Annotated in this window: 36 protein-coding genes; 13 read left to right on the top strand and 23 right to left on the bottom strand. The window is 45.9% G+C overall.

Annotated features, from left to right (window positions below; translation table 11 throughout):
- Positions 1-189: 189 nt before the first annotated feature.
- Positions 190-1,038 carry an NAD(P)H-binding protein gene (locus BCU12_RS23060; protein ID WP_102407149.1) on the bottom strand — a complete coding sequence of 283 codons (849 nt, stop codon included), beginning with the start codon at positions 1,036-1,038 and terminating at the stop codon, positions 190-192.
- Positions 1,039-1,137: 99 nt separating this feature from the next.
- On the opposite strand from BCU12_RS23060, the gene BCU12_RS23055 reads away from it, so the two are divergent.
- The gene (locus BCU12_RS23055; protein WP_102407147.1) at positions 1,138-2,040 is read left to right on the top strand and encodes a LysR family transcriptional regulator; all 903 of its coding nucleotides are present in this window, start codon (positions 1,138-1,140) and stop codon (positions 2,038-2,040) included.
- Between the two features lie 243 nt (positions 2,041-2,283).
- Here the strand turns inward: BCU12_RS23055 and BCU12_RS23050 are convergent, their stop codons facing one another.
- Both BCU12_RS23050 and BCU12_RS23045 read right to left on the bottom strand, forming a co-directional pair.
- A complete protein-coding gene (locus tag BCU12_RS23050) occupies positions 2,284-2,688 on the bottom strand; it encodes a NirD/YgiW/YdeI family stress tolerance protein (RefSeq protein WP_102407145.1) in 405 nt (134 codons plus the stop codon).
- A 175-nt stretch (positions 2,689-2,863) separates the two neighbouring features.
- A complete protein-coding gene (locus BCU12_RS23045) occupies positions 2,864-3,823 on the bottom strand; it encodes a LysR family transcriptional regulator (protein WP_102407143.1) in 960 nt (319 codons plus the stop codon).
- 110 nt (positions 3,824-3,933) lie between these two features.
- Here BCU12_RS23045 and BCU12_RS23040 point away from each other — a divergent pair, with 110 nt between their 5' ends.
- On the top strand, positions 3,934-5,148 hold the full coding sequence (locus tag BCU12_RS23040) for a serine hydrolase domain-containing protein (protein WP_102407142.1): 1,215 nt from the start codon (positions 3,934-3,936) through the stop codon (positions 5,146-5,148).
- Between the two features lie 207 nt (positions 5,149-5,355).
- On the opposite strand, the gene BCU12_RS23035 is transcribed toward BCU12_RS23040, so the two are convergent.
- The 3 genes from BCU12_RS23035 to BCU12_RS23025 all read right to left on the bottom strand — a co-directional run bounded on the left by BCU12_RS23035 (position 5,356) and on the right by BCU12_RS23025 (position 11,370).
- The gene (locus BCU12_RS23035; protein WP_102407157.1) at positions 5,356-8,235 is read right to left on the bottom strand and encodes an FAD-binding and (Fe-S)-binding domain-containing protein; all 2,880 of its coding nucleotides are present in this window, start codon (positions 8,233-8,235) and stop codon (positions 5,356-5,358) included.
- 128 nt (positions 8,236-8,363) lie between these two features.
- Positions 8,364-9,503, bottom strand: a complete 1,140-nt coding sequence (gene lldD / locus BCU12_RS23030; RefSeq protein ID WP_102407140.1) for an FMN-dependent L-lactate dehydrogenase LldD — start codon at positions 9,501-9,503, stop codon at positions 8,364-8,366.
- A gap of 175 nt (positions 9,504-9,678) precedes the next feature.
- Positions 9,679-11,370, bottom strand: coding sequence for an L-lactate permease (locus tag BCU12_RS23025; RefSeq protein WP_102407138.1), 1,692 nt, complete (start codon positions 11,368-11,370; stop codon positions 9,679-9,681).
- 156 nt (positions 11,371-11,526) lie between these two features.
- On the opposite strand from BCU12_RS23025, the gene BCU12_RS23020 reads away from it, so the two are divergent.
- Positions 11,527-12,426, top strand: a complete 900-nt coding sequence (locus BCU12_RS23020; protein WP_102407132.1) for a LysR family transcriptional regulator — start codon at positions 11,527-11,529, stop codon at positions 12,424-12,426.
- A 96-nt stretch (positions 12,427-12,522) separates the two neighbouring features.
- On the opposite strand, the gene BCU12_RS23015 is transcribed toward BCU12_RS23020, so the two are convergent.
- The 7 genes from BCU12_RS23015 to BCU12_RS22985 all read right to left on the bottom strand — a co-directional run bounded on the left by BCU12_RS23015 (position 12,523) and on the right by BCU12_RS22985 (position 16,650).
- A complete protein-coding gene (locus BCU12_RS23015; RefSeq protein ID WP_198599414.1) occupies positions 12,523-13,122 on the bottom strand; it encodes a thiol:disulfide interchange protein DsbA/DsbL in 600 nt (199 codons plus the stop codon).
- Between the two features lie 209 nt (positions 13,123-13,331).
- A complete protein-coding gene (locus tag BCU12_RS23010) occupies positions 13,332-13,781 on the bottom strand; it encodes a hypothetical protein (RefSeq protein ID WP_102407124.1) in 450 nt (149 codons plus the stop codon).
- A 137-nt stretch (positions 13,782-13,918) separates the two neighbouring features.
- Entirely contained in the window at positions 13,919-14,254 is a 336-nt protein-coding gene (locus tag BCU12_RS23005; protein WP_102407122.1) for an AzlD domain-containing protein, read from the bottom strand.
- Positions 14,251-14,982 (bottom strand): AzlC family ABC transporter permease, encoded by a 732-nt coding sequence (locus BCU12_RS23000; protein ID WP_102407121.1) that lies wholly within the window; start codon positions 14,980-14,982, stop codon positions 14,251-14,253. Before BCU12_RS23000 ends, BCU12_RS23005 begins: the two co-directional genes overlap by 4 nt.
- 214 nt (positions 14,983-15,196) lie before the next feature.
- Positions 15,197-16,036 carry an AraC family transcriptional regulator gene (locus BCU12_RS22995; RefSeq protein ID WP_102407119.1) on the bottom strand — a complete coding sequence of 280 codons (840 nt, stop codon included), beginning with the start codon at positions 16,034-16,036 and terminating at the stop codon, positions 15,197-15,199.
- 201 nt (positions 16,037-16,237) lie between these two features.
- Positions 16,238-16,378: a type B 50S ribosomal protein L36 gene (gene ykgO / locus BCU12_RS22990; RefSeq protein WP_102407117.1), complete on the bottom strand. Its 141-nt coding sequence runs from the start codon at positions 16,376-16,378 to the stop codon at positions 16,238-16,240.
- A complete protein-coding gene (locus tag BCU12_RS22985) occupies positions 16,375-16,650 on the bottom strand; it encodes a type B 50S ribosomal protein L31 (protein WP_102407115.1) in 276 nt (91 codons plus the stop codon). Before BCU12_RS22985 ends, ykgO begins: the two co-directional genes overlap by 4 nt.
- A 316-nt stretch (positions 16,651-16,966) precedes the next feature.
- Here BCU12_RS22985 and BCU12_RS22980 point away from each other — a divergent pair, with 316 nt between their 5' ends.
- Positions 16,967-17,524 carry a sugar O-acetyltransferase gene (locus tag BCU12_RS22980; protein WP_102407113.1) on the top strand — a complete coding sequence of 186 codons (558 nt, stop codon included), beginning with the start codon at positions 16,967-16,969 and terminating at the stop codon, positions 17,522-17,524.
- Between the two features lie 90 nt (positions 17,525-17,614).
- Here BCU12_RS22980 and BCU12_RS22975 read toward each other — a convergent pair whose 3' ends face one another.
- A complete protein-coding gene (locus BCU12_RS22975; protein ID WP_102407111.1) occupies positions 17,615-17,863 on the bottom strand; it encodes a hypothetical protein in 249 nt (82 codons plus the stop codon).
- Between the two features lie 695 nt (positions 17,864-18,558).
- Between BCU12_RS22975 and BCU12_RS22970 the strand changes: the two genes are divergently transcribed.
- Together BCU12_RS22970 and BCU12_RS22965 are read left to right on the top strand one after the other, a co-directional pair.
- A complete protein-coding gene (locus tag BCU12_RS22970; protein ID WP_102407109.1) occupies positions 18,559-19,872 on the top strand; it encodes a carbohydrate porin in 1,314 nt (437 codons plus the stop codon).
- A gap of 183 nt (positions 19,873-20,055) precedes the next feature.
- The gene (locus BCU12_RS22965; RefSeq protein ID WP_102407107.1) at positions 20,056-22,113 is read left to right on the top strand and encodes a methyl-accepting chemotaxis protein; all 2,058 of its coding nucleotides are present in this window, start codon (positions 20,056-20,058) and stop codon (positions 22,111-22,113) included.
- Between the two features lie 161 nt (positions 22,114-22,274).
- On the opposite strand, the gene BCU12_RS22960 is transcribed toward BCU12_RS22965, so the two are convergent.
- The 8 genes from BCU12_RS22960 to BCU12_RS22925 form a co-directional block, all read right to left on the bottom strand.
- Positions 22,275-23,357 carry a CmpA/NrtA family ABC transporter substrate-binding protein gene (locus BCU12_RS22960; RefSeq protein WP_102407105.1) on the bottom strand — a complete coding sequence of 361 codons (1,083 nt, stop codon included), beginning with the start codon at positions 23,355-23,357 and terminating at the stop codon, positions 22,275-22,277.
- Positions 23,357-23,947 carry an ANTAR domain-containing protein gene (locus BCU12_RS22955; protein WP_102407103.1) on the bottom strand — a complete coding sequence of 197 codons (591 nt, stop codon included), beginning with the start codon at positions 23,945-23,947 and terminating at the stop codon, positions 23,357-23,359. The genes BCU12_RS22960 and BCU12_RS22955 overlap by 1 nt, the downstream gene beginning before the upstream one ends.
- A gap of 151 nt (positions 23,948-24,098) precedes the next feature.
- Positions 24,099-24,938, bottom strand: a complete 840-nt coding sequence (locus BCU12_RS22950) for an ABC transporter ATP-binding protein (RefSeq protein ID WP_102407101.1) — start codon at positions 24,936-24,938, stop codon at positions 24,099-24,101.
- A gap of 15 nt (positions 24,939-24,953) precedes the next feature.
- Positions 24,954-25,883: an ABC transporter permease gene (locus tag BCU12_RS22945; RefSeq protein WP_102407155.1), complete on the bottom strand. Its 930-nt coding sequence runs from the start codon at positions 25,881-25,883 to the stop codon at positions 24,954-24,956.
- Between the two features lie 229 nt (positions 25,884-26,112).
- Positions 26,113-27,465 carry a CmpA/NrtA family ABC transporter substrate-binding protein gene (locus BCU12_RS22940; protein ID WP_198599413.1) on the bottom strand — a complete coding sequence of 451 codons (1,353 nt, stop codon included), beginning with the start codon at positions 27,463-27,465 and terminating at the stop codon, positions 26,113-26,115.
- A gap of 633 nt (positions 27,466-28,098) precedes the next feature.
- Positions 28,099-29,235, bottom strand: a complete 1,137-nt coding sequence (locus tag BCU12_RS22935) for an HDOD domain-containing protein (RefSeq protein ID WP_102407097.1) — start codon at positions 29,233-29,235, stop codon at positions 28,099-28,101.
- On the bottom strand, positions 29,216-31,282 hold the full coding sequence (locus BCU12_RS22930; RefSeq protein WP_102407095.1) for an MHYT domain-containing protein: 2,067 nt from the start codon (positions 31,280-31,282) through the stop codon (positions 29,216-29,218). The genes BCU12_RS22935 and BCU12_RS22930 overlap by 20 nt, the downstream gene beginning before the upstream one ends.
- A 72-nt stretch (positions 31,283-31,354) precedes the next feature.
- Entirely contained in the window at positions 31,355-32,551 is a 1,197-nt protein-coding gene (locus BCU12_RS22925) for an HD domain-containing phosphohydrolase (protein WP_102407093.1), read from the bottom strand.
- A gap of 482 nt (positions 32,552-33,033) precedes the next feature.
- Between BCU12_RS22925 and BCU12_RS22920 the strand changes: the two genes are divergently transcribed.
- The 7 genes from BCU12_RS22920 to BCU12_RS22890 all read left to right on the top strand — a co-directional run bounded on the left by BCU12_RS22920 (position 33,034) and on the right by BCU12_RS22890 (position 42,277).
- Positions 33,034-34,041 (top strand): LacI family DNA-binding transcriptional regulator, encoded by a 1,008-nt coding sequence (locus tag BCU12_RS22920; RefSeq protein ID WP_102407091.1) that lies wholly within the window; start codon positions 33,034-33,036, stop codon positions 34,039-34,041.
- Positions 34,042-34,059: 18 nt separating this feature from the next.
- Positions 34,060-35,304, top strand: a complete 1,245-nt coding sequence (locus BCU12_RS22915) for an extracellular solute-binding protein (protein ID WP_102407089.1) — start codon at positions 34,060-34,062, stop codon at positions 35,302-35,304.
- A 71-nt stretch (positions 35,305-35,375) separates the two neighbouring features.
- On the top strand, positions 35,376-36,365 hold the full coding sequence (locus BCU12_RS22910; RefSeq protein WP_102407088.1) for a sugar ABC transporter permease: 990 nt from the start codon (positions 35,376-35,378) through the stop codon (positions 36,363-36,365).
- 67 nt (positions 36,366-36,432) lie between these two features.
- The gene (locus BCU12_RS22905) at positions 36,433-37,281 is read left to right on the top strand and encodes a carbohydrate ABC transporter permease (protein ID WP_102407153.1); all 849 of its coding nucleotides are present in this window, start codon (positions 36,433-36,435) and stop codon (positions 37,279-37,281) included.
- Positions 37,282-37,295: 14 nt separating this feature from the next.
- Positions 37,296-38,645 carry a GH1 family beta-glucosidase gene (locus BCU12_RS22900; protein WP_102407151.1) on the top strand — a complete coding sequence of 450 codons (1,350 nt, stop codon included), beginning with the start codon at positions 37,296-37,298 and terminating at the stop codon, positions 38,643-38,645.
- Positions 38,645-39,745: a sn-glycerol-3-phosphate ABC transporter ATP-binding protein UgpC gene (gene ugpC, locus BCU12_RS22895; RefSeq protein WP_102407086.1), complete on the top strand. Its 1,101-nt coding sequence runs from the start codon at positions 38,645-38,647 to the stop codon at positions 39,743-39,745. Before BCU12_RS22900 ends, ugpC begins: the two co-directional genes overlap by 1 nt.
- 114 nt (positions 39,746-39,859) lie before the next feature.
- Positions 39,860-42,277 carry a glycosyl transferase gene (locus tag BCU12_RS22890; RefSeq protein WP_102407084.1) on the top strand — a complete coding sequence of 806 codons (2,418 nt, stop codon included), beginning with the start codon at positions 39,860-39,862 and terminating at the stop codon, positions 42,275-42,277.
- 76 nt (positions 42,278-42,353) lie between these two features.
- On the opposite strand, the gene BCU12_RS22885 is transcribed toward BCU12_RS22890, so the two are convergent.
- Entirely contained in the window at positions 42,354-43,316 is a 963-nt protein-coding gene (locus BCU12_RS22885) for an aldose 1-epimerase (protein ID WP_102407082.1), read from the bottom strand.
- Between the last annotated feature and the right edge of the window lie 48 nt (positions 43,317-43,364).

Here is a 43,364-nt window from a genome sequence, read left to right as displayed (position 1 = left end):
TCGCTGTACAAAGCGTGTTTAATACGCCTCCGAAAGGGTAATGCCAGTCAGCTAAACTGACTGGCATTACCCGCTTAGGGGGTTTTTATTTATCTGAACATCAGTAAAAATACGACGAAGTACCAGGTTTATCACTATTTGAGGCGATGATAGTCATCGAGATTGTTAGCCTTCTTGCGCCATCAGCATTTAGTTGGCCTTTATCCAATCGGATAGACGTGTTGAAGCCGTCAGTGGGTGATCTAAAGTGATAGGGTCAGGTTCTTCTCCCACTTTCTCGGTGTATGCCAACAAATCGACCGCATCCAGTAGCGTGTCATCACCCAATTCTTTCGCGTAGTCCCAAGCCTCACTCTCTGTCATGTGATATCGGGCGAGTTTTTTTGCTTTTGCGAAGAAATCTGCAGCTTCGGTGATGGTCAGGCTTTCCGGCCCTAGTAGGGTTAGTCGCTTATTGTATAGCTCAGGCAGCTTATAACTTTCCACGACAGCCTTGGCATAATCGTCAGCGCTGATCCATCGCAGCGGTTTCGTAGATTCACACATTGTGGTCACGGTCTCTTGGTCAACCAATAAGTTCAGGGTCTCGAAAAACCAACTTGGCAAATAGGCCATGTAAGGTATGCCGCTGTTCTTTAGTAGGTTTTCTGCTTCTAGTTTTGCCTGTGTATCGATTCTGAAGCTGTTTTTTTCATACGCCGTCGCGGTAGAAATCATGGTGATTAATTGGATAGTCGATTTATCGACAGCGTTAAGAATGTGTTGTGTTCCCTCAATGTGATTTTTGAGATAAGTCTCAGGGCTGTTGCCACTGAGGTTGATGTGAATGGCTTCTACACCTTTCAACGCGGCCGTTAAGCTCTCTTGGTTGAATAAGTCAGCTTCGACAAACTCAAATTGTGGCCCTTGAAACATCTTACGAGCTTTTGATGAATCTCTAGAAATGATGCGAACAGTATAGCCCTCATGAGCAAGTTGTTTCGCGACAGGTGAACCCAGCATGCCAGTAGCGCCGATTACAGCAGTTGTTTTAAACATAATAAGACTCCTTGTGAATGAGGTATCAATCATAAGTGGCATTGATTAATATTATTAGTAGGATAAAGTGAGTGTCTGATTATCATAAATGGGATAAACATGGATCTTGAAGCAAGCTTGTGGTTTTCGACGGTGGTTAAAATGGGGTCTTTTTCGAAAGCCGCTATTGAATTAGGCGTGCCGACCAGCACAGTGAGTCGACGCATTTCCAACCTGGAAGGGCAATTGGGGGTGACGTTGTTGGTGAGAAATACGCGAAGTATGCAACTCACTCAGTCTGGGACGGAGTATTTGGCCCTTACTAAGCAGCTTGAATTGGGTTATCAATCATTAAAAGATTGGCAAGACAACCAATCACAGGTCTCAGGCACGTTGCGTATCACCGCCCCATTACAATTTGTTGATTGGCCACTCAGTGACTGGGTCATCGAATTCAAATCGACTTACCCAAAACTCAACATCGAAATGGTTGGCAGTAACGAAAACCTTGATTTCTACGAAGATAGAATTGATATCGCCTTTCGTCAGGGGCCGTTGTCAGACTCTGATCTGAAGCAGCGACGCTTGTTTGGGTTGCAATACGGTATTTATGCCTCGCCTAGTTGGGCGAAAGAACACGGTGAGCCCCTAGATTTAGCAGAGTTACAGACACACGAGGTGGTGAATATTGGTGTGAAGGGGAAGGGCTTTCCGTGGTTAGTTAAACAAGATAATAAACAGCACGCCATTTTTCCGAACTCTGGCTTGTTACTCGAGTCTCCGAAGCAGGCAGTAAGAGCCGCAAAAGCGGGCTTAGGAATGATCTATGTTCCGTATTTTGATGCGCATTCTGCCATAGACAATGGAGAGATCGTGCCGATATGCGAAGCACTGTGGCCAGATGGGATCAGCTTTTATCTTGTATTCCATGAATCGAGAACGCGATCGAAAAAGTTGTCGACGTTTATTGAGTTTATTTTAAACAAACAGCAAGAACTTCTAAAACTCCCTGGCATTCATTAGCCGAAGTAGCGGAGTTATTCGGGGGCGTTTTTCCTTCCTTAACAAAGCCGATTCGGTTTTAGTGTCGTAGGCAATTTGGTTTGATCAATTTCTAGCAAGCCATTGGACAAGACTTGTTAAAAACTTTATAGGGGCTGAGTGAACTCAAATAATGTCAGCTATCATAAATAGCATGCAAAGTTGTGGACAATTTACGTATCCACAACAATTCAACGTTGAAATCGATAGATTCAAAGAAGGTAACTACTGAGTTACTACTCTGATGCGGTCTACGTCGACTTTTACTGTTGTCCAACCTTGGTCTACTTCACCTTGAACAATAAGTTTAGTATCTGCTGTCACATTAATACCGTGCCAATCTTCGTTTTCTATTTCCACAACAATTTGGCCCGTCTCATCACTAAACGTATATAGCTCATGACCAATTTGTTCTGTGATGTTGCCAGTAAGAGTCACATAAGCATCGTCTCTTGCTTCAGACGCAGCCTTAACCGTATCCGGATTAGCAATATTGCCGTTAAAACCAACCGATGATGACTGATTAGACGCATTCGCCTGACCCGAAGAGAACCCACCCTGCGCAAATGAGCCAGCACTGGTTAGCGTTACTAGAGTTAACACACTTGAAAGCAATAATTTATTTTTCATGATAAACCTTATTTAATTTAAATAGATACGAAGTAATTCCATATCTAGTACGTCTTGATTTAGGTCTATGCTAATGAGTCTGTAACAAAATGTGTAACTAGAAAGCATTCGAAAAACGAATACAATACGCGAAAATACTATAAATCTATTCTATAAATCCATTCTATAAATGTGGCTACTTGGTATAACCAAACCAATCCCTTAGGGCAAGAATGATCTCATCAATAACTTCACGGTGGGGATAATCCAATCTGTAGTACAGCATCAGCTGAAATGACGGATCGATTTCTCTTTTATCAAAATTAAGCGACACCACTTGTTTCGATTGAATCGCTGGGTGCACGATGTATTCCGGAAGCAATGCTATCCCTAGGTCGCTTTTGACCAGTGACACCACAGTATTAGCATCACTACACTCGATCATCTCTAGGCTTTTGAATAAGGCTGTATCGTATTTATGGGTTTGTTCATAAGGAGCAGACCAGATTGACGTTTGCGACAATAACATATCCAATTGTACGTTCGGCTCGCCACACAAGGGATTATTGGGGTGCGCAATCAAAGTCGTACTTTCTTCACCAACTAATGCTCCACCCACGTTGGGATAAAGGGAATCAGCGACAATACCAAGTGCAAAATCGACGAGTTTGTTATCAAGAGCCAACTGAATATGGGTCATATCCGCATTTTTAAGCGAGATCTGTAGGTTAGGCCATGATGTTTTCAACCGACTAATCACATCGGCAATCCCTTCCCCATCGATTAACTCACCAAAACTGATCGCTAATTTAAGAGGTGTAGAGTCACTGTGTATGGAAAGCGCAAGGCTCTCAAATTTTTGCAGATATTCAATAGCAATCTTTGCTTTTGGAAGTAAAAGTTCGCCTTTTTCACTTAGGACAACAACTAAACCATTACTTTGACGATCAAAAAGCAAATACCCTAACTCGTCTTCAAGTTCGCCTATCCAGCGACTCACTGTAGACGAAGACTTGCCCAACTTACGGGCTGCTTTGTTAAATGTTCCCATTTCAGCAGCGGCGATAAAGCACTCAAGGTTGTGACTTGAAAATGTTAGCACTGTTTCATCCTCTCGGTTTCCCATAGCAATACAACCACTCCAAATATGGGTCATTTCGTGCTGCGGGCTATCTCATTATGGTGCGATTATAGAACACGTCAACACAAACAACTTAATTCAGAGGCTCCACATCAGGTTGCCTTTACAAACGAAGAGCATTTATTATGAAAAAATCAATCTTAGCCACAATTCTATTAGCGACAACTATAGGCTCTATCACATCGGCATCGGCAGCAGATGAAGTGCCTCTATCTAAGTTTTATGAAGGCTACACAGTAGCGGAAATCCCAGCCGATGGATTCCAACAATGGCCTTATTACACATATGCATCGGCACACATTGAACAGTTTTTACGTTATGGCGTACACAAACTACCTGCATCAGTAAACCCTGTTAAAATTGAACGAGTAGGCGGATTTGAAATCTCACCGGAACTACGTAAAGACCTGATCGACACACAAGTTAAAGCATTCGTAGTGATGAAAGATGGTAAGGTGCTAGCGGAGCACTTCGACAATGGCTTTAAGACTGGCATGTTAAATAACTTGCAATCAGCAGCGAAGTCTTACGTTGGTGTTTTACTAAGCCACGCGATTGATTCAGGCAAGGTTTCTCTTGATGAGAAAGCGAAAACTTATTTACCAGAGCTAGAAGGTTCTATTATTGGCGAGGCAACTATCAGCGAGTTAGCTACAATGAACTCGGGCATCGAGCCACTGAGTGACTATCACACTCCAGGCTCTAATGGTTACGAATGGGAAAAAGAGATTGGCCTACAAAACGCAGGTGAGCCAATTGGTCACTTAAATGCAATCAAAGCAGCTAAAGCGACACAAAGCGAGCGTGGCACAAACTGGGATTACACAGACCAAAACACTGACACACTGGCTCTTATTATTGCTAAAGTTGAAGGTAAGCCATTTGAGAAATTACTTGCTGAGCTACACAATAGCTACGGCGGTAATGATGAAATTCAAATTGCAAAAACATCTGATGGAACAACATCACCTTCGTTTGGTATAAACAGCAGTGCATACGACTACGCGTTATTTACTAGCTACATTGCACAAGGTAAAGCTGGACAGTCTTTTTATGCAGAGTTAAAAGATTCATCTAACGATGTACTTAACGTTACACCAGTAATTAAAGATGTTTTTGCTGCGGCAAGCCCTACAACGTATGACATGCAGTCGTACACAATGAAAGCTGAAAATATCGTATACTCTCACGGTTCATTTGGTCAAACGGGTTTTTCTGACCTAGAGTCTGGTTATTCTGTAATCTACTTTTCAGATTGGTACACAAATACAGTCGCACCGAACCTACAAAAGCAACTAATCAATACAGTAGACATCATTAATGAACTACGAGCTAAATAATATCGATTAGTTAAAAACCATCGCCCGCATCGGGCGATGGTCATAATTGAAGCTCTATCGCCCGTTCTTCAGGGGCAGGTCTCGCCTTTTGCTCACCATTAGCTTACGTATTCCAAAATCAGAATTCTACTGTGCGCTCTGATACCGCTTGCAACTCGTTTTGGGGCAGATACGTGTTAGCGAGTCAGCCCCTAGTTTTAGCTATTGTTACTTTACTCTAGTCACCTCATCCACCAGATACAGTATCGATTGATACGGCACGCCGCTGTGGTGCGACAAACCTATCTCACAGGTTCGGCTGTTACTAAAGCCTCGGCTGCAATTGCTCGGCACTTGTTCTTTCAATGGGTGAACGGCTGCGGCATTGAGTTCTGGTGTAGTGAAGCCTTTATCGCCCGCCCACCCACAGCACTGAATATGCTCAGGCACTATAACTTCTGAGGTACAGGCTTTCGCTAGAGACAGCATGTCGTTTTCTAGGCCCATTCTGCGCGAGCTACAGGTCACGTGCAGCATCACAGTCTCATCGATAGGCTCGAAGTTTAAATGCGTTTTCAGATGAGTCATCACAAACGCTGTTGGCTCGAAAATCTCCATAGGTTTTGAGAACTTCTCGATGCTTAATTTGGCACATGGGCTCGTGTCCATAAGAACAGGGTACTTGCCTTGCTTGCTGGCTTCCCAGAGTGCGTCTTCTAGCTGCTGCGATTTTTGGTTTGCGATGTCATTCGCGCCTTTGCTGTCGTAGGGCATACCACAGCATTGGTCATTCAGCTTGTCAGGCGCAATCACTTCAAACCCTGCCTTATTGAGCAGAGAAAGCGTTACCTCGGTCAGTGGGCGTGAATCTTGAGCATCGTTTTGTTGGCCCATATTTCGACTGGCACAGGAGGGCATGTACACCACTTTTCGTAGAGTTCCGCTCTCGTTGGATTCGCCATCAAGTTCATTTTGAATGCGATGAGCGTTGGCTTTAGGGTATTCGGGCATCCAGGTTGGGGTAGAGCCTTTCGTCAGCTTGCGCAGCCCATTGGTCATTCCGCCCACCGCTTTATTTCCCATTAGCGTTGTTGCCGCTTTGTTGGCTTTTAGCCCCACCCGCGCCATAGAGGCAACCGAACTGAAGTGATCGGCGCTCCACTTGGCTGTCCATCTCACAAGAGGCGTCAGCTTTTCATAGCGTTGACTGCGAAGTTTCTTAACTAGATCACCCGTGTTGATTCCTACAGGGCAGCGGTCGGCACACAAGCCTGTGGCAGCGCAGGTGTCGATACCTTGATAGTCGAACAGTTTTTCCAGCTCGCTTGCTTCTACGTCTTCACCGGCCGCGCGTCGACGCTGCAACTCTCGATATAAAACAATGCGTTGTCTTGGCGATAAGGTCAGAGTTCTAGATGGACACACCGGTTCACAGAAACCACATTCGATGCAGCGATCCACCAAATCATCAGCGGCTGGCATCGGCTTGAGGTTTTCAAGGTGAGAACGTGGGTTATCGTTAATAATGACACCAGGGTTGAGCAGGCTTTGCGGATCAAATAAGGCCTTAATCTTCTCCATCAATTGGTAGCCATCTTTGCCCCACTCAAGCTCAACATACGGGGCCATATTACGGCCTGTCCCATGTTCAGCCTTTAACGAACCTTGATATTTAACGGCCACCAAGTCGGCCACGTCGTCCATGAATCCACCATAGCGATTAACTTCATCACCACTATCAAAGCCTTGGGTGAAGACAAAGTGCAGGTTTCCTTCAAGGGCATGACCAAAAATGATCGCTTCATCGTAGTGGTATTTATCAAACAAGCCTTGAAGATCGCGTACGCCATTGGCCAAGTTTTCAACTGGAAAGGCAACATCTTCAATGATCACTGTCGTGCCCACTTCTCGAACGGCGCCTACCGCAGGGAACATGCCTTTGCGGATGCCCCAAAGCGTGGCGACGGTTTTCGGATCAAGTGTAAACGGCACCGATTCAATAATGGTGTAGTCAGAGAGTGAGTCCATGATGGTGCTGCATTGGCTATCAATCACAGACTGTTCGCTGGCGTGCGTTTCCACCAGAAGTGCTGCCGCTTCTAAATCGAGGGTTTGAATAAATTCAGGCATGCCTGGCTTATCGGCGACCGATCTCATGGCGCGTCCATCCATCAGCTCCACGGCTGCGACGGGGGTTTTGGATAATGTGGCGACGGCTTGACACGCTTCTTCAATGTCAGCAAAGACAAGCAGGGAAGAGGCCTTAAAATTATGCTCGATGACCGTGTTGTAGGTGATTTCAGCGATGAACCCCAGCGTACCTTCGGAGCCGATCATCAAGTGCTCTAACACGTCAATGGGATCGTGAAAATCAACCAGTGCGTTGAGCGCGTACCCCGTAGTGTTTTTGAGGCGGTATTTGTGCTTAATGCGATCGCTTAGTTCGGTGTTGTTTTGCGTCTCGTGGATCAATGCGTTGAGACCATCAATGATATCTGGGCGGGCAATATGGAATGCTTGAATGCTCTCTTTTGACGAGGTATCGAGCAGGGTACCGTCGCTAAACACCACTTTAATGCTGTCGATGGTGCGATAGGAATTTTGCGCCGTACCACAGCACATGCCGCTGGCGTTATTGGCCGCAATGCCGCCGATTTTACAGGTGTTAATAGACGCAGGATCAGGGCCGATTTTGCGTTTAAAAGGGGCCAGATATTTATTGGCATCAGCGCCAATCACACCGGGCTGAAGAATGATTTTATTGCCGTCGTCGACAATTTCATGGCCACGCCAGTCATCGGTTAAAGTGATGAGAACAGAATCAGAAACCGCTTGGCCTGACAGACTGGTTCCTGCGGCTCTAAAGGTAAAGTGAACTTGCATTTCACGGCAGCATTGAATGGTGTAGATAACCTCATCGAGGCTTTTTAAGCGAAGCACAATCCGCGGAACAAGGCGATAAAAACTAGCGTCAGTGCCGTAGGCGAGTCGTTTTGCATGCTGAGTCACAATGCGCTCTGCATCAATTTCAACCGCAAAGAGTTGCTCTAACTGTTGATAGGTAGAGTCATCGATTGACCGGCTATTGTGAGATGGACTGCTCGTCATCTGCTTGTCGCCGCTTAGGTTTGACATGATTGGCTTCCTTGTGTTTGCTACCGGTATTGTCTTTTTTATATTCCAGTAGGTAAAAAGGTGTCACATATCTCTGTTATTTGCTGTGACACCTTTTGAGTTTATTTAAAGTTTACGAGTGAGTTCCTATCTAAGTCTTTGATACTCTTAGCACCTGTGAGGGTCATGGCCACTCTCATCTCTTTTTCATACAGGTCGAGTAGGTTCTCAACCCCCGCCTGACCTTGCGCCGCGAGAGCATAAATGAATGAGCGGCCAAGCAGAGTACAGTCAGCGCCAAGCGCAAGCATGCGAACCACATCGAGGCCAGATCGAATACCGGAATCCACGAAGATTTTAAGATCGCCTTTCACGGCATCAGCAATGGATGGAAGCGCTTTCGCTGTGGAAAGAACGCCGTCTAACTGACGACCGCCGTGGTTTGAAACAACGATGCCATCGGCCCCAAAAGAGACCGCGTCTTTTGCGTCTTGCTCGTCCAGAATGCCTTTGATGATCATTGGGCCATCCCAGTAATCGCGAATCCACTCCAGATCTTTCCATGAGATTGACGGGTCGAAGTTGTCACCCAGCCAGCCAATGTAATCCTCAAGCTTGGTCGGTTCGCCGCGATAAGTTGAGATATTGCCCAAGTCGTGTGGCTTACCCAATAGACCGACATCAAACGCCCAGCTAGGGTGACGCATGGCTTGCAATACTCGGCGAGCAGCCGCGTTAGGGCCACTCATTCCAGAGTGCATGTCACGGTAACGCGCTCCGGGAACGGGCATATCCACGGTAAACACGAGTGTCGTGACGCCCGCTGCTTTCGCACGTTCAAGTACGTTTTTCATAAAGCCTCGGTCTTTCAACACATACAGTTGAAACCACATTGGGCGCTCTATGGCGGGTGCCACTTCTTCAATCGGGCAGACAGACACCGTCGACATGGTGAAAGGCAGCCCTTTGTTTTCTGCCGCTTTCGCTGCTTGTACTTCGCCGCGTCTTGCGTACATACCCGTTAGACCAACAGGTGCGAGTGCGATAGGCATAGCCAGCTTTTCACCAAAGATCTCGGTCTCTAAACTGAGGTCTTCCATATTATTGAGAACACGTTGCTTGAGCGCGATGTCGGCAAGATCTTCGGTGTTCTTTCTCAATGTATGCTCACCATACGATCCACCATCAATGTAATGGAACAAGAAAGGTGGCAGTTTGGCTTTAGCCGCAGCGCGGTAATCAGTAGAGGCAGAGATGATCATAGTTCAATCCTATCAATAGTTTATACATCACCTTTATCGAAGGTTTAGTATGGTCGACATCTTAAAAGTGAGGTGCTAATACTCTTGATTTTGCTACTGCTTTCACAATAGCGTCTCTCAAGTGGCGATGTGAGTATCAGAAACTCTAGGGTAAATCGGTTGTTCCACCGGCTCGTTAACGCATTAGCGCGTCTGTGATATGGAATCCATAAATAGCGATCAAACCAATCGCACCGGTGGCAATGAGGTAGTACGTCGTTGGAATAATGGTTTTACGTAGCGTTGCGCCTTCTCTGCCTAGTAAACCAACGGTTGCAGAAGCGGCCACCACGTTATGAATGGCAATCATGTTGCCAGCGGCTGCACCAACCGCTTGAAGTGCCACGACAACAGCGGTAGAGATAGTCAGTGTTTGCGCCGCTTCAAATTGGAACTGGCTGAACATCATGTTTGAAACCGTGTTAGAGCCCGCTATGAAAGCGCCCAACGCACCCACCGTGGCACTCAGTGCAGGGAAAGCATCACCGACTAGGCCTGCTGCAAAGTTCGCGGTGGTGACTGGCATGCTGGCTAGATCCGCCGCGTTCACACCTGAGTTGATGAAGATACGCACCATAGGAATGGTGAACACAAGCACAAATCCTGCGCCTATCAGTGTTTTGCTCGATTCACCAAACGCTTTTGCAAGCGGCGTAACGCTTCGAGATTGCAGCAGTACCGCCATTAATGCGACGAAGACAAGAATACCGCCTGGTAAATACAAAGGCTGAATCGCCGTACTGATGCCGACTTCGCCAAGAATGTTGCCAAATGAAAGGCTAACACTGCGTAGCATGGCTTTAAATTCAACGCTGACACGACTGGCTACAAGAACCACTGCAAGCAATACATACGGCAGCCACGCCATCGCCATGCTCATTGGCTTTGCGTTTGAATCGTTTAGGTCGATTTTGAGCGAGCCTAACCATTCTACTGGCCATTTGTTTTCTGCCTCAAAATCCCACGTTGTTTTCGGCACAAGGAAACCACGATTTGCGGCGGATACCACCACAGCTAAGCCGACTAATCCACCGATGAGAGATGGGAACTCAGCGCCAAGGAAGACGCCAGTGAGTGCGTAAGGAATGGTAAACGACAAACCCGCGAAGATAGCGAATGGCAGAATGTCTAACCCTTCCGTCCAGCTCTTATTTTTGCCGAAGAAACGAGTCAGCATCATGGCCATCAATACTGGGATAAGCGTACCCACACAGGCGTGGATCAGGGCAACGCTTGAGGTAATTTGTTGCAGGTAAGCGTCCCAGCTTGATCCATTGGCCAGAAGCGTTTCGCCGATATTGTGCGTATCAAGCCCTTTGTTCACCCCAACAATAATCGGTGTGCCCACCGCGCCAAATGACACGGGGGTGGATTGAATCATCATCCCCATGAGCACCGCAGCTAGGGCTGGAAACCCAATAGCCACAAGTAGAGGCGCGGCGATTGCTGCCGGTGTACCGAAGCCTGAAGCCCCTTCGATGAACGAGCCAAAACACCATGCAATGATGATGGCTTGAACGCGGCGATCCGGTGAAATGTTAATGAATCCATTTCGAATGGTGGAGATTGCGCCAGTGTGTTTTAACGTGTTGAGCAAGAAGATGGCACCAAACACAATCCAAAGAACCGAAACGGTGATCCCTAATCCTTGGAAGATCGAAGCCAGTACTCGCGTGGTTGACATGTCCCATGCAAACAGCGCGATAAAGACGGTGAGGCCAAACGCGACAGGCATTGCGCGCTTAGCTGGCCAGTTCAGGCCGACGAGCAGTATGGCCGCCACCACGATAGGTGAGAAGGCCACGAGGGCTAGTAATGTTTCACTCATTGGTATGTCCTTTACATTCTTTCATTAGGGCTCTAAAGAGTCTCTTAGGTTTTATAATTGTGATGGTGTTGTTAATTTGAGGTGAATTTACCCCTTTATTTTTTATTGATATAGGGAAATAATGAAAATAATTAATTCCAAAATTGGTATAATCGAATGCGTGCAGATGATTTAATTTTATTTTCTCAGGTCATAGAGTTGGGCAGTTTTAGCAAGGTGGCTGAACAAAATAACCTTACAAATTCGGTAGTTAGTAAGAGGATTGCGCGACTTGAGGAAGATATTGGCGTGCAGCTATTATATCGAACAACGCGTAAATTAACGCTTACCGAGGCAGGTAAGGCACTTCTGCATGGTGCGAAAACTGTGAAGTTAGCCGCTCAGGAGGCTATGGATTCAGTTGCGGGCTTTGGCGAAAACATCAGTGGTCATCTCAAAATGTCCGTGCCCACGATCTCGGGTGATCTTATCTTGGCTGATGCTGTTGCGGAGTTCTGCGATATGAATCCGGGGCTCAGCGTTGATATGTCGCTTGATAATAAATTCGTTGATCTCGTTGATGGCGGGTTCGATCTGGTGATTCGAACGGGGTATTTAGAGGACTCTAGCCTCATTGCTCGCCACATATTGGATTCTCAATGGGTGGTGTGCGCGTCTCCTTCGTATATCGCGAAACATGGCAAGCCAACCGAACCTCAGCATTTGGCGAAACACAACTGTCTGCAATACGCTTACCAAACGACGGGCGCCAGTGAGTGGGAGTTTAAAGGCAAAGAGGGCAACTACATTGTTCGAGTGTCAGGCAGTTTTTCGACCAACAATGCCACTGCACTTCGTAAGGCGGCATTGGGAGGATATGGTTTTGCTTACGTACCACGCTGTTTGGTGTACCACGATATTCGAAACGGCCAGCTGGTGGACATTTTCCCTGAACTCGTTGGGAAAAAACTGGGGATTTACGCGGTGTACCCTTTCACTCGCCAACCGCCAAATAAAGTGAAGCAGTTGATTGAACATATTCGTGCGCGTTATCTGGCGATCTCTCACTACTTTTAATGGTTCCGAATTACCCAAATCATGCTGTTGAAACGAAGAAAGGGCCAACATTTATCTGTTGGCCCTTTTAGATGGTGTGAACTTAAATGCTCAGCACTAGAGCGTTAGTAGGTAGTTAACCAGATCGTTGTATTCATCATAAGTTTTGATGTGATCCGATTTCACAATGTACTTGTTGTTCACCAGTACACCCGGGACGCCGGAGAATGTGCTTTCTTTGAATCTCTTATCAAATTTGCGTTGCATAGAATCGACAACAAAGCCTTTGTAGGCAGCGTCGAATTTCTTGCCATCAACGCCATAGTCAACAAAAAGTTGGCGAAGCGCTGCTTCATTTTTTGGTGCTTGGCCCAGTTGATGGATCTGCTTAAACATTGCTGGAATCATCTCTTTTTCCACATCTAACGTGACCATTGCCGCATAGGATTTCGCCATTGGTACGCCCATGTTTCCCCCCATGAACGATACATGGACTTTTTCGAAGCTTGCGTCAGCTGGAAGGGTTGGTTTTAGGTTTTCAACAATGCCCTCAAACTTGTAGCAGTGCGGGCAGTAGAAAGAGAAAAATTCGGTCACCACGGGCTTTTTCGCTTTGTCAGCGTCCAGTACTTTGTAGTGCTTCCCTTCTTCAAATTGTGCCGCGTTGACCGATAAAGTGATCGCCAATGTTGAAACTAGAGTGAGTATTTGTTTGATCATGATTCATTTCCATTTTGCTAGCGCAACGCACGTTACGCCTAATTTGTTCCGCGCATTTCTATTAAAGCTTGTCTATAACCGAGTCAATTGATGGCAAGCACAAGCGTAGTGCACGTGAGTAAGTAGATGACTTCCGGTTATTGGAAGTATCGGCTCTCAACCCAATAAGCGGAATTAAGAGAAAGTCAGTACAAGGTATGTACTATTTAGGCAGGAAATGAAGAGATCGGAGGACGGTACAGCGTTTTAACGAGTTGTTTTGTCGTGTCGTTTTGCTCTGTTTCAATAAGAGCAAGGGAATGCGCCTGAGCGAGAAGTTTCACACCGTACAAGTACGTGGGTATTTTAAACTGGCAAACGGATCCACAACCGTCGTGGCTTGCAGAAGCTTTGTAGTGATGATCGCTATCTGGGCAGTCTGGGCCTTGGACAAGAAGTGAGGTTTTGCTAGAAACAAGGCTTGAGCCATAACGGACAAGCGTTGATTGTTTTACTGCAAGATCGGATGCGCTGAGTTGATCAAGAGTGATGGAATTCTCGAGATTCGAATTGTCCGTTGAAACCGTAAAGGCACTCATTCTGTGCATGTTTACTGTTTCCGAAAGGAATACTTGAGCGCTGGCTACCGTGGTAGTCAGTATCGTCAAGATCAGCAAACAAAATGTCCATAGATTGGAGTGACGGATAAGCAATATCGAAACATCTTTGCAACAAAGGTGGCAACATCATACCCCAACTAAGGTGAGGATGAAAATGCCTCTTTGCCACCTTTATATAACTTTATCAATAACGCCTAAAATTCAAATATTGCCGATAGGTCCACATTGTGGAGAGTAAAAAACAACAGCATGCTGACTACGGTGGTGAGTAGGACATTGCCCGTTTTCCATGCCAGCAACACGGCTAAACCAGCGCTGACTAGATATGGATTAGGCAGTGGCAGTAATTCGTGGCTATTCGAGTCTAGCGTCATGATTGGAGCGAGTATGGCCGTCAAAATTGCTGGACTAGAGAACTTGAGAAAGCGTTTCACCTCGTAGCTTAATTTCAGTGGCAGCGCGGGTTCGAGAAACAGATATCGACTCAGAAACACGATCACAGTCATGGCTAATATGGATAAGAAGATCATGAGTTGTCTCCAGTTGCTTGAGGCGTTGGTGCTTGGTTTAACAGGCGTTCCGCAATGTAACCCGCTGACATGGCTAATAGACTGGCGATGACAAGCGAACCATTAACTTGCCATTTATGGAGCATAACGGAGCTAAAAAATGCCATAACCACAGAGAGTAAAATGGGCTTGGATTTAATGGTGGGCACCACTAACGCGATGAAGGTTGCCACAATCGCAAAATCTAAACCGAGAGAATCAAGGTTCGGAATATAGCTTCCCCCAATGATGCCAACCAGCGAGGCGAGATTCCATATCAGATAAAAACTCAGCCCGGCTCCTAAAGCATAATATCGATTGAACTCTTTGGTTTTATGGCCGATCAAGGCGAACAGCTCATCAGTTAATAGAAAACCCAAGGTTAACCGCCAGCGCAAAGGCAATGGGCTTAAGGTGTCTCGCATTGCCACGCTGTATAAGAGGTGTCGCGAGGTAATGAAAAAGGTGGTGACCAGCATGGTGAGTAAACCTGCGCCAGATTTGAACATACCAATGGCGACAAGTTGAGCAGCGCCTGCAAACAGTATCGCTGAGAGCGCTTGGGCTTCCAACGCTAACAATCCGGATTCTACTGCGTATGAACCCGCCAATAGGCCCCAAGGAATCACCGCAATACTCAGTGGCATCATCGCGATCGTGCCTTTCCATAATTGCTGAGTTATTGTTTTGGGTTCCGTTAAATCTGACATGAAAAATCCTTTCTTTTGACGTACTATTTTTTCAACTGATTCTACTCAGCGTCATTAAGACAATGCGTTGTTGGCTGTCGAGAAATACTAGATTAGGAAGTCTGATGCGTCTTGTACAAACTTGCGCTCTGCCTACGACTGCGTTTTATTTTTAGTAAACGGACAGAATGAATCTGTACCTACTGAACGAAAGGGAGCATGAGAAGAGAAGACACTAGCCCGCAAGTCGATGCTGATGAGCGAGTCGGTATTGGTTTGGTGTTACGCCTAACGTTGCTTTGAAGTGTCGGTTTAGGTGGCTTTGGTCATGAAAGCCCACCTCCATGGCGACGTGACCTGCTTTAAAGCCTTGGCCCAGTAGCACCTGAGCTTTTCGAATACGCATTTGCAGCTGATAACCATGCGGGGGGATCCCCACTTGATCTCGGAAGCTACGAGCAAGATGAAAAGGGCTGAGTGACACCATTGCTGAAAGCTCAGATAACGAAACATTGCGCTCGGGGCAATCTGACAAGAACGCTTTAACACACTCGACTTGAGCCTGTGTTTTCTTAAGTATGGCGCTGCTTGATTGACTTTGTAAGCTGTGTCTGGCGACCAATTGAGACATGGCGCCGTGCAACAGTGTCTCTCGATATAATCGATTATCAGAATGTGTTAAGACGTTAAACACCTGCCTGAGAAGCTGAGCCAGTTCAGGGTCGTACACAACAGGGTTGGGGAAATAGGGCGCTACTCGGCCTAAATGGTTGCCTTGCGAAATCTCTTCAAACATCTCTGGTAAGGGGTACATTGCTTGATATGACCATCCACCTTCCGACGCGGTTTGCCCGCTGTGCATTTCATCGGCATTCACCAGAATGATGCTGTCTTGAGGGGCGATGTGGTTGCCGCCCGTACGATAAAACTGCTGGGCACCATCTTCAATCACACCCACGGTATAACCTGCGTGACTGTGTCGCGAAAAGTTCTGTCGATGGTAGCGAGCCTGTAGAAACTCCAGACCACCGAGTTCATCGGCTAAATGAATACGAGCATTTTCTTTGGCTGACAACGGGACCTCGGCGACTAGCGAAAATTATAGATTGAAACAATATTAACCATATCTTAACGTAATTTGCTCTATTCTTTTTGTACATTCTTGCTCAATTGAAGGGATTTTCTTGCTGACGTGCTTTAAGAAGATTAGATAAGAAGAGTAGATAAGTCGATGGGAAAGTTAGCCTAGCGAGGCACTAAGCTAACTCTGCGGGTGCTATTTTTTCTTTTTCTTACCTTGTACGGCTTTGAATCTTGGGTTGGTTTTGCAGATCACATAGATTCGACCTTTGCGCTTTACAATCTGGCAGTCTGGATGACGTGACTTTGCACTTTTTAATGAGCTTAATACTTTCATGAGTTGTCTCCCTGAGATTTCTTGCTGCCTAAATTACCGAACTTGCGACTAAAGTTAGCGACACGGCCTTCTTTATGAACAACACGTTGCTTACCGGTATAGTACGGGTGCGACTCTGAAGAGACCTCTACCGTCATGTAAGGGTAAGTTTTTCCATCTTCCCACTCGATGGTGCGGTCGGTTTGAAGTGTTGAGCCGATCAAAAAATACTTATCGACGCTCGTATCGTGAAAGACAACAGTACGATAATCTGGGTGAATTCCTTGTTTCATTGTAAATCTCTTGCTGTGTATTGTTATGTTATAACGTTTTATATGATAATAATTATCATTTATCAAGAGTTGAAGTGATAATTTCTTTAAAAAGGGAGAAAGTATCAAGGGTGAGATGACTACGAATCCTTAGCTTTTTTGCGACGTTAGAGCAGCCTAGATAGAAAGGCATTGAATGAAATTGTTTCGATTTGACGCATACAGTCATAACGGAATGTGATCGTTTAGGCAGCTTGGTTTTTTGGCTCTTACGCTGCTTTGTTAGATAAGGTATATCATTGAGGATTTCGTGGTACTTCTAATGCAGGTAACAAATATGAAGAGTGAAAAACAGAAAATGTTGGCTGGTGAGCCTTATGATGCATGGGATGAAGAACTGTTGTCAGAAAGAAAGGCTTGCCGGATAGCCCTGCAAAAACTGAACGGCAGTATCCCTGATTCACCTGAGTGGCGGGAAGCGATTGATTCACTTATCCCCAATGCCTCTGATGCTTATCTTGAGCCACCTTTTCGCTGCGATTATGGGTCTAACATCAAGCTCGGAAAGAATTTCTACGCGAATTTCAATTGTGTTGTGTTAGATGTGGGCGAAGTACGTATCGGTGACAATGTCATGCTCGCACCGAATGTGCAGATCTATACCGCTGGACATCCGCTTGATGTAAAAAGCCGTGTTGAAGATGGGGTCGAGTTTGGGTTGAGTATTTCGATTGGAGATAATGCCTGGCTAGGCGGCGGCGTGATTGTTTGCCCGGGTGTGTCAATTGGCAAAAATTCGGTCATTGGTGCAGGTAGCGTGGTGACGAAAGACATTCCCGCTAATGTCGTGGCTGCGGGCAATCCATGTCGAATCATTAAGAACATTGAACAATAGCAGAGTTGAGTGAAAGTGCGGCTGCCAGATAGTGACGCTTGATCTATCTGGCATAATATTAAAATTAGAAATCTCGCCTTTACTATATTGCTACTGCATTGCTGCGGTTACCGCTACGACCATGGAAAGAATGTCTTTTTCAGAGCCGTCAGCCGTCCATCCCATGGATTTTACCGCTAGGTAGTTTTCGGACTCAGACATAAGCGTCCAATCCCACGCATACCCATCATCGAATTCAAGACGAAGGTTGCCTTGGTCAGTGAGTGTCCAGTTGATGGTTTCGGACGAGCCTTTTTCAACTTTTTTATAGGCGGCAGTGCCATCGCTATTCAGTGACATGGCGCGTTTTTCGTCACAAAGCTGATGACTTTGTATGACTCATAAAGAAAAGGTGACACAGGGAATTACGTTAAATGGAGAGACTAGTTACCTAATTCAATAGCCGCACAGATGATAGGACCTTCACCTCATCGGTTACGCGACCTTGTTAATACGGATGCAAATTAAGCTTCGTCAATGACGGTTTTTTGTATGCGCTTTCGTGATATTCAATTCACATAGAGGACATTGGTTGGTGCGTGGATTGATATAGTGAATACCTTGTCGATACTGAAGATTTTCATTGGTTTATTGTGAACCTTTCATTCACTGGGCAGTCTGACCTAAAGAGAGAGAATTGCGGTTCCTCCCTACATTTGTCATTTCCCTGTCAATTTCAAACATAACTCATGAAAAGTTTCATCATCATGAAATCTTTCAAAATAGCTTATCCAATCTAGTTGATTGTCTATTCACTTTTCGTGATAGATCCCGTCAAATCCCATGAAATGAAACCGATTTCAAGTCTAATTGATAGACTGAATATTAACTTAACTATTTGATATTAAATCACTCGCAGGAATTGGCTTTGTCGCGTGTTGTTTCATGACACATTCACGCTAGTGCTGATGTGAGGCGCAACGCTATTTTCAGTTGTTTCATTCTTTATTATTTCCCCGTACCAAAACGAATCCAAATAATAATAGGGAAATAACATGAATAACTTTAAGCGCTTGCCTTTAACTTTAGCAGTGGCCGCTACACTTGCTTCCGCTTCTTCTTTCGCAGCAGATGTGACGGAATTAGAACAGCGTATTCAAGAGCTAGAGGCAAAGGTTGTGAGTCTAGATTACACGGATGACCAACAACAATCGTATCTACCGTCAGATATTGACGTTCCCCTAGGCATTATCTTCTCTGGCTATGCTCGTTATGGCGCATTGTATCAGTCAGGTGACGCTGAGTTAGTGAATATTGGTTCAACAGGTCGCTCTATTGGTCGACTAGGTAATGAATCAAACGGTGGCGAGTTCCAGTTTGGTAAAATTTTTGAATCTGATAACGGTGTGAAGTGGAATTTGGCAGTGATGCTTGACCACTGGGCTCATAGCGATTGGGGTTCTGCTGATGGCGTTAACCTGAAAAAATTCTTTGCTGGCGCGAGCAACATCTTTGAAAGCCAACCTGAGCTTTATGTGTGGGCAGGTCGTGACTTCCATCAGCGTCCACAACAAGGCTTGAATGATTACTTCTGGATGAACCACGATGGACAAGGTGGTGGTTTCCAAAACCTTAATTTAGGTGGAGCTAAGTTAGACTTTGCTTTTGTCGGTGCAGTCGCAAGCGGTGAAGTAACAATCAAAGATTCTGACGGAAATGAAATCGGCACTGGTGGCACGAATGCCTCACTAGGTAACGACAGCGGAACTTACGCATTCACTTCTAAGCTTCACGGAATCAATGCGGGTATTGGTGATTTAGACCTTTACGCTAACTACGGTTTCTCTTCAGATAAAGACAACAGTGAAACATCAGTATTAGTGGGTGCAACATTAGGTTTAGGTGCTTCGAACAAGTTGGTTGTTAAGTACGGTGACGGTGCAGATAACTCAGCCTTTGACCTAGCGGGTAAAAAGCAAGTGCTATACACCAGTATTGAAGGTGGCATCAATCCTTCGGATAACCTCTTCATTGATTACCTAGCATCATACAAAGACATCTCTGGTGACGACGTCTCTAATGAATCAAAAGAGTACGCAGCGATTGTTCGCCCAATGTACAACTGGGACGAAACGCACTCTACATGGTTAGAAGCCGGCCTTGGCATGGTGGATTACCAAGATAACTCTGAAGAGCAAGCATGGAAAGTTACGCTTTCTCAAAACATCTCTCTAGGTGGTATGCCTTGGAGCCGTCCAATGCTACGTTTCTACACAACGGTGGGTGACGTAGAGAAGAAAGGTCCAAGCACAACAACGACAAATGTTGACACAGTAAGCTTCGGCGCAATGTTTGAAGCTTGGTGGTAAACCGTCAATAACGACTGGGCTCCTCGTTAGCTCAGTGGTTTCAATGAGTAATTGATTTTACTGTCCATAAAATTTGGCCCCAAAGGCAGATATTAGGGCCACTAGTAATCATCTTGATTAACTCCATTCCCCCGGGCACTTAGTGCCCGTTTTTTTTCTCAAAACTAAATGGTAGGTGTGTCTATGCAGCTAACATCACTTGTCTCTCGGGTTTACTTAGGCTTTTTCGTTCTGATATCGATCATGCTAGGTTCTGCTTGGTTTTCTATTCAAGGTAATCAGCAAGTGACGTCGAGAATAGAGTCCATAACCCAACAATCGACACCCATGATGGTGCGTTCGGCGGAGCTGACTATTTCATTCTTGAACATCAACCGCAGTTTATCTCCTTATTTATCAGCGATGTATATCGATGAATTGGATCCGTTGAGGGCAAACATCGAAACCAACATTGACGCCTATCAGCTGCAACTCGCTTGGTTTGAAGATCTTGCGCGCAGCAACACGGAGATCAGCGAAGCCGTTGATGAGATTAAGGTCACCAGCCACCAAGTGCTCAATGCCTTAACGCAGGTGTTGGAAACCAATGTGCGTTATTTAGACACTAAAGACCAAGACCTTTACAGCCAAACTCAATTTCAACAATTGGCAGGACAACTAAGCAGTAGCCTAGTCAAAGCGCTCTCAAGTGCTCAGCCAAATGAACAGGCCGCGATAGAAGCGGTGTTGTCGCAAGTCAGCTTACTCATGGGCGACGTCAATGAAGTATTTTCGCTGCAAGATATGTATGAACTTCGCTCAGTAGAGCGTGGGTTCAGTGGTCGTAAGGAGCGCTTTGATGGGGCGCTGAATACGCTCAAAACCACTTCGGAATCTATCTATTCACGACTGAACCAGCCTTTAAAACTCTTTGAACAACAGGTATTTACTGACAAAGGGGCCGTCAGCCTTCACGTCGAAGCGGCACGCATCAATGAAGCGCTAACGGAGCAACGTGTGACGTTGGAAACCTTGATTGACGTTGAGCTGGATAAAATTGATGTGCTCTCGAGCTATGCGGCGAGTGTCGCGGGCGACATGTACATTGAATCAACGCTAGAGTCTAAGCAGACGCTCATTACACTGTTTTCAGTCTCAGCCATTTCGGTTGTTATAGCGATATTTATCGGCGTCAACATCGCGAACATGATCCGAAAGCCCGCCAAACTCGTCAATTTGGCGCTTGATAGGGTTGCAGAAAAAGATCTATCAGCACGAGTTGAGTATAAGGGAAGCAACGAATTTGGCTTGTTGGCCGCCAAGGTTAACCTGGTTATTGATCATCTATCGGAAATGATAGAGCAGATAAAAATCTCGTCGGAACAACTCAATGATGCGTCTTTAGAAAACCAAGGGACAAGTGAAGCGTTGAATGTGGCGATTGACGAACAAACGGCTCAAACCATCCAAGTTGCAACGGCACTGGAACAGATTGAATCGTCGGTAGCGGAAATCGCGCAGTCGGCAAACTCTACGTTATCGCTGGTGACAGACGCTGTTTCCAGTTCCACATCAGGCCAAAATTTGATGGGTGACAACGTGGCTATCATCAACCAGCTTTCTGAAAAGCTGACCGCATCGACACAGACCATCCACCAAGTGGAGCAGGAGAGCAGCAGCATAGAAACAATTCTGGATGTGATTACTGGTATTTCAGATCAGACGAATTTACTTGCTCTAAATGCAGCGATAGAGGCGGCACGAGCGGGCGAGCAGGGAAGAGGCTTTTCGGTCGTGGCAGATGAAGTCAGAATGCTGGCGGGTAAAACGAGCCAATCGACGCAAGAAATTAAGCAGAAGATCGATCAGTTACAAGAGAGCTCGAATTTGGCCGTTTCTCAAGTCAATGAATGCGTGGATTACATGGCGAGTTGTATCTCTCAGGCCGACGGTGTGAATGAGTCATTGCAAAGCGTTCATCAACTGCTTAATCAGGTCGAAGACCGCAGCCATCAAATCGCATCGGCAACGACGGAACATCAGTCGGTGGCTCAAGAAGTGGCGCAGAACGTGAGCTTGATTCACAGTTTGGCAGAGCAGAATACCGAGCGTTCAAAGCAGCTGGCGACCCACGGTGAGCAATTAGAGAAAATGGCGGAAACGCAATCAGAGCTGACAGCCAGTTTCAAATTGCATGGGCATTCTGCGAACGCTGAAGATCGACTGAGTGTAGAAGAAGAGTTTATAACGGCAAGCAAATAAGCGCATATTTCAATCGCTTTACATGTAAATAGAAAGAATGGATGAATCAGCTCATCATAAATGAAAAGGAGGAGTGAGTGGCCACTTCTCCTTTTGCTTTTGAGAGGAAAAGGGGACAAGTTTCGGGCTAAAACCTTGTCTCACTCTTCAACTATTAACTATTAACGCGACTCTTCGAGTAGCCACCGCGCATAGATATCACTGCGATACACGGCCTGGCACAAATTTTCAGGCAGAGCTTGGCGAGAAGCATGCCCAGCATCAATCATGTATTGCAAAATTCTTTCTCCTTGAGATCGCTCGGGGGAGTTGCCGCTCTCTTTGTTGTCGGCACTAAACTGATTATAGCTTGGGATTCGACGGGGCGACTCGCCTGAACGCGTCAAACAACTGCCAAGTAATGACGGAGCAATGACATCAAGGCTGGTGTTTAGATAGCGCTTGGTGGCTAATATTCTGGCCGCTTCAAAACGGTTTGGCGTATGTTCAAGCCAGCGACAACTTTCTTGAAGTGCGCTTATTAATGCCAAGGTCGTCTGTTGATTCTCTTGATACCACTCTTGTGAGATTCCGAGCACTTTTTCTGGTGAATCTGACCAAATATCCGATGAGGTCAGCACGGTTGTCGCGATGCTTTGACGCACGGCTTCGGCATTCCAAGGGCCGCCGACACAAAAAGCATCGATGTCGCCCTCAGCCAGTGCTTCAACCATACTGGCGGGAGGAAGTACCGCAATATCAATCTCTGCCGGATCGATTCCAGACATATTGAGCCAACTCGTTAACTGATAGTAGTGGCAGCTGTTAGGGTGTACCGTAGCAAACCGCAGCTTTTGACCTTTACTCTTTCTATTTTCAATTAATTTTCCCAATAAGCCTGATGCCAAAGGAAGACTTAAGGTATCTAGTTTATGAATATCGAGCAGTTCGTGGTAAAGCTTCTCTGAGATGCTAATGGCATTTCCGTTACGGCTGAGAATAAAAGGCGTAATGATTGGGTGTTTCGGGCCACCTAAACCCAAGGTGCTTGCAAATGGCATCGGTGCTAACATTTGCGCCGCATCCAATAAGCCCGCGTGCAACTTATCACGTAATGTCGCCCAAGAGTTTTGCTTATCGAGCGTTACGTCAAGGCCGTGTTTAGCGAACAAATTGAGCTCGCTTGCCATCACAATCGGCGCGCAGTCCGTCAGCGGCATGAAGCCGATATTGAGTTTTGTTGTTTCTAGTGTTCGCAGTTTCATCAACCTTTCTCCAGCACAGATGCAACAGAGAGAATATTCTTCGCGACATCTTCAATCTTCTGAGAGTTATCCATCGCCATTTTGCGAATAGAGTGATAGGCCTGTTTCTCTGATATGTTTTTGGTTTCCATTAACCAGATTTTGGCCTGTTCAATGGCTTTTTGAGTGGAAAGGCGTTGTTTGGTTTCCTGAAGCTCATCACGCAGCTGCTGATATTCTGTAAATCGTGCCACGGCGGTATCAAGAATAGATTTCACTCTTCTAGGGTTTGAATCTCCAACCACATAGGCACTGACACCGCATTTCATCATATTTTGAATCGTATCGGATCCTTCTTGTTCAGAAAACATCACGACGGGTTTCGGGTTCGACTGCGACATCAATTGTAAGCTGTCGAGTATGTCCCTATTAGGAAACTCAATATTCATAATGATGAGATCAGGTTCAACCCGAACCACTTCATTCAGTAACGAAATGCCGGTGTCGGTGACGTGCTCAATAGAGTATTCCGAACTGTCCAGCGCTTCACGTAGCGCTTGTACCTTCTGCTTATCATTTTCAATAAGCATGACTTTGATTCTTGTCGTCATATCACCTATCCATGGCCGTTAGACAAAGTTTCCATCTAGAATTATATAGACCGTTCCACTGATCAAGCACCGCGATGAGCGCCTTTATTGACGATGGTTCTGGATATTGAAGGTGTATCCTTGCCTTTCCGTCTTTAACCATTGGTTTCTATCAGCTGACTTTTTGCTTCTGGTCGACGTCTTTTTTAGAACTGCGTTGCAGTGGTTCGACTTTGCGTTGTTTTTCGTAAAGGAAGGTCAGTACTTCTGAGCGAAGATGGTTGTAGGTTGGGTTTTCAGCCAACGTTAAACGGTTTCTTGGGCGCTCTAAATCCACGTTTAAAATGTCACCCACCGTCGCCGAAGGGCCGTTGGTCATCATGACGATGCGATCGGAAAGCAAAACGGCTTCATCCACATCGTGAGTGATCATAATGACGGTATTATTGAGCTCTTCTTGAATCTCCATCAAAGAGTCTTGCATGTGGGCTCTTGTCAGTGCATCCAATGCGCCAAAAGGTTCGTCCATCAACAGTACTTCGGGTTGCATCGCCAATGCGCGAGCAATCCCCACTCGCTGCTTCATTCCTCCCGAGATTTCGTCGGGCCTTTTGTGCATGGCGTGGTCCATATGCACCAGTTGGAGGTTGTGTTCGATCCACTCTTTCATCTCACTCGGCTTCATGGTTCTTTCGAAAACTTGTCTGACAGCGAGTTCGACGTTTTGGTACGCTGTGAGCCATGGGAGTAGCGAGTGGTTTTGGAACACGACCGCGCGCTCAGGCCCAGGCTCTGAGACTTCTTTGTTGTTGAGAATCACGCCCCCCTTACTTGCCTGGTAGAGGCCCGCAACGACATTGAGTACGGTTGATTTACCGCAGCCCGAGTGACCAATAAGAGAAATGAATTCGCCTTTGTCTATTTTCAAGTCGACGTCTTTCAGCGCAGTAAACGGCCCTTTGGGGGTCGGAAATACCATGTCGATATGGCTGATATCTAGAAATGGTTTCATAGTGTTTTCTCCCTATTATCGAACTTCTGCTGCTTTGTCCCAGCTCAGTATGCTTTGCAGTTGCATCATACTGCGGTCTAATAAATACCCAATTGCACCAATGACAAGTACGGCGGTCATGATGCGGCTTAATGATTGTGAGCTTCCGTTTTGGAACTCATCCCAAACGAACTTGCCTAAGCCCGGGTTTTGCGCAAGCATTTCTGCGGCTATCAATACCATCCAAGCGATACCGAGCGACAAACGCATGCCCGTAAAAATGGCTGGAATAGAAGCAGGAAGCACAATTTTTCGTACATGTGTTAGCGGGTTTAGACGCAACACTCGGCTTACGTTGACCCAGTCTTTTTCGATAGAGCTGACACCCACAGAGGTGTTAATGATCATTGGCCACAAGCAACAAAGCGTTACGGTGATGACGGAATTAACAAACGATTTGGCGACAATAGGATCGGGTGAGACATAAACAGCACTGACCACCATGGTCACGAGAGGTAGCCACGCGAGTGGGGATACGGGTTTGAATATTTGAATGATTGGGTTTATCGCGGTGTTGAGCGATTTGCTTAAACCTACAGCAATGCCCAGTGGAACTGCGATGATTGCCGCCAGAAAAAAGCCCGTCATTACGGTGATCAAGCTGGTGATGATTTGGTCTAAAAAGGTCTCTTTACCTGTATAGGCACGTGTTTTAGGTTGATAGCTAGGATCAGCAGCAACGCGCTGTGCGTTACGTGTTTCTTGTCTTTCAATGAAAGCTGTTTCTTTCGCGCGCTCTGCCGTATGTTCTTGATAAAGATTCACTATTTGCTGAGTGACGTCTTGCGGCCCAGGGAACTTTCCAAGTGAGGTGTTGATGTTGCTGGCCGTAATAGCCCAAAGGAGCAAAAATCCACAAATACCAGTCATCGGTAGTGCAAGGTTTTTGAGGGCACTTAGCAACATGGTGACAGCCTGACCAGATAAAAGGCTTTCTCCTTGCGTGCTGTCTCCTTGAATGCTGTTTCCTTGAATGTTTACTCCCTGCGAGTTGAGTTTCGTTGGGTTGAGTTTTTCGATTATAGTCTTCATTGTTTTCTCCCGTTGCCGACACTAGATGCTTGGTGATTGATACAAACGCAGAGCGCTTGAGATCAATGTTAGCCACTAGGCCGGCCACAGATTCCTTGAGAATTTAAAGTACGTCGCCAGATTTCAAACCAATTTCAAATTTGTTGATGTAGTCGTTTGGCTTGCTGCCATCGTAAACAATGCCATCAATAAAGTGGGTTTGTGGTGCGCGGTAGCCGTCTTCATTGTCGAAGTTAGGGAACTCAGAAGCGCCAATTAACTTCTCTTCAATGAGAGACTTCGCCGCTTTTTCATAGATGTCAGGACGATAAACTTTCTTCGCTGTGTCTGCATACCATTCGTCGCTCATGTCTTCGCTGATCTGTCCCCAACGACGCATCTGTGTGAGGTACCAAATGGCATCGGAGTAGTATGGGTAGGTTGCGTTGTAACGGAAGAATACGTTGAAGTCAGGGACAGAACGTCGATCGCCTTTTTCGTATTCAAACGTGCCTGTCATACTGTTGGCAATGACGTCATAATCTGCACCCACATAGCTAGACTGAGACAAGATCTTCACCGCTTCAGGGCGGTTAGCGTTGTCATTTTCGTCCAACCATTTAGCCGCGCGGATTAACGCTCGTGTTAAGCGGATCGTGGTATTCGGGTATTTCTCAGCAAACTCTTCCGTAATACCAAAGACTTTCTCTGGGTTGTTTTTCCAAATTTCATAATCGGTGACAACGGGTACACCAATACCTTTAAATACGGCTTGTTGGTTCCACGGTTCGCCAACGCAGTAGCCATGAATAGTGCCCGCCTCGAGTGTTGAAGGCATTTGAGGCGGAGGTGTGACTGATAAAAGAGCGTCTGCATCAATTTGGCCGGATGTATCACCTTTATGTGGCGCGTAGTAGCCCGGTTTGATGCCGCCAGCGGCTAACCAGTAACGAAGTTCGTAGTTGTGGGTAGAGACTGGAAATACCATGCCCATGTTGAATGGTTTGCCTGCGTCTTGAAATTCTTCAACGACTGGTTTTAACGAATCGGCTTTAATCGGGTGGACGGGGCGACCATCATCCATTTTAGGAATGTTGACCTTCATTTTCTCCCACACTTCGTTTGAAACTGTAATGGCATTGCCGTTCAGATCCATAGAGAACGGTGTGATGATGTTCGCTTTGGTGCCGTAGCCAATCGTTGCTGCAATGGGTTGGCCTGCCAGCATATGGGCCCCATCTAGGCGTCCATCAATGACGCCATCAAGCAGCACTTTCCAGTTGGCTTGTGCTTCGATAGTGACGTAGAGCCCTTCGTCTTCGAAATACCCATTTTCATAGGCAATGGCAATGGGGGCCATATCGGTGAGCTTAATGAAGCCGAAGGTGAGCTCTTCTTTTTCCGGCCATCCGAGCTTTTCTGCAACAGCATTGTACGAAGACAGCAGACAGGCACTTACTGCGACCGCCTTGATCATCCTTTTCATTTGAGTATTCAACATAGTCCTTTCTCCAAAAAAAAGGCCCACAACAATATCCAACGTGTATACGCCAAATGTATGTGGGCCACTCTGCCTTAACCAATATTGAACTACGCCGTTGCAGTTCTGACTGATCTGTTTAAATGTTTTTATTCGTCTCCGCCATTAGAGACTGAATGTCATAATCTCTATGAATACAATTAGTGTGCCAGTTTATTAATTTGTTATTTATCAATCATTTATGGTAATTTAATGGAATGAATCATCCAATAAATCCCACCAAGTTAGTGCAACTGACACTGATGGTGCACCGAATCTGTTGGAGTCACGCCGATTTCAGTTGCTCAGTTGCTAGCGATACTTACTGCGATGGTTGCTAGCGACAGTTGCTAGGAATAGGTGCGGTATGAAGACGTAACCTTAGAAGCCAAGCGATTGGGTTTTCTACCGTCGGACATTGACAGGCGTTGTGGTAATGAATGGGTACTGAAGCGAAGAAAAGAAAAGAGAAGAGAAGGGCATGAATCAAATTGGATTCCGTCGGTGACGCCCGCCCTTCCTGCTTATTCCTACCTCGTTATGTGTTGGTGGCTGCAGCTCTTGTTCATGCTCACACCACACAGGATCAAGTTAGTTTTTCACCGTTTGTTCAAATGGCTGGCGCCACTCTTCGATTTTTTCTTCAAGGTCAAAGTGTTGAGTGAATACTGGGTCAATCGGTTTATCGTTTATTATCTGACTGGCAATGTAAACGGCGCTTGTCGGGCCAAAACTCTGCTCCATCAACATAAGCGGCTCATTGAAGGTCAGAATGCTTTCAATGATATGGGTAGGAAACCCCCAGAAGTGGAGTAGATACCCACCGAGTTGTTCGGATTTGGTATTAAACAAATACTGCTCTAGATGAGATAGCTCTTGGCCTTTGTTATTCACGTCTAGATAAGCGCTCATGAGATCACTGACTATCATCATTCGTACGTATTCCCCAATACGATGGAGAATGCCGATTAAGAATGTTTGATCTCTCTGGTTCTTCGATACCAGACTAGACGCAAGAACGGCGACGCGTAGGCTCTGTGATTGAAGCGCTTCTAATGGCTGGCTTGGTTTGTTCAAAGAGACGGAATAGATTTCAAGCATACTAATGATGCTATTGATTACTTGCCCGCCAAGGCGAGTAATGGCTTCTGTAATGCTGGTGATCTCTTTGTTTCCTCGGAAAATGGTGTTGTTGGAGGTATGGATGATCTTGGCACACATGGCTGGATCATGGCTAATGAACTTGGCAATGTCATGCATGGAGGAAGTATCGTCTGCCAGCGCTCGTTTCACCTGGAAAAATAGTTTAGGAGCAATGGGGAGAGAGGTGATGCTGCCAATGGCACTTTGAATGACGCGATCAGGAAAGAGCGCCAGAATGTTCTCTATCCGCTTAATCTCTTGTTTTATTACCGATGGGTCACAAGGCTTCATAAAGGCTTGATGAGCGAAAAAACCACCCTTGATCGTGATATCAGGGTCGGAATACCCGGAAAGAGAAGCGCGAATGATTGAAGGGTAGGCCTTACTCACTTTTTCCAGTAACTCCGCCCCATTCATCCCCGGCATGAGCATGTCAGAGACAATCAGATCGATATCTTCTGTTTCTAGCCTGTCCAAAGCGGCCTGGCCACTTGTGTCTATGAATATCTTCCACCCAGTACCATATAAAGCACGCTTTAGTGCATTGAGTATGAGCGGTTCGTCATCAACCAGCAGTATGTTCATTTTGCGTTCCTGCGAGTGCTGTATCGTTTGAGGATTCCTTCAACGCGTTTGTTAGAGGGATTTTGACGGTGAACTCTGTGCCTTCACCCAGTTGACTTTCAACGGATATTTTCCCCTTGTGAAGCTCGACAATGACGGAATAAGCAATGGATAAACCTTGCCCTGTTCCCTTACCGACTTTTTTTGTCGTAAAGAAGGGATCAAAGACACGCTCGACGATTTCTTCTGGAATGCCTGCGCCATTGTCTTTTATTTTTATGACGGCCCATTGCTCTTCCAATACCGTTGTAATGGTGATGAGGCCGAGGGTGTGTGCATTCTCGTAAACCTTATCTTCAATGGCGTGGGCGGCATTGATGATGAAGTTCAAAATGACCTGATTCAGCTGATCTCGATAGCAGGGTATCGCGCTAAGATTGGGATCAAATTGAGTGTTGACGTTCGCCACATAGCGCCACTCTCCGCGTGCAATGGTCACCGTTGATTCAATCGCTTCTGCAATGTCGACTTGCTGCATCTCATCGTTATTTGAGTGAGAGAAAGATTTCATCGCTCGCACGATTTTACTGATTCGACTCAAGCCCTCTAGAGATTGGTCAAGTGCCATGGGGATCTCTTCGGCAATAAAGCCCATATCATTTCGCTCAACGATGGCGTCAATTGATGTCGCGAGCTCGTTCAATTCGCTGTTGTTTTGAGAAGACTCAACTTGCTTTTGCTTAGCGAGAGTTTGAATTTCAGTCAGTGAGTTTAAACAGCCTTGAAAGGCATCCTTTAGGAAAGTGGTGTTGTCTGACACATACTGCGTGGGTGTGTTGATTTCATGAGCAATACCCGCTGCGAGTTGCCCCATGGATTCCAGTTTTTGCGCCTGTCTAAGTTGGTTTTCCAGTTCAATTCGTTTGGAAATATCGCGCACAACACAGTTGTATAAATGCTTGTCATCTCTCAGTGTCGACATGGTTGAAACGCTGACTTCGACTGGAAATGGTTGCCCGTTTTTCTTTATCGCCTCTATCGTCATGGTGTTGCGCTGGGAGGCAAAGTTGAACATATTGGTGGTGACGGCGGTGAGATCAAACGATGGCATTAACTGTTTTATGTTTAGGGTTTCGTTGTCTGACTGCTGAGACTCAAACATCTCCCAGCCTTTGTAATTTAGACTTTCAACCACACCATGCTCATCAAAAATGATGAGCCCATCCGCGAGGTTGTTAATAATGTCCTGCTCTCTGGTTAGGCTTGCAAGAATGGATGAGTCAGCAGATTGAAGGCGAGCATCGACAATGGAACATAGGATGGTGGCTGAAACGATAAGCACGACGAAAGCCGCGACGACAAGTGCTATGCCGTGAGTATTGGAAGTATTGACACCGTGGTCCACCATGGGTTCTAGGCTGTAAAAGCTGACGGCTTTCATTGCGGTATAGTGCATACTCGCAACGGATATACCCATAATGCTAGCAATGAGAGTGCGCTTATTGGTACTGATGTTATCGAGGTGGCTCTGAAGTTTGATCAAATAGATAGCGATGCAAGCGAAGATATGAGCAATGATGATTGAGGTGATAAACCACGTGAAGTCATACACCATGATGGCTTCCATCTTCATCGCTTCCATACCAAGGAAGTGCATGCTGCCAATACCTAGTGCGAGATAAAGCCCACCGAGTTGAATGTCTAAGAATGAGAAACGTTGACGATACAAAATTTTAAAGGAGAAAAATGCCCCAATCATAGGGGGGAATAAAGAGGCCATAGTGATGCTGATGTCATAGCTCATGTCGTGGTGTGTATTAAACGCGAGCATGCCAGCAAAGTGCATCGCCCAACAGCCTAAGCCAAACACGATACTGCCAAAAAGCTTCCACAGCTTGATGGTTTTTGGGGCATTTGAGTGCCAGATCCGATCGACAATAATGAGACATGAATAGGCCGCCATACTGGCAATGATTATCGATAAGGCAATGAGATAAAGGTTATAACTGCCCTGAAGTAACGTGTATTGCTGTTCATCGATTTGATGAAATCGCCAGAATTCAAACATGAAGGTAAGCCTCATTACGTTGTACTGTTTAATGCATCTCTTGTTTGGATGCAGAATTTTCCAATCAACTTCTTAAACCAGTGCCTCTTTGTCGTTTCCGGGTTTTTCTGTGTTGAGTTGAGTTGATTCCGTTTTGTCTTCTTCTATCATGCTGACTTCCACCTGCCCCGATACGGCTTGGTTTTGCAAACAATGGTGAAGTATCTTTAGTAAAGGCTCGGTGACTTGCTGATCTTTACTCGCGATGAGCTGCTCTCTGTTGGTCCAGATTTCCTGCTTTAAGATCATGCTGGTCGTGAGTCCCGTGACATCGACGAAGATTTTTGGGGGTGTTAGCGCCAAAGTTCGCTTAAATGCTTGCAGTATTTCAGGGTCATAGCGCTCTGTTTGAGTCTCTAATGCTTCTGTCGCCTGGTCTGCGTTAAAGCCTTCTTTTTCTAAACGAACATAATCGCAGACTATCTTGAGCATTCTTGAACCCAGAGGAAGGGTTTTCCCCTTGATTTCGTCATAAGGGGCACCTTCTCCGTTAAAGCTTTTTTCTTGGTACAAAATGGCTTTTGCTATCTTTTCCATCCGGGGGATCTTTCTAAGAAGATCGTAGGCAAGGCATGGATGTTGAGCAAATAGCTGCTTGTCTTCTTCTGTGATGACACGGCCTAGGCTCATGTTTTTCAGTGTTTGCGGAGGAAAAGAGATAAAACCCAATTGCGACAACTGAACCATAGGTTGAAAGCTCCAGTGTTTGCGTATCTTAAGCGCTTTACTTAATTGGTACATGTGAAATTGAATACGGCTGTTGTGCTCACTGATTTCAGGGCTCACGAGAGAGAGCACTTCATTTAACACACTGATGGTGCCGCTAAGAGTTTGGTTTAGGAGTACTCTTTCGGCGACGAGAAGATCGTGTTGGCGTTGAGCAGACTCAATGAACCCCAATAACTCGGGGGGTGAGCAAGGCTTATTGATAAAGCGAAAGACATCACCAACATTGACCGCATCAACGGCTGTTTTTTGATCGGCGTTCCCCGTAAACATCATTCTTACTGTATCGGGTGAGATGTCTTTCACAGCCTCTAAGAGCTCAAGGCCATTCATCTCTGGCATTTGCATATCCGATATCACGATAGAGTATTGTTTCTTTTGAATAAGCTCTAACGCATCTTTCCCTGAATTAGCGAGATCGATATCAACTTGATTTCGTAATGTTCTACGAAAAGAGTTCAAAATGTTGATTTCATCGTCCACTAGTAGAACCGATTTTCCCATATTTATATTCAACCAGTTGTATTTGATATTAATTGTAGTGCATATTGGGGTGATCAGCTTTATTTCCCCTTTATTGACCATGGATACTTTGCGAGTTGGTACTGATGGAGTGGATTGAGTGTTCCGTTGCGCCTAAAAATTAAATTATCGCTGACGAAAAAAGCTAAAAAGCAAAAAGGCGAGAAAGACGAAAGTATCAATCAAATCGGCCAATTCATTCTTTACGCTCACCTAACTGACTCATTTCTAATCAATATAATTTCGCGGTCTACAGCACACCGTCAATGAATGAATTATGGGTTCCATGAAACAGTTTCATGGGGTGAAATGAAACTGTAGTGACTCTCTATATTTACTGAATTGACATTTTGGCGCAGAGTCTACTGTGACTAAAATCACGTAAATCCCCCCTTAAATCCTCAATACTCAATCTGTAAGCGGTTTCAAGTGACGCATTTAGAATTAGTATCTTCGAGGTTCCTTTGGCAACAATTAAGCATGTATCTGAGTATGCCGGCGTTTCACAAGCCACCGTTTCTCGGGTTATTAATGGCACGAGCAGAGTCAGCCATGACAAGAAACTCAAGGTTGAAAAGGCCATCAAACATTTGGGGTATCGCCCTAACTCGATTGCTCAAGCATTAGCGTCAAGTCGCACTGGAAGCATTGGCATCATCGTTCCTGAGTTAGGTGGGCCATTTTTCTCTGAGATTCTCCATAACTTAGAAGACAATTTCCGTCGCCTTGGGTATCACGTTGTGGTCACCGCAGGGTCAAACACAGAAGAAGGACAGCAGGAGTCGGTTGAATTTTTATTGGGTCGTCGAGTGGATGCGATAGTGCTGCACGCACAGCAGCTGACCGATGATTACATAATCTCTTTGGAAGAACAGGGTGTTCCAGTTGTACTGATCAACCGCTTTATTCCGGAGATTTCAACCAGCTGTATAGATGTTGATAACGAGCTTGGGGGCAAACTCGCGACTCAACATCTATTAAAAATGGGGCACCGCCAAATCGCTTGTATTACAGGGCCACTCGATAAGTCAGACGCGCGGGGGCGTCTGCAAGGATATCGAATCGCACTGGAAGAAGCGGGTTTGAAATATGACGAAGCATTGGTTTCTGAGGCGGGCTTTACTGAAGAAACAGGTGTCAGTGCAATGAAGAAGTTGTTGAAGCGTCAGTGTGAATTCACCGCCGTTTTTGCTTCTAATGATCACATGGCATTTGGGGCGTATGAAGTGTTGAAAGAGGCAGGAAGAACCGTACCAGATGATGTCTCTCTGATCGGTTTTGACAATATCCTGTTTGCTCGTTACCTCACTCCGGGGCTCACCACGATTAACTTCCCCATTGAACAGATGAGCATTGAAGCAGTACAGCTCGCTATTCAAAAACTCAATAAGAATAAAAGAGATGTGAATTTCAAATTGTCACCGTCTTTGGTGATGCGAAATTCAGTCAAGGACTTACTAAATACTCTATAAAAACATTAAGGATAACACATGAAATTTAAGACTTTAGCGCTTGCTAGCGCCGTTGCTCTTGGACTTGCTGCGACTGCTCATGCTGCAGATAATCAAATCCGTTTTGATGGATTTCCAGATTTTGACAGCAGCCTAAAAGTGCTACTGCCAGATTTTGAAAAAGAAACGGGTGTCAAAGTTGATTACCTAATGAACAACCACGGTGATCACCACACGAAACTCACGACGAACTTGGCAACAGGTTCTGGTGCCGGTGACGTTATCGTTGTTGACGTGGAAAAAATTGGTCCATTTGTGGCTTCTGGCGGTCTTGTTAACCTTTCTGAAAAATACGGTGCTGATAAGTTCGAAAACAGCTTTGCACCTTACGCTTGGGCTCAAGGTAAGGGCGCTGATGGCGGCATGTACGGCATTCCAGTTGATTTAGGTCCTGGTGTTATGTACTACCGTACAGATGTGTTTGAAAAAGCGGGCATCAAAGTTGAAGACGCAATCAAAGATTGGGATTCATACATTGCGGCTGGTGAAGCGCTGAAGAAGCAAAATGTACAGCTTATTGCATCAGCGGCGGACGTTGCTCAAGCGATCATCTTTACAACCGTGCCTGAAGGTGAAGGTCTTTACTTCGACAAAGATGGCAACCCTGTTGTGACGTCTGAGCGTTTTGTACACGCGTTTGAAGTAGCGAAAGAGATCCGTGAGAAAGAGCTGGATGGTCGCATTCTTGCTTGGTCTAACGAATGGTACGAAGGTTTCCGTCAAGGTACGTTAGCAACACAACTGTCTGGCGCATGGTTACTGGGTCACCTTCAAAACTGGATGGCTCCAGATACGGCGGGTAAATGGGCGGTATCTAACCTTCCAGATGGTATCTACGGAAGCTGGGGTGGTTCATTCCTATCTATTCCAACACAAGCAGCCAATCAAGATGACGCTTGGAAACTTATCGAATACATGACAACGGACCGTGAAGTTCAGTTGGAAGCGTTTGAAACCATCGCGGCGTTCCCTGCGAACATCTCAACGTATGACGACGCAATGTTCGACGAAGGTGTTGATTTCCTAGGTGGCCAGAAAGCACGTCATGTTTTTGCCAATGTTGCGAAAAACATCAAGCCGGTACAGCCAGCAAAAGGCGACCACGTAGCACGTTCAATCATTCTTGAAAATGCGTTGATGGAAGTACTTGATGAAGGTAAAGACATCAAAGTCGCGCTGAGCGAAGCTGAGCGTCTAATCAAGCGTCGTACACGTAATCTTTAATCAAACTCTATAATTTTAGTAAGTAATCAAGAAGGCGTGGCAACGCGTCTTCTTGGTAAGAGGTCGTTACTATGAATCAAGCAGCGAGCAACGCCATGGAAACATCAGAGAGTAAAAGCCTTTTTTCTCGTCTAAATTTGAAAGCGCTTACACCGTATGGATTCCTACTGCCGTTTCTGATCATTTTTTCAGTATTCGGAATCTTTCCGCTACTGTTTTCAGTTTTTCTTTCATTTCAAATGTGGAACCCAGTTGAGGGTATGGACGCAATGCAATACGTGGGTTTTGAGAACTACCACATTGCACTGACCGACCCGTGGCTTTGGCGTTCATTAAAGAACACCGTTTGGCTTGCCCTAACATCGGGTATTGCTCAACACTTAGTCGCGATTCCTGTCGCGTATATTCTGGTGTCGATGGGTGACCGTATGCGTCACTGGTTAACATCTGCGTACTTCCTACCGTTTATTACGTCAACGGTTGCTGCATCGCTTATCTTCTTCAACATGTATGCACCTAACTCGGGCATCATCAACCAAACGCTAATGGCGCTGGCGGATAGCACCTTGTTTGGTTGGGCGTTTGCTTGGGTGAATGACGCGATGCCGATTCGTTGGCTCGATGACGCCACCATGATCAAACCGTCGATTGCGATTGTTATCTTTTGGAAATACACCGGTTTTAACATCGTACTTTACACCACAGGCCTAATGACGATTCCTAAAGAGATCTTGGAAGCGGCACGTATGGATGGCGCCAACGCCTTCCGCCGATTCTGGAACATCTCGTTACCGATGATTCGTCCATTCATTTTCTTTGCTATCACGATGACCATCATTGGTAACTTGCAGTTGTTCGAAGAACCGTTCGTATTGACTCGTGGTGGCGGTGGTACTGGCCAATCTGGTCTCACTATCTCTATGTATCTGTATAAAGTGGGTTGGGAATGGCTAGAGATGGGCACAGCATCCGCAATCTCATGGTTACTATTTGCATTAATCGCAACCTGTACGGCAGTTCAATTCTTATTCTTTGGTAAGAAAGGTTTAGGGGAACAATAAGATGACGACTTCAATTAAGACCAATTCATCGCCCCTTAAAGGCTTGTTAAATAGAGAGGGTGGGTTGATGCCAAGTGAACGTGTGATTCACATCATTACCAAGATTGCGATGGTGATGCTAGCTACACTGCTTATCGTGTCTGCCATCATCACGATATTCCCATTCATTTGGTCGGCTCTGCTATCAACGCGTGACCGCAGCGAAATCTTTGGTACGGGCATCAGCTTAGCCATTGGTGACAGCTTGGCGTACAACTACGCTCAACTGATTGAAATCATGCCGTTTTGGCAAGCAATGTTTAACTCTATCTACGTTGCTTTCCTGGGCACCACTATCTCGCTGCTGTTTTGTAGTATGGGTGGCTACGCGTTTGCGGTGTTTAAGTTCAAAGGTAAGAACGTTCTATTTGGTATGTTGGTGGGTTCAATGGCGATACCGCCTGTACTGAGTCTTATCCCTTACTTCATGATCGTTAAGTTCTTAGGGCTTATGGATAACCACATTGCGGTTTGGCTTCCGTTCACAACCACGCCATTTGGTATCTTCTTGATGCGACAACACGTGATCGCGTCGATTCCCAAAGAGTTGTTAGAAGCGGCGAAACTGGATGGAGCGGGCGAGTTTAGAACCTACTGGAGTGTCGTGCTTCCACTGATGAAGCCTGCGCTTGCAACACTGGCCATCGTACAGTTTGTTTTCTTCTGGAACATGTTCATGCAGCCGCTTGTGGTTCTGAACTCACCAGATAACTACGTCATCACTCAGGCACTACGAAGTGTACAAGGCATACCAAACACCCCTTGGGGCGCGGTCATGCTGGGGACCACAATCTCGATATTACCACTGGTTATTACCTACCTGTTTGCTTCTAAACAGATGATTTCAGGTCTAACTTCTGGCGCAGTGAAAGGTTAAGCGAGATAACGATGATGAATAAATATCAACTTCCAAGTGACTCAACATTGCTTCAATCAGACTTTGTCTTCGGCGTTGCAACATCGTCTTATCAAATTGAAGGTGGTGTGGCTGAAGGTGGCCGCACCCCATCAATCTGGGATACGTTTTGCAATACACCCAACAAAGTTGATAACGGCGACAATGGCGATGTGGCTTGTGACCATTACCACTTATGGAAACAAGACATTGAGATGATTCAAGGTCTGGGTGTCGACGCCTACCGCTTGTCGATTGCCTGGCCTCGTATCATGCCGCAAGACGGTGTGGTTAACCCTGAAGGGTTGGCGTTTTATGAGCAGATCATCGACGAATGTCATGCTCGTGGAATGCAGGTGTATGTGACGCTCTATCACTGGGATCTGCCTCAGTATTTAGAAGATAAAGGCGGCTGGTTAAATCGAGAAACGTCGTACAAGTTTGCTGAATACGCACAAGCGGTAAGCGCGCATTTTGGCAACAAAATTGACGTATACACCACACTGAATGAACCGTTTGTTTCTGCCTTCTTAGGTTACCGCTGGGGAATACATGCTCCTGGTATCCTGGGTGAACGCGAGGGATTCTTAGCGTCTCACCACCTGATGCTGGCCCATGGTTTGGCAATGCCAATTCTTCGTGCTAACGCGCCAGAGTCAAAGCATGGCGTGGTCTTTAACGCCACGCCAGGTTACCCATCAACCGACAAAGACCAAGGCGCTGCCGATTACGCTGAAGCTGAAAATTACCACTGGTTTATGGACCCTGTTTTGAAAGGGGAATATCCGCAGTTGGTGGTTGAACGCCAAGCGATGAATATGCCGATGATCCTTGAAGGGGATCTCGACATCATCAGCGCGCCCGTTGATTACGTTGGTATCAACTATTACTCACGTGATGTGGTGCGCTACAACGAAAATGGCGACATTGAAAAAGTCACTCAAGATGCGGAACACACCTACATTGGTTGGGAAATTTACCCACAAGGGTTGACGGATCTTCTGGTGCGCTTAAATGAGCGTTATGACGATTTACCGCCACTGTATATCACCGAGAACGGGGCGGCGGGTGATGATCAAACCGTTGTGAATGGAGAAGTGAACGATGAACAGCGTGTTCGCTATTTCCAGACACACCTCAATGCTGTCGACCAAGCGATCAAAGCGGGTGTAAGAGTCGACGGATATTTTGCATGGAGTTTGATGGACAATTTTGAATGGTCGTTTGGTTATTGCCAACGTTTTGGCATGGTCCATGTCGATTACCAAACTCAACAAAGAACACTGAAACAGAGCGCAATTGCGTATCGAAATACACTGCTAGCGCGCGCTGAGGAGAACAAATAATGGCTAAAGTAGAATTTAAGAACATCAAAAAATCATTTGGTGATGTAGAAGTGGTAAAAGAGTTTGATTTCACAGTGAACGACGGTGAGTTCGTGGTTTTCCTTGGCCCATCGGGCTGCGGTAAATCAACAACGCTTCGTATGCTTGCAGGCCTTGAAGAGATCTCTTCTGGTGACATCTACGTTGGCGATAAGAAAATGAACAAGGTTGACGCAAAAGATCGCGACCTTGCCATGGTTTTCCAAAGCTACGCGTTATACCCGCACATGACGGTGTATGAAAACATTGCATTTGCTCTGAAGTTGAAGGGCATGCCGAAGGCTGAAATCGATACCGAAGTTCGCAAAGCAGCGAAAATGCTAGAGCTGGATCCACTTCTAGACCGTAAGCCAAAAGAGCTTTCTGGTGGTCAACGTCAACGTGTGGCAATGGGCCGAGCAATGGTTCGTACGCCGAAGGTATTCCTATTTGATGAGCCATTATCAAACCTTGATGCCAAGCTTCGTGGCGTGATGCGTGAAGAGATCAAACATCTGCACCGCGAACTGAAAACAACCACCATTTACGTCACGCACGATCAAATCGAAGCGATGACACTGGCTGACCGTATCGTGATTCTGAAAGACGGCTATGTGGCTCAAGTGGGCACGCCAACAGAAGTGTTCCAACGCCCGGCGAACAAATTCGTGGCTCAGTTCATTGGTAACCCATCAATGAATATGTTGGAAGCGAAGCTTGTTGATAAAGAGGGTGATTTTTTCGTTGAACTTGGCGACACGTTAATTCCACTTCCAGAGCGCTTTAAAGCTCATGCGTCGAAGAACTTGGCTCTGCACTTCGGTGTTCGTCCAACGGATATTCACCTTCGCGCCGAGCAAGTGGATCACGACCGAGTATTGCCATTTCCAGTGAAGATCAAAGACAAAGAGCTACTGGGTGCCAGCATTCTATTGAAAACAGAAATCGGTGGTCAGCCTCTCATGGTTGAAACGCAAGCTGCGGAAGTGGATGTGGATACGCTAACACTCTACTTGGATTTAGATGCTTTCCATTTGTTTGATGCATTAAGTGAAAACTCGCTAGCAAGCTCGGAAGTCTAAGTCATTCGCTTAGCCAAATAACGATATAAAAAGTGGGAGAGCGTCTCCCACTCGCTCAATCAGATTTACATTTTAAAAGCCCTCTCAGTTGAGATCGGGCTAGGGATAGTGACGATGAAATTCGGATATTTTGACGATAAAAACAAAGAATATGTCGCAACAACACCGTGTACACCCATCAAATGGTGTAACTACGTTGGTACGTTAGATTTTGGTGGCATCGTCGATAGTAATGGTGGTGTGCTGCTGTGTAAGGGCGATCCTGCGCTTAACCGCATCACTAAGTACATTGCTCAACTGCCAAATTCAGACTTTAAAGGCTCAACGCTGTACCTGAAAGTACGCGATACAAAAGGCAATGTAGAGGTATTCTCACCATTTTATACGCCAACGCTGAAGCCGCTCGATAAGTTTGAAAACCATACTGGTCTTTCGTACACCACCATCATTGCTGAAGCGTTTGGTGTACGTTGTGAAGCGACGTTCTTTGTTCCAAACGATGCCCCTGTTTTGCTGCAAGACATTAAAGTGACCAACATTAGTGATGAAGAGCTGCATGTAGACGTTGTGCCTGTTTATGAGTTCACGCACTTTGACGCGCTAAAACAGCTGCTGAACGCTGACTGGGTGCCGCAAACTATGACACTGAACGCGCACAAGCAAGCGTCTGGTCATACGGTACTTGAGCAGTTTGCCTTCATGAAGCGTGACTACGCGGTGAACTTGATGACGGCGGATCGTATTGCCACGTCTTTTGATGGTGATCGCCAGAAGTTCATTGGCAACATGGGTTACGGAAGCTGGGCAGCGCCTGCGTCTCTTGAGAGTGATGAGCTGGGTAACACTGAGTGTCTGCGCGGCGACAATATTGGTGCACTCAACTTACGCCTAGGCTGGTTATCGCCAAGTCAAACTGAACGTACCGTGGTTCAGTTGACCCAAATGGACAACCTAGCGCAAGCGGAGCCGATGATGGCGAAGTACCGCGACCACGCGAATGTGGATGCGGCCTTTGAAGCCCTTGCGACTCACTGGGACAACTACCTTGCAACGGTTCAAGTTGAAACGCCTGATGCCGCAATGAACTCGATGTTAAACGTGCATAACCCGCGTCAGTGTCATACAACGAAAAACTGGTCTCGTTACCTGTCGCTTTACCAATTAGGTTACGGCGCTCGTGGTATCGGCTTCCGTGATTCTTCTCAAGATACATTAGGCGTAATCACGCACATGCCTGAAGAGGCGCGTGAGTTTATTGAGCGTCTGCTGTCGGTTCAAAACATTGATGGCTCAGCGATGCACCAATTCTTCCCGTCGACAATGGAAGCGAATGCAGGTGACTCACGCGAAGAAGAAGACCGTCCAGATTACTACGGTGATGATCACCTATGGATCATTTATGCGGTCACTCAGTACGTAAAAGAGACGGGTAACGCGGCGTTCTTAGATAAAGAGATTCCGTTCTACCAAAAAGACAAAGAAGGCAAGGTTGTTGAGTCTGCGAGCGTTTGGGAACACTTGTGCCGCTCCATCAACTTTACCTACACCAATACGGGTGACCATGGTTTACCACTGTTAGGTTTTGCTGACTGGAACGACACGGTGAACCTACCGACTGGCGCAGAATCGATGATGGTCGCAAACATGTACGGTAAAGCGCTGTTAGATATGCTTGATCTTTGTGAACTTCGCCAAGAGACAGAGCTAACGGAGAAATTCCAAGCGCAGTACGAGCAGATGCAAGCAACCGTTAATGAATGTGGTTGGGATGGCGAATGGTTCGTTCGTTACTTTGATGAAACCGGTACGCCAATTGGCTCTCATACCAATGAGCAAGGTCAAATCTACACCAATGGACAAAGCTGGCCAGTGATCTCAGGGTTTGCTACGCAAGAGAGAGCAACGCAAGCGTTAGACTCTGTTTATAACAAGCTCAATACGGAAAACGGCATTAAGCTTTCCACTCCGGGCTACAACGGTTTTGATCCGAAACTGGGTGGTGTTTCAACGTACCCACCAGGGGCCAAAGAGAATGGCGGGATCTTCCTCCACTCTAACCCTTGGGTGATGATCGCAGAAGCGAAAATGGGCAACGGCGAGCGTGCTTACGAGTACTATCGTCAAATTAACCCGGCATCGAAAAATGATGATATTGATACGTTCGAGTCAGAACCGTACTGTTACCCACAGAACATCTTAGGTGATGAGCATGATCAATTCGGTTTAGGCCGTAACGCTTGGTTATCGGGTACGTCATCTTGGACATACGTGGCGGGCACACAGTGGATTCTTGGGGTACGTCCAGAGGTTGATGGTTTGCTCGTTGACCCTTGTATTCCAAGCGACTGGCCAGAGTTTAAGGTGCGTCGTCAATTCCGTGGTGCGGTTTACCATATCCACGTGAGCAACCCGAATAAGGTCTGTAAGGGCGTGGTTGAAATGCGAGTCAATGGTGATGTGATTGAAGGCAATAAAGCGCCGATCTTTACGTCAGGTGAACATCAAATTGAAGTCATCCTGGGCAGTCACTAGCGTTTAAAAAGAAAGGGCACTCTTGAGTGCCCTTATTTAGCTTGTAAGTTGTCTCGATAAGGAAGAATTGAACACTCTAAGCTTGGTATTGAGCCTGACATTGCCACTGAAACTCTTTGCGTTGATTGGGCGCTAGCGTTAACAAGCCCATACCATTGTTAAACGCGTTCGCTGGGCAGGTCATCGGTTCAATCGCAATACTGGCTTCACTGTCTGGCGTATAGAGTTGAATGAACGGGTAACTCACGTCTTGTTGATAATGCAAAGAGGCACTTTGGTCATTGCTGCTTAGTAACAAGGAAATAGGCTCTTGTTGTTCAAATTCGAAGCAGTGATTGAGTGACACATCCTCTAAAGATGCGGCCTCACTAAAGTGGTCAAAGCGGTGTTTCTGCCCATTGGGTAAGTCGTCAATATGTGTAACTTCAAGACAGGTTGGCATCGTTAACGAACAAGCATTAAGTGGTTGGTTCAAGCTGAAGTAAGGGTGCCAAGCATCGCCAAAAGGAAAGGAATGAGCGCTTTGATTGGTCACGACAGTTGAGCAACGAAGCAGCCCTTGTCGGTCAATATGATACGTAATATCAAGGGCAAAGGCGTAAGGAAATTGAGAGTGAAGTTTTTCGGTTTGATAACGAAGGGTCACCGAAGCGTGTTCATCATCGGCAGAGCTGCTAATCAACTCAAACGGTTGGTTGTATAACAAGCCATGAACCGCGTGATCTGACCAGGGAAAGTTTGCGGGTAACTGATAATGTTGACCGTCAAATTGATATTCACCATTAGCGAGACGATTTGGAAAAGGAAAAAGTTTAGCGCTGCGAGAGAAAAAAGGATGTTGGTCGGTGAGCTCTAAAGGGCTTGAATAGCCACTAATAAATGAGAACGGGCTATGGTTAACGATGTATCGATTAATTATTGCACCAAATCCATTGATTATTTGTAGTTCTATACCATGATTGGAATTAAATAACGTGACTGAGTCATATATTCCATATTTTTCTTTTTTTATTTTAAACGTATTTTCTGTGATTGACATGGTTAATATCTCCATTTGTTATTGATATTAACGATCAAAATATAATAT

The organism is Vibrio sp. 10N.261.55.A7 (assembly GCF_002877365.1).
In the GTDB taxonomy this organism is placed as follows: Bacteria; Pseudomonadota; Gammaproteobacteria; order Enterobacterales; family Vibrionaceae; genus Vibrio.
The sequence above is the reverse complement of the archived record's forward strand: the minus strand, read 5'-3'. Positions and strand labels throughout refer to the sequence as shown.

Excerpts from the sequence above, each read along its gene's own strand:
- BCU12_RS22955 (WP_102407103.1), bottom strand. The coding sequence starts at position 23,947 with ATGACGACAAGAATCAAAGTCATGCTTATTGAAAATGATAAGCAGAAG.
- lldD (WP_102407140.1), bottom strand. The coding sequence starts at position 9,503 with ATGATCATCTCTGCCTCTACTGATTACCGCGCTGCGGCTAAAGCCAAA.
- BCU12_RS22940 (WP_198599413.1), bottom strand. The coding sequence starts at position 27,465 with ATGATCAAGGCGGTCGCAGTAAGTGCCTGTCTGCTGTCTTCGTACAAT.
- BCU12_RS22915 (WP_102407089.1), top strand. The coding sequence starts at position 34,060 with ATGAAATTTAAGACTTTAGCGCTTGCTAGCGCCGTTGCTCTTGGACTT.
- BCU12_RS22890 (WP_102407084.1), top strand. The coding sequence starts at position 39,860 with ATGAAATTCGGATATTTTGACGATAAAAACAAAGAATATGTCGCAACA.
- BCU12_RS22970 (WP_102407109.1), top strand. The coding sequence starts at position 18,559 with ATGAATAACTTTAAGCGCTTGCCTTTAACTTTAGCAGTGGCCGCTACA.
- BCU12_RS22905 (WP_102407153.1), top strand. The coding sequence starts at position 36,433 with ATGCCAAGTGAACGTGTGATTCACATCATTACCAAGATTGCGATGGTG.
- BCU12_RS22975 (WP_102407111.1), bottom strand. The coding sequence starts at position 17,863 with ATGTCACTGAATAGCGATGGCACTGCCGCCTATAAAAAAGTTGAAAAA.
- BCU12_RS23050 (WP_102407145.1), bottom strand. The coding sequence starts at position 2,688 with ATGAAAAATAAATTATTGCTTTCAAGTGTGTTAACTCTAGTAACGCTA.
- BCU12_RS22945 (WP_102407155.1), bottom strand. The coding sequence starts at position 25,883 with ATGTTGCTAAGTGCCCTCAAAAACCTTGCACTACCGATGACTGGTATT.
- ugpC (WP_102407086.1), top strand. The coding sequence starts at position 38,645 with ATGGCTAAAGTAGAATTTAAGAACATCAAAAAATCATTTGGTGATGTA.
- BCU12_RS22950 (WP_102407101.1), bottom strand. The coding sequence starts at position 24,938 with ATGAAACCATTTCTAGATATCAGCCATATCGACATGGTATTTCCGACC.
- BCU12_RS22900 (WP_102407151.1), top strand. The coding sequence starts at position 37,296 with ATGAATAAATATCAACTTCCAAGTGACTCAACATTGCTTCAATCAGAC.
- BCU12_RS23055 (WP_102407147.1), top strand. The coding sequence starts at position 1,138 with ATGGATCTTGAAGCAAGCTTGTGGTTTTCGACGGTGGTTAAAATGGGG.
- BCU12_RS22980 (WP_102407113.1), top strand. The coding sequence starts at position 16,967 with ATGAAGAGTGAAAAACAGAAAATGTTGGCTGGTGAGCCTTATGATGCA.
- ykgO (WP_102407117.1), bottom strand. The coding sequence starts at position 16,378 with ATGAAAGTATTAAGCTCATTAAAAAGTGCAAAGTCACGTCATCCAGAC.
- BCU12_RS22960 (WP_102407105.1), bottom strand. The coding sequence starts at position 23,357 with ATGAAACTGCGAACACTAGAAACAACAAAACTCAATATCGGCTTCATG.
- BCU12_RS23020 (WP_102407132.1), top strand. The coding sequence starts at position 11,527 with ATGCGTGCAGATGATTTAATTTTATTTTCTCAGGTCATAGAGTTGGGC.
- BCU12_RS22985 (WP_102407115.1), bottom strand. The coding sequence starts at position 16,650 with ATGAAACAAGGAATTCACCCAGATTATCGTACTGTTGTCTTTCACGAT.
- BCU12_RS23045 (WP_102407143.1), bottom strand. The coding sequence starts at position 3,823 with ATGACCCATATTTGGAGTGGTTGTATTGCTATGGGAAACCGAGAGGAT.
- BCU12_RS22885 (WP_102407082.1), bottom strand. The coding sequence starts at position 43,316 with ATGTCAATCACAGAAAATACGTTTAAAATAAAAAAAGAAAAATATGGA.
- BCU12_RS22910 (WP_102407088.1), top strand. The coding sequence starts at position 35,376 with ATGAATCAAGCAGCGAGCAACGCCATGGAAACATCAGAGAGTAAAAGC.
- BCU12_RS23040 (WP_102407142.1), top strand. The coding sequence starts at position 3,934 with ATGAAAAAATCAATCTTAGCCACAATTCTATTAGCGACAACTATAGGC.
- BCU12_RS23060 (WP_102407149.1), bottom strand. The coding sequence starts at position 1,038 with ATGTTTAAAACAACTGCTGTAATCGGCGCTACTGGCATGCTGGGTTCA.
- BCU12_RS22965 (WP_102407107.1), top strand. The coding sequence starts at position 20,056 with ATGCAGCTAACATCACTTGTCTCTCGGGTTTACTTAGGCTTTTTCGTT.
- BCU12_RS22930 (WP_102407095.1), bottom strand. The coding sequence starts at position 31,282 with ATGTTTGAATTCTGGCGATTTCATCAAATCGATGAACAGCAATACACG.
- BCU12_RS23005 (WP_102407122.1), bottom strand. The coding sequence starts at position 14,254 with ATGATCTTCTTATCCATATTAGCCATGACTGTGATCGTGTTTCTGAGT.
- BCU12_RS23000 (WP_102407121.1), bottom strand. The coding sequence starts at position 14,982 with ATGTCAGATTTAACGGAACCCAAAACAATAACTCAGCAATTATGGAAA.
- BCU12_RS22935 (WP_102407097.1), bottom strand. The coding sequence starts at position 29,235 with ATGAACATACTGCTGGTTGATGACGAACCGCTCATACTCAATGCACTA.
- BCU12_RS23025 (WP_102407138.1), bottom strand. The coding sequence starts at position 11,370 with ATGAGTGAAACATTACTAGCCCTCGTGGCCTTCTCACCTATCGTGGTG.
- BCU12_RS22925 (WP_102407093.1), bottom strand. The coding sequence starts at position 32,551 with ATGGGAAAATCGGTTCTACTAGTGGACGATGAAATCAACATTTTGAAC.
- BCU12_RS23035 (WP_102407157.1), bottom strand. The coding sequence starts at position 8,235 with ATGACGAGCAGTCCATCTCACAATAGCCGGTCAATCGATGACTCTACC.